General features: G+C 66.5%; 45 protein-coding genes and 1 pseudogene. 27 read left to right on the forward strand and 19 right to left on the reverse strand.

Annotated features, from left to right (window positions below; all coding sequences use genetic code 11):
* Positions 1-518: 518 nt before the first annotated feature.
* Genes G0Q01_RS15665 through G0Q01_RS15675 form a run of 3 tightly spaced genes read left to right on the forward strand, consistent with a single transcriptional unit; the run spans position 519 to position 4,936 of the window.
* Complete coding sequence (locus G0Q01_RS15665) at positions 519-1,067, forward strand: PAS domain-containing protein (protein ID WP_164196656.1); 549 nt, start codon at positions 519-521, stop codon at positions 1,065-1,067.
* 49 nt (positions 1,068-1,116) lie between these two features.
* The gene (locus tag G0Q01_RS15670) at positions 1,117-4,563 is read left to right on the forward strand and encodes a chemotaxis protein CheB (RefSeq protein WP_164213611.1); all 3,447 of its coding nucleotides are present in this window, start codon (positions 1,117-1,119) and stop codon (positions 4,561-4,563) included.
* 25 nt (positions 4,564-4,588) lie between these two features.
* Positions 4,589-4,936, forward strand: coding sequence for a response regulator (locus G0Q01_RS15675; RefSeq protein WP_235940188.1), 348 nt, complete (start codon positions 4,589-4,591; stop codon positions 4,934-4,936).
* 4 nt (positions 4,937-4,940) lie between these two features.
* Here the strand turns inward: G0Q01_RS15675 and G0Q01_RS15680 are convergent, their stop codons facing one another.
* The 3 genes from G0Q01_RS15680 to G0Q01_RS15690 form a co-directional block, all read right to left on the reverse strand.
* Positions 4,941-5,522, reverse strand: coding sequence for a hypothetical protein (locus G0Q01_RS15680; protein ID WP_164196659.1), 582 nt, complete (start codon positions 5,520-5,522; stop codon positions 4,941-4,943).
* Positions 5,519-6,118, reverse strand: a complete 600-nt coding sequence (locus G0Q01_RS15685; protein WP_164196660.1) for a HupE/UreJ family protein — start codon at positions 6,116-6,118, stop codon at positions 5,519-5,521. The genes G0Q01_RS15680 and G0Q01_RS15685 overlap by 4 nt, the downstream gene beginning before the upstream one ends.
* A 103-nt stretch (positions 6,119-6,221) precedes the next feature.
* A complete protein-coding gene (locus G0Q01_RS15690; RefSeq protein ID WP_108968583.1) occupies positions 6,222-6,866 on the reverse strand; it encodes a GntR family transcriptional regulator in 645 nt (214 codons plus the stop codon).
* Between the two features lie 220 nt (positions 6,867-7,086).
* Here G0Q01_RS15690 and G0Q01_RS15695 point away from each other — a divergent pair, with 220 nt between their 5' ends.
* From G0Q01_RS15695 to G0Q01_RS15720, 6 genes are all read left to right on the forward strand, one after another.
* Entirely contained in the window at positions 7,087-8,694 is a 1,608-nt protein-coding gene (locus G0Q01_RS15695) for an ABC transporter substrate-binding protein (RefSeq protein ID WP_164196661.1), read from the forward strand.
* Positions 8,694-9,647, forward strand: a complete 954-nt coding sequence (locus G0Q01_RS15700; protein WP_235940190.1) for an ABC transporter permease — start codon at positions 8,694-8,696, stop codon at positions 9,645-9,647. Before G0Q01_RS15695 ends, G0Q01_RS15700 begins: the two co-directional genes overlap by 1 nt.
* Positions 9,644-10,552: an ABC transporter permease gene (locus G0Q01_RS15705; RefSeq protein ID WP_164196662.1), complete on the forward strand. Its 909-nt coding sequence runs from the start codon at positions 9,644-9,646 to the stop codon at positions 10,550-10,552. Before G0Q01_RS15700 ends, G0Q01_RS15705 begins: the two co-directional genes overlap by 4 nt.
* A complete protein-coding gene (locus G0Q01_RS15710) occupies positions 10,549-11,529 on the forward strand; it encodes an ABC transporter ATP-binding protein (protein WP_235940191.1) in 981 nt (326 codons plus the stop codon). Before G0Q01_RS15705 ends, G0Q01_RS15710 begins: the two co-directional genes overlap by 4 nt.
* Positions 11,526-12,539: an ABC transporter ATP-binding protein gene (locus G0Q01_RS15715; RefSeq protein WP_164196663.1), complete on the forward strand. Its 1,014-nt coding sequence runs from the start codon at positions 11,526-11,528 to the stop codon at positions 12,537-12,539. The genes G0Q01_RS15710 and G0Q01_RS15715 overlap by 4 nt, the downstream gene beginning before the upstream one ends.
* A 78-nt stretch (positions 12,540-12,617) precedes the next feature.
* Entirely contained in the window at positions 12,618-14,207 is a 1,590-nt protein-coding gene (locus G0Q01_RS15720) for a gamma-glutamyltransferase family protein (protein WP_164196664.1), read from the forward strand.
* A gap of 141 nt (positions 14,208-14,348) precedes the next feature.
* Here G0Q01_RS15720 and G0Q01_RS15725 read toward each other — a convergent pair whose 3' ends face one another.
* Positions 14,349-15,080, reverse strand: coding sequence for a MurR/RpiR family transcriptional regulator (locus G0Q01_RS15725; protein ID WP_370457292.1), 732 nt, complete (start codon positions 15,078-15,080; stop codon positions 14,349-14,351).
* 286 nt (positions 15,081-15,366) lie between these two features.
* On the opposite strand from G0Q01_RS15725, the gene G0Q01_RS15730 reads away from it, so the two are divergent.
* From G0Q01_RS15730 to G0Q01_RS15750, 5 genes are all read left to right on the forward strand, one after another.
* Positions 15,367-16,338 carry a TAXI family TRAP transporter solute-binding subunit gene (locus G0Q01_RS15730; protein ID WP_164196666.1) on the forward strand — a complete coding sequence of 324 codons (972 nt, stop codon included), beginning with the start codon at positions 15,367-15,369 and terminating at the stop codon, positions 16,336-16,338.
* A gap of 87 nt (positions 16,339-16,425) precedes the next feature.
* Complete coding sequence (locus G0Q01_RS15735) at positions 16,426-19,077, forward strand: TRAP transporter permease (RefSeq protein ID WP_108968569.1); 2,652 nt, start codon at positions 16,426-16,428, stop codon at positions 19,075-19,077.
* An 11-nt stretch (positions 19,078-19,088) separates the two neighbouring features.
* Entirely contained in the window at positions 19,089-19,517 is a 429-nt protein-coding gene (locus G0Q01_RS15740; RefSeq protein WP_164196667.1) for a universal stress protein, read from the forward strand.
* 231 nt (positions 19,518-19,748) lie between these two features.
* Positions 19,749-20,525, forward strand: a complete 777-nt coding sequence (locus G0Q01_RS15745; protein WP_164196668.1) for a rhomboid family intramembrane serine protease — start codon at positions 19,749-19,751, stop codon at positions 20,523-20,525.
* The gene (locus G0Q01_RS15750; RefSeq protein ID WP_164196669.1) at positions 20,510-20,893 is read left to right on the forward strand and encodes a GFA family protein; all 384 of its coding nucleotides are present in this window, start codon (positions 20,510-20,512) and stop codon (positions 20,891-20,893) included. Before G0Q01_RS15745 ends, G0Q01_RS15750 begins: the two co-directional genes overlap by 16 nt.
* 117 nt (positions 20,894-21,010) lie before the next feature.
* Here the strand turns inward: G0Q01_RS15750 and G0Q01_RS15755 are convergent, their stop codons facing one another.
* From G0Q01_RS15755 to betC, 4 genes are all read right to left on the reverse strand, one after another.
* Positions 21,011-21,802 (reverse strand): inositol monophosphatase family protein, encoded by a 792-nt coding sequence (locus G0Q01_RS15755; protein ID WP_108968562.1) that lies wholly within the window; start codon positions 21,800-21,802, stop codon positions 21,011-21,013.
* 98 nt (positions 21,803-21,900) lie between these two features.
* Positions 21,901-22,233, reverse strand: coding sequence for a hypothetical protein (locus tag G0Q01_RS15760; protein ID WP_164196670.1), 333 nt, complete (start codon positions 22,231-22,233; stop codon positions 21,901-21,903).
* A gap of 223 nt (positions 22,234-22,456) precedes the next feature.
* On the reverse strand, positions 22,457-24,118 hold the full coding sequence (locus G0Q01_RS15765) for a BCCT family transporter (RefSeq protein WP_164196671.1): 1,662 nt from the start codon (positions 24,116-24,118) through the stop codon (positions 22,457-22,459).
* Positions 24,119-24,223: 105 nt separating this feature from the next.
* Positions 24,224-25,747, reverse strand: a complete 1,524-nt coding sequence (gene betC, locus G0Q01_RS15770) for a choline-sulfatase (protein WP_164196672.1) — start codon at positions 25,745-25,747, stop codon at positions 24,224-24,226.
* Positions 25,748-25,925: 178 nt separating this feature from the next.
* Between betC and G0Q01_RS15775 the strand changes: the two genes are divergently transcribed.
* A complete protein-coding gene (locus G0Q01_RS15775) occupies positions 25,926-26,861 on the forward strand; it encodes a LysR family transcriptional regulator (RefSeq protein WP_164196673.1) in 936 nt (311 codons plus the stop codon).
* 21 nt (positions 26,862-26,882) lie between these two features.
* On the opposite strand, the gene G0Q01_RS15780 is transcribed toward G0Q01_RS15775, so the two are convergent.
* Together G0Q01_RS15780 and G0Q01_RS15785 are read right to left on the reverse strand one after the other, a co-directional pair.
* The gene (locus tag G0Q01_RS15780; protein ID WP_164196674.1) at positions 26,883-27,287 is read right to left on the reverse strand and encodes a hypothetical protein; all 405 of its coding nucleotides are present in this window, start codon (positions 27,285-27,287) and stop codon (positions 26,883-26,885) included.
* Positions 27,287-28,489 (reverse strand): pyridoxal phosphate-dependent aminotransferase, encoded by a 1,203-nt coding sequence (locus G0Q01_RS15785; protein WP_164196675.1) that lies wholly within the window; start codon positions 28,487-28,489, stop codon positions 27,287-27,289. Before G0Q01_RS15785 ends, G0Q01_RS15780 begins: the two co-directional genes overlap by 1 nt.
* Before the next feature lie 114 nt (positions 28,490-28,603).
* Between G0Q01_RS15785 and G0Q01_RS15790 the strand changes: the two genes are divergently transcribed.
* The 3 genes from G0Q01_RS15790 to G0Q01_RS15800 all read left to right on the forward strand — a co-directional run bounded on the left by G0Q01_RS15790 (position 28,604) and on the right by G0Q01_RS15800 (position 29,925).
* Complete coding sequence (locus G0Q01_RS15790; protein WP_108968548.1) at positions 28,604-28,999, forward strand: helix-turn-helix domain-containing protein; 396 nt, start codon at positions 28,604-28,606, stop codon at positions 28,997-28,999.
* Between the two features lies 1 nt (position 29,000).
* A complete protein-coding gene (locus G0Q01_RS15795; protein ID WP_108968547.1) occupies positions 29,001-29,276 on the forward strand; it encodes a succinate dehydrogenase assembly factor 2 in 276 nt (91 codons plus the stop codon).
* A gap of 151 nt (positions 29,277-29,427) precedes the next feature.
* Entirely contained in the window at positions 29,428-29,925 is a 498-nt protein-coding gene (locus G0Q01_RS15800; RefSeq protein ID WP_108969856.1) for a winged helix DNA-binding protein, read from the forward strand.
* A 31-nt stretch (positions 29,926-29,956) separates the two neighbouring features.
* On the opposite strand, the gene htpX is transcribed toward G0Q01_RS15800, so the two are convergent.
* From htpX to G0Q01_RS15825, 5 genes are all read right to left on the reverse strand, one after another.
* Positions 29,957-30,988, reverse strand: coding sequence for a zinc metalloprotease HtpX (gene htpX / locus G0Q01_RS15805; RefSeq protein ID WP_164196676.1), 1,032 nt, complete (start codon positions 30,986-30,988; stop codon positions 29,957-29,959).
* Between the two features lie 79 nt (positions 30,989-31,067).
* Entirely contained in the window at positions 31,068-31,805 is a 738-nt protein-coding gene (locus tag G0Q01_RS15810; RefSeq protein ID WP_164196677.1) for a DUF1194 domain-containing protein, read from the reverse strand.
* Between the two features lie 4 nt (positions 31,806-31,809).
* A complete protein-coding gene (locus G0Q01_RS15815) occupies positions 31,810-32,244 on the reverse strand; it encodes a VOC family protein (RefSeq protein ID WP_095883302.1) in 435 nt (144 codons plus the stop codon).
* Between the two features lie 77 nt (positions 32,245-32,321).
* Positions 32,322-33,623 (reverse strand): hypothetical protein, encoded by a 1,302-nt coding sequence (locus G0Q01_RS15820; RefSeq protein WP_164213612.1) that lies wholly within the window; start codon positions 33,621-33,623, stop codon positions 32,322-32,324.
* 153 nt (positions 33,624-33,776) lie between these two features.
* Positions 33,777-34,850 (reverse strand): hypothetical protein, encoded by a 1,074-nt coding sequence (locus tag G0Q01_RS15825; protein WP_164196679.1) that lies wholly within the window; start codon positions 34,848-34,850, stop codon positions 33,777-33,779.
* Positions 34,851-35,098: 248 nt separating this feature from the next.
* Between G0Q01_RS15825 and G0Q01_RS15830 the strand changes: the two genes are divergently transcribed.
* From G0Q01_RS15830 to G0Q01_RS15860, 7 genes and pseudogenes are all read left to right on the forward strand, one after another.
* On the forward strand, positions 35,099-35,929 hold the full coding sequence (locus G0Q01_RS15830) for a thymidylate synthase (RefSeq protein WP_164196680.1): 831 nt from the start codon (positions 35,099-35,101) through the stop codon (positions 35,927-35,929).
* Positions 35,929-36,429, forward strand: coding sequence for a dihydrofolate reductase (locus G0Q01_RS15835; protein WP_108968535.1), 501 nt, complete (start codon positions 35,929-35,931; stop codon positions 36,427-36,429). The genes G0Q01_RS15830 and G0Q01_RS15835 overlap by 1 nt, the downstream gene beginning before the upstream one ends.
* 81 nt (positions 36,430-36,510) lie before the next feature.
* Positions 36,511-36,863, forward strand: a pseudogene (locus G0Q01_RS15840) (transposase); the annotation flags it as partial.
* Between the two features lie 588 nt (positions 36,864-37,451).
* Complete coding sequence (locus G0Q01_RS15845) at positions 37,452-38,012, forward strand: outer membrane protein (RefSeq protein ID WP_254694521.1); 561 nt, start codon at positions 37,452-37,454, stop codon at positions 38,010-38,012.
* Positions 38,013-38,308: 296 nt separating this feature from the next.
* Positions 38,309-38,503: a hypothetical protein gene (locus tag G0Q01_RS15850; protein ID WP_235940192.1), complete on the forward strand. Its 195-nt coding sequence runs from the start codon at positions 38,309-38,311 to the stop codon at positions 38,501-38,503.
* Positions 38,504-38,605: 102 nt separating this feature from the next.
* Positions 38,606-40,564, forward strand: coding sequence for a DNA topoisomerase IV subunit B (parE, locus tag G0Q01_RS15855; protein ID WP_164213613.1), 1,959 nt, complete (start codon positions 38,606-38,608; stop codon positions 40,562-40,564).
* Positions 40,565-40,676: 112 nt separating this feature from the next.
* Positions 40,677-40,898 carry a hypothetical protein gene (locus G0Q01_RS15860; RefSeq protein WP_108968530.1) on the forward strand — a complete coding sequence of 74 codons (222 nt, stop codon included), beginning with the start codon at positions 40,677-40,679 and terminating at the stop codon, positions 40,896-40,898.
* Here the strand turns inward: G0Q01_RS15860 and G0Q01_RS15865 are convergent.
* Positions 40,883-41,221, reverse strand: coding sequence for a hypothetical protein (locus tag G0Q01_RS15865; RefSeq protein WP_108968528.1), 339 nt, complete (start codon positions 41,219-41,221; stop codon positions 40,883-40,885). The two genes, G0Q01_RS15860 and G0Q01_RS15865, sit on opposite strands and share 16 nt — an antisense overlap.
* Before the next feature lie 194 nt (positions 41,222-41,415).
* Here G0Q01_RS15865 and G0Q01_RS15870 point away from each other — a divergent pair, with 194 nt between their 5' ends.
* Together G0Q01_RS15870 and G0Q01_RS15875 are read left to right on the forward strand one after the other, a co-directional pair.
* Positions 41,416-42,120, forward strand: coding sequence for a DUF1194 domain-containing protein (locus G0Q01_RS15870; RefSeq protein ID WP_164196682.1), 705 nt, complete (start codon positions 41,416-41,418; stop codon positions 42,118-42,120).
* A gap of 41 nt (positions 42,121-42,161) precedes the next feature.
* Entirely contained in the window at positions 42,162-42,848 is a 687-nt protein-coding gene (locus G0Q01_RS15875) for a hypothetical protein (RefSeq protein ID WP_203595046.1), read from the forward strand.
* Between the two features lie 71 nt (positions 42,849-42,919).
* Here G0Q01_RS15875 and G0Q01_RS15880 read toward each other — a convergent pair whose 3' ends face one another.
* The 3 genes from G0Q01_RS15880 to G0Q01_RS15890 form a co-directional block, all read right to left on the reverse strand.
* On the reverse strand, positions 42,920-43,117 hold the full coding sequence (locus G0Q01_RS15880; RefSeq protein WP_108968524.1) for a CsbD family protein: 198 nt from the start codon (positions 43,115-43,117) through the stop codon (positions 42,920-42,922).
* A 118-nt stretch (positions 43,118-43,235) separates the two neighbouring features.
* The gene (locus G0Q01_RS15885) at positions 43,236-43,637 is read right to left on the reverse strand and encodes a cytochrome c (RefSeq protein ID WP_164196683.1); all 402 of its coding nucleotides are present in this window, start codon (positions 43,635-43,637) and stop codon (positions 43,236-43,238) included.
* Between the two features lie 183 nt (positions 43,638-43,820).
* Positions 43,821-44,419: hypothetical protein (locus G0Q01_RS15890; RefSeq protein ID WP_203595047.1), on the reverse strand; the 599-nt coding region annotated here is incomplete at its 5' end.

The following is a 44,419-nucleotide window of genomic DNA, read 5'->3' on the forward strand; positions in this document are numbered from 1 at the left end:
GTGCGCCTCAGCGCCGCCGGTGAGGGGCCTTTTACGGATACCCCCCGGGGCCTGCAAGCGGATTTTTCCGAAGAGACCGAAGTTTTTGCGAGATTCCTGGATAACTGCGCAATAACAACAAGATACGTTTCTATTTTTCTGTGCATCCCCACCCGACGGCGCGGCTTCCGCAGGGTCCGCCAAACGCCCCGAAACCCACATCTTGCGACGCCCACAGAGTTATCAACAAGGGTGTCCACACTCGCACCCAAGCTTGGCCGAGTCGGATGGGACTCGCGCAGTGTCGCCAAGGCACAACGCAGGCACATCCCATGAGCGCCACCCGTGAGGACCGGCTCCCCGAGGACTCGCACCCCAGGGAACGTGGGTCAGCGCTGTCCGCCGCGAGTCGTCGTGACAAATTCTGGTGGAGGCCGTCTTGCCTTGTGGCCGCCGCAGTGCATCTTTACGGCAGCCCGCCCGCGCGCCGCCAATCCGCCCTCTTGCCAGCCCCACCGCCGACCAGACACACTGCCGAGATGACAGCCCAAGACAGCCTTCCCAAACCCCTCGGCGATTACATGCGCTCCGCGCGCGTTGCCCTTGCCGTGTCGCGGATCGGCGAAGACGCCCCGCTGGTCCTGGTGAACGAGGCCTTCTGCACGCTCACCGGCTATGCCGCCGACGAGGTGATCGGGCACAATTGCCGGTTCCTGCAGGGCGCGGACACGACCGAGGAGATGCGCCGCCCCCTGCGTGAGTTTGTGCGCGGCAAAGAGCCGCACAGCGGCCGCTTCCCGATCCTCAACTACCGCAAGGACGGCACGAGCTTCTTCAACTTCGTCTTCATGACGCGGCTCCTCGACCGCGACGAAAGCCCGCGCTTCCTGCTCGCCTCGCAGTTCGACATGACGACCGCGATGCGCCGCAACAAGCTGCCGCAGAACGACATGGAGTTGACCCGCACCCTCGACGATCTCGAGCAGATCAGCCGCGAATTCGGGTTGGCGATCATCGGCTCGGCACAAATGATTTCGGAGTCCGTTGCCCTTCTGGCGCGGCTCTCCCTCGACACCGACGAAGACTGACACGCAAGCCGGCGGGCCGCCTGGCCGCATCGCCGAGGAAAGAGCAGGCATGAAGGACAAGGAGGCGCAACAGGCGCAGGCCGGGAAGGGCGACAGCGAGCGCCTGTGCATCGTCGGTATCGGCGCCTCGGCGGGCGGGCTGGAGGCGATCCGCGAAATGCTGACCGCGGCACGCGCCTCGAGCAACCTCGCCTATGTGGTCATCCAGCACCTCGATCCGAACCACGAGAGTCTGCTGGCCGAGTTGCTCGCACGCCATACGGAGCTGCGCGTGCGCCAGGCCTCGGGCGGCGAGAGGATCACCGCGGGCAATGTCTACATCATCCCGCCCGGCCACGGGCTCTCGGTCACCAAAGGGGTGCTGAACCTCACCGAGTTCGCGCAGCCGCGCGGCCTTCGCCGGCCGATCGACGACTTCTTCGAGAGCCTCGCGCTCGACCAGGGGCGCTTTGCTGCCTGCGTGATCCTCTCGGGCACCGGCGCCGACGGCAGCGCCGGGCTGCGGGCGATCAAGGAGCATGGCGGGCTGTGCCTCGTGCAGGAGCCTGACACCGCGAAATACGATGGCATGCCGACCTCGGCCCAGGCCACCGGGCTGGTGGATTTCGTCCGCCGTCCTGGCGAGATCGTCGAGGCGATCGAGCAATTCTATGCGCACACGCTGGTCGACACCGCCGACCGCCAACTCGCCAATACGGTCGAGGCGCATCTCGAGGACATCTGCGGGGTGGTGCGCAACTTCGTCGGGCATGATTTCTCGGGCTACAAGAAGTCGACGCTGATCCGACGCGTGCAGCGGCGTATCCAGGTGCTCGATCTCGACGACGCAAGCGCCTACCTCAAGCGGGTGCGCTCGGATTCCCGCGAATGCGAAATCCTCTTCCGCGAGCTGCTGATCAACGTCACCCGTTTCTTCCGCGATCCTGAGCATTTCGAACGCCTGCGCGAGCTGGCCGTGGCGCCGCTGATACGCAACGCCGGCAACGAGGACGAGATCCGCGTCTGGATCCCGGGCTGCTCCAGCGGCGAGGAAGCCTATACCTTCGCGATGATGTTCGCCGAGGAGGCACGCAAGCAAAAGCGCTCGGCGAAGATCCAGATCTTCGCCACCGACATCGACGAGCAGATGCTGCGCATCGCCCGCGAGGCGGTTTACCCGCAGTCGGCCCTGGCCGACATCCCCGAGGAGATGCGCGACCTTTATACCGTTGCGCTCGACGGGCGCTTCCGCATGTCGGCCAAGATCCGCGACATGATCCGCTTCTCGGTGCATTCCATTGTCCGTGACCCGCCGTTCTCGAACATAGACCTTCTGTCCTGCCGCAACTTGCTGATCTACTTCGGCGACCAGTTGCAATCGACCGCCCTGCCGATCTTCCATTACGCCCTCAAGCCCGGCGCGACGCTGTTCCTTGGTCCGTCCGAGACGGTGGGCCGGCACGACCATGTCTTCAAGCCGCTCGACCAGGGCGCGCGCATCTTCCAGCGCAACACTGGCCGCCCCGAGTACCCGCTGCACCTGCGCAGCGCGCAGCGCAGCCAACCGTCGGGCCGCCGCCACGCCGCCGACAACGCCGAGCCCCCTGCCCGTCTCGACTGGCAGGAAAGCGACGTGGCCGAGCGCATCCTCTCGGTCTACGCCCCGCCCACACTGCGGGTCACCGTGCGCGGCGAGATCCTGCGGTCCACCGGGCGGCTCGGCAAATACCTCGAGGTCACGCCCGGCCCCGAAAGCGAGAATTTCGCCCCCTCGCTCGCCCGCTCCGGCGTGCGCGAGGCGCTTTCGGCGATCCTGCGGCAGGTGGCACGCAGCAAGAAGCGCACGATTTCGCGGGATCTCTCGGCGCGCTCCGAGTTCGGCACGCAAGCCTTCGATCTGATCGCCGACCCTCTGGAAGATGGCAGCATCCTTCTGGTGTTCCGCGAACGCGACCGCTTCGAGGCACTGGAGGATGACGCGTTCGAGGAACTCGATTCCACCGACAGCCACGTGCAGAGCCTCGAACACGAGTTGCGCGACACCCGGGCCCGGCTCCACACCACGGTCGAGGAACTGGAGACCGCGAACGAAGAGCTGAAAAGCTCCAACGAAGAAATGATGTCGATGAACGAGGAGCTGCAGTCGACCAACGAGGAGCTCTCGACGGTCAACGACGAGCTCAAGAGCAAGGTCGACGAGCTTTCGGTGGCCAATGCCGACCTGTCGAACTTCTTCGCCTCCACGGCACTGCCGCTGGTGGTGGTCGACTCCAAGATGGCGATCCGCAACTTCACCGACGCCATCCAGTCGATCTATCCCTTCCGCGGAGCCGACCGGGGCCGACCGCTGGCCGAGGTGACCTCTTCGCTGCGCCGCAACGAAGAGGTGCTGCAGGCCATTTCAGACGTGATGCGTACCGGCCAGCTGGGCCACATGCGGGTCAGCGACCGGAGCGAGTCGCGCACCTGGTCGCTGGTCATCACCCCCTATCGCAGCCGCGACGGCCACCTCAACGGCGCCACGCTGGTCTTCACCGAGGTGACCGATGCCTTGCGTCTCGAGACGGCGCTCAAGCACGAGGGCGAACGGCTGCGGCTGGCGCTGGATGTTTCAGGGATGGCGGTCTGGGAGTGCGATCCGCGCGGCGGCACGGTCACGCTGGACGACTCTGGCTGCGCCCTGCTCGGGGTCGAGGATCACACCCAGCCCCTTGAGCGGCTGCTGCAATCGATCGTCGAAGACAGCCGGGACGACGTGCGCGCCGCCATCGAGGCGGCCATCGACCGCGGCGAACCCATCGACGTGGTGGCCCGGCTCAGCGGGCTCGGCGCGCATGCGCGCTCGATCGAGATCGTCGGCCGCCGCATTGCCACGCCGCACGCCGAGCGGGTACTCGGCGTGCTCTTTGATGTCACCAAGGAGCAGGACGCCAAGGACGTGCGCGAGATGATGCTGCGCGAGATGAACCACCGCGTGAAGAACATGTTCTCGATCATCTCGAGCATGGTGCGGATGGCAGGGCGGCGGGCCGAGAATGTGCCGGACCTCGTCGAGGGGGTTCAGACCCGGATCAACGCCCTCGCACGCTCGCATGACCTCACGCAGAAGACCCCGAGCGGACGCAAATTCGGGCTCGAGGACGCGATCCGCGCCTCGCTCGCGCCCTACCGCAGCGACCAGGAGCTGAGCCCCGGCGGCCCCGAGATCCCGGTGGCCACGCAGGAGCTTACCTCGCTCTCGCTCCTGCTGCACGAATGGTCGACCAATGCGGCGAAATACGGCGTTCTGGGCCACACGCCGGGGCGGCTCGAGGTCTCGTGGCGCCGCGACGGAAGATTTGTCGAACTGGTGTGGAACGAAATTCACGAAGCGCGGGTTGAACCAGACGACGGAGCAGCGGGCTTCGGCTCGACGCTGGTCCAGCTTTCTGCGGTTCAGCTGGGCGGAACGGTGTCCGTAGACTTCAGCGACTACGAAAGAAGGATGGTGCTGCGTTATGTCCCTGACGAGCGGTGAGACGACCACGACCCGAGGCCGTGTTATGATTTGCGAAGACGAGGTGATCGTCGCCATGGACCTGCAGATGCTGGTCGAGGACTTCGGCTACGAGGTGATCGGCCCCTTCCCCGGGTTGCGCGAGGCCTTTGCCGCGCTGGGAGACCAGCGACCCGACATCGCTCTTCTGGACGTGCGCCTGAAGGATGGCGAGGTCTTCCCCCTCGCGGATCGGCTGCGCGACATGGGCGTGGGGCTGGTGTTCCAGTCGGGCCATGTCTACGACGACGAGATCCACGCCAAGTACCCGCAGGCCGGATGCTGCCTGAAGCCGATCAACCCTGCCGGGCTGCGCACGGCCCTGCAGACTGCCGAGACCGTGGGCGCCGCCTGAGCGGTCAGCCTGGCAGCACCGCCGCCATGCCGCCGATCGCAATGAGCCATGCGGCGCAGACTGCGCCTGAGATCCGCCCCAACCGCGCTTGCAGCAGGTCGAGCGCACCCCACATAAGCAGCACGAAGGCGGCGATCCCGAGGACGCCGCCGAGCGCGCCGAGCAACCCCTCGCGCGTGGCCGACGGCGCATCCCCCGAGAGCGCCGCAAGCGCAGCGCCCGCCATGGCGAGCGCCGCGAGCAATGCCCCCGGCAGCGCGATCCCCCATAGCGCCAGCGCCCCCAGCGCAATGGCCAGAAGGGCACCGATCCGCATCGACGTCGCGACCTCCGGCCAGACCCCGTGCAGCACGAGTCCCGCCGCCCCCGCCAGCACCAGCGCCGGATAGGCGCGCCGCACCGAGGCCAGCGGCTGCCGAGCCAGAAGCAGCGCCACGGCCACAAGCAGAAGCGTCTGCAGCGGCGCCATCACCGGATGCAGCAGCCCCGAGTAGAACGGCCCGAGGTCTCCGAAGGCGTCATGCGCGAGCGCGGCCCCCGGCGTCAGCGCAAGCGCAGCGACCGCCGCGAGGGCCGTCCGCCTCACAGCGCGCCGGTCAGGAAGCCCGCGCCGAGTGCCGCGATCACCCCGCCAGCGCCGCGCACGGCCAGCGTGCCGGGGCGCGAGCGGGTCAGCATTCCGAAGGCGATGCCGCAGAGGTGCAAAAGCCCGGTGCCGATCACGAAGCCGCCCGCATAGGCCAGTGGGCTCACCGCACCGGGCATCTCGGTCCCATGGGCATGGCCGTGGAAGATCGCGAAGACCGCGACGATCGCGGCCGCCACTGGCAGCGGCGGACGCGCCGCGAAGAGCACCGCAAGCCCGATCACCAGACCCGAGGCGGCGATCCCCGTCTCGATCCCCGGCAGCGGCACCCCCGCCGCGCCCAACATCCCGCCAAGCGCCATGACCAGCGGGAAGGTCACCGGCAGCAGCCAGACCGCGGGCGCGCCGAGAAAGGCGCCCCAGAGCCCCACCGCCACCATGGCGATCACGTGGTCCCAGCCGAGGATCGGGTGCAGGAAGCCCGTCACGAAGCCCCCCGCGGCAGCATCCCCCGAATGGGCCAGCGCCGGCGATCCCGAGCCGAGAGCCACGACGGTGAGCGCGATCAGAACCGCACAGAGATGTCTGGAATGCATGGCAAAATCCTTTCAGGCATCGAAATAGGTGACCCGCCCTGAGAGTGCCATGCCCCTGTGCCTGTGGCGAGGGGCTTTCTGCCGGGTCGCGCGCGCGGCGGCCTCAGTCCCCGCGGCGCGACAGGATGTCGGCTAGAACCATATAGGAAGCGGCGACATGGCTGCGCATCAGCCCGCGCGCGGCCTCGGCGTCCTGCCGCATGATCGCCTCGGCGATGGCGTCATGCTCGGCGCGCGAGCTCGATAGGCGCGAGGCATCCACGTGGAAGTTCGCCTCCCTCCACGCTTGGGTGCGCAGGTTCAGCTCGTCCAGCACCGAGGCCAGCGCGGCATTGCGCGCGCCGGTCGTCAGCGCCGCATGGAACCGCGCGTTGATCAGCCCGTAGCGCTCCGGGTCTTCGCCGCAGGTCTTGCCTTCCTCAAGGATGGCCAGCATGTGGCGCCGCTCGATCTCGGTCATCCGGTGCGCCGCCAGCGCGGCCAGCACGCTTTCCACCTCTCCCACCGCTTCGAACAGTTCGGCGAGATCGCTGGCCTTCATCTGGCGCACCACGAAAGCGCGCCGCGCGCCGCGCTCGGCGAGGTTGGCCTGTTCGAGCCGGTGCAGGGCCTCGCGGACCGGGGTGCGCGAGACGCCGAACTGCTCGGCCAGCGCCTGCTCGGCCAGCGGCTCTCCGGGCTTCATCCGCCCTGCCACGATCTGATCCACCAGACTGTCGAAAATGCTTTCTGCCGTCCGAATAATCATATGCGCCCCGCCCCCGTCGAAATGAACACTTTTATCTTGCTTATGTATACATGTCCTCACAACCTGAAATCACGAGACAACAGGTCGGTACAGGAGGAAACACGAAAAAACGCCGTCCAATTGGGCTGTTAGCACCTCAGAGCCGGGACAACCGGACAGGCGGGGCCCGATGGGTTTGTTTCGACATGGGAGGAGACCATGCCAACAGGAGAGACAAGACATGACGCAAGTCGACCACAAGAAAGTGCTGGCCGAGCGCCTCTCGGCCCGGCTCGGCCGTCGCGCCGTGCTCAAGGGTCTCGGCGCCGGCATCGTCGCCGCGACGAGCGCGGGATCCTTCCCCGGGATTGCCCGCGCCCAGCAGAGCGGACACCTCAAGATCGCCTCGGTCAAGGTGATCGACACGCTTGATCCGCATTTCACCGGCTTCCTGTCGGCGATCCAGATCATCAACAACATCCACAATGGCCTTCTGAAGATCTCCTATGACGGCGAGCAGGTGACCTTCGAGCCCGATCTGGCCGAGACCTGGGATCTCGAGGACGACAAGACCCACGTCTTCAAGCTGCGCGAGGGCGTCAAGTTCCACGACGGCACCCCCTGCGACGCCGAGGCGGTGAAGTTCTCGCTGCTGCGGGTGAAAGAAGGCGAGCCCAAGTCGCCGCACGCCTGGAAGCTGGAGCTTCTGGAAGAGATCGAGATCGTCGACGATCTGACCGTCAAGCTGCACTTCTCGCAACCCTATGCCTTCCTGCCCGTGGCGCTTAACGGCTCGACCGGCCGCGCCGGCACCATCGTCAGCCCCGCCGCCGCGCAGAAATACGGCACCGATTACGGCCGCAACCCGGTTGGCACCGGCCCGTTCAAGTTCGTGTCCTGGCGCGAGAATGACGCCATCGAGCTCGAGGCCAACACCGAGTACTTCGAGCCGGACATGCCAAAGCTCGAGCGCGTCACCTTCGTGCTGATGAACGAGGCCTCGACCGCGCTCGCCGCGCTGATGTCGGGCCAGATCCACGGCATGACCGACTGCCCGATGCAGCTGGTCGACCAAGTCGACGCCTTCCCCAAGGCGAAGCTCTACGGCGAGATCGAGGGCAACTACACCTTCGTCGGCATGAACTGCAAGAAAGGCCCCTTCACCGACATCAACCTGCGCCGCGCCGTCGCCTGGGCGCTGGACCGCGAAAAGCTGGTGAAACAGGCCTACTTCGGCCGTGCCCAGCAGGCCTATACCCCGATCTCCCCGCCGATGAGCGGCTTCTTCGACCCCGAGATCGCCACCTCGGGCCGCGGCCAGTGGTTCGACCTCGATAAGGCCAAGGAATTCCGCGCCAAGGCGGAAAACCAGGACGAGATCGAAGTGACCTACATGATGGCCGAGCGCGGCCCGGTCGGCACGCGCATCGCGCAGACCGTGGCGCCGATGCTGGCCGAGATCGGCATCAAGGTGAAGCTCGAGCTGATCGAGCCCGCCGCCTGGGTCAAGCGCCGCAACGAGGGCGACTTCGACCTCTACGACTTCGAATGGGTGGCCGACCTCGACCCCGACGAGACGATCTACCCCGAGTTCAAGTCGGACGGCGCCTGGAACTTCTGCGGCTGGGTCAACACCGAGTTCGACGACCTGTGCAAGCAGGCGCAGGTGATCCTGGAAACAGAGGAGCGGGCCAAGCTCTACTATGCGGCAGAGGATCTGCTGATGGATGAGGCGCCGATCGCGATCATGGCGCATATGCCGATCTACAAGGTCTTCTCGGACAAGGTGCAGGGCTTCAACTACATCCCCGCCGACCTCGTGAACCTGCATACGGTGAGCCTCGCCTGATGCTGCTGGTCCAGACCCTCGGAAAGCTCGGGCAGACGCTCGTCGTGCTGTTCATCGTCTCGGTCGCCACCTTCGGTCTGCTGAAGCTGGCGCCGGGCGACCCGGTGCAGATCATGCTCGGCTCGGAATACTCGCAGGAGTCCTACGAGTCGCTCACCGCCGAAATGGGTCTGGACCGGCCCTTCCTGGCGCAATACGCCGATTGGGCAAAGAACTTCGTGCAGGGCGACTGGGGCACCTCCTTCGTCGCCCGCACCGACATCTTCACCTATGCCTTCAAGGAAGCGCTGCCGGTGACGCTGACGCTGGCGAGCTTCTCGCTCGTCTTCGCGGTGCTGATCGGCGTGCCGCTGGGGGTTCTCTCGGCGGTCAAGAAGGACACCGCCTTCGATGCGGGTTCGGCGGTCTTTGCCCTGACCGGCACCGCCTTTCCGTCCTTCCTGCTTGGCATCCTGCTGATCTGGTTCTTCGGGGTGCGGCTCGGCTGGTTCCCGGTGATGGGCTATGTCTCGCCCTGGGAGGACTTCTGGACCGGCGTCTACCACATGATCCTGCCGGGTCTGACGCTTTCCACCTACTTCATCGCGATGATCACGCGCCTGACCCGCGCCACGCTGATCGAGGTGCTCGACCAGCCCTATATCGCCGCCGCCCGCGCGCGCGGCGAGCCCGGCTGGCGGGTGATCTGGGTGCACGGCGTGCGCAACATCGCCATGCCGCTGGTCACCATCCTCGGGCTGCAGCTCGGCACGCTGCTGCAGGGCACGGTGCTGACCGAGACCGTCTTCAACCTGCCGGGCATAGGCCAGATGCTGACCTCGGCGGTGCTGGGGCGCGAGTACATGGTGGTGCAGGCCGGAGTGATGATGACCGCCTTCCTCTTCATCGGGGTCAACCTGCTGGTCGACCTCTCCTATCCGATCCTCGACCCCAGATTGAGAGACCGCAAATGAGCGCAGAGGCCACCAACGCCCCGGCCCCCGCGACGCTGCCGCCCGCCGGGCCGGCACCGCAGGCGCAGAGCCGCAAGCGCCGCTCGATCTTCGTGCGCCGCCCCTTCTTCACCGTCGCGCTGGTCATCGCCGCCGCCTACCTGCTGGCCGCGATCTTCGCGCCGCATGTTGCGCCCTACGATCCGGTGATGCAGTCGATGGACGCCATGATGCAGCCGCCTTCGGGCGCGCATCCACTGGGCACCGACAGCTACGGGCAGGACATACTGTCGCGGGTCATCTATGGCGCCCGCTATGCGCTGGTGATTGGCCTCTTCTCGGTGCTGATCGGCGCCGCCGGAGGGCTGGTGATCGGCCTTGCCGCCGGGCTTTCGGGCGGCTGGGTGGAATGGTCGCTGATGCGGCTCATCGATTCCATCCTCGCCCTGCCCTCGCTGATCCTTGCCGTCGCCTTCATCGCCATCCTGGGACAGGGCGTCGACAAGGTGGTGATCGCCGTGGGCCTGTCGATGATCGGGCCCTTCTCGCGCACCGTCCGCGCCGACGTCATGCAGGTGAAGGTGCAGGGCTTCGTCGAAGCGGCACAGCTGATGTCGATCCCCTCGCTGCAGGTGATCCGCCGCCACATCCTGCCAAACGTGGTTTTCCCGCTCGCCGTGCAGGTCACCATCCGCATCTCCGAGGCCATCCTCGTGTCGTCCTCGCTGTCGTTCCTCGGCATCGGCGTGACACCCCCGACCCCCGACTGGGGGCTGATGATCGCCGAGGGCCGTGACTTCGTCAGCTTCGCGCCGTGGATGTCGGCCATGCCCGGCTTCGCGCTCGCTCTGCTGTTGATCGCCCTGTCGATCGTCGGCGACGGCATCCGCGAGGAATACGACCCCAAGAGCCGGAGGGGCGCATGATGTTGCAACAGATCAACGCCGAGGCGCTGCTGAACGTCTCGGAGCTGACCGTGCACCGCGGTCCGGCAAAGATCCTCGACCGGGTGAGCCTCTCGCTCGCCAAGGGTGAGACGCTGGCGCTGGTGGGCGAGAGCGGCGCGGGCAAGTCGACCATCGCCACCGCGCTCATGCAGCTTCTCGACGGGGCCGAGGTCGAGGGCACCGCAGATCTCCAGGGGGCGGGCGACCTGCTGTCGATGCGCAAGCGCGAGATGGTGAAGCTGCGCGGCCAGCGCCTGTCGATGATCTTCCAGGACGCCGGCGCGGCGCTGAACCCGGCCTATACCGTGGGCCGGCAACTGATCACCACGCTGCGCCGCAACCTCGGCCTATCGCGCAGCGAGGCCCGCATCCGCGCGATTGAGCTTTTCACTCAAGTGGGCATCAACGACGCCGAAGCGCGGCTCTCGGCCTTTCCGCACCAGCTCTCGGGCGGGATGCAGCAGCGGGTGATGGTGGCCATCGCGCTCGCCTGCAACCCCGACCTGCTGCTCGCCGACGAGCCGACCTCGGCGCTCGACGTGACCATCCAGGCGCAGATCATCCGGCTGATCCTGAAGCTCACCCGCGAACGCGGCGCGAGCTGCATCTTCGTGCTGCACGATCTGGCGCTGGCCAGCCAGTCCTGCGACCGGATCGTGGTGCTCTACGCCGGACAGGTGGTCGAATCCGGCCCCTCCGAGGAGGTGCTGAAGCGCCACAGGCATCCCTATACCCGCCAGCTCGAAAGCTGCGTGCTCGAGATCGGGCGCAAGGATCTGCAGGCGCCCGAAGGCACCGTGCCCTCGCACGACCAGATGCCCGCCGGATGCCGTTTCGCCACCCGCTGCCCCCGCGCGCTGGACCGATGCGCGCGCGAAGCGCCGCCGCTCACCCCCGCCGATCCCGCGCGCAGCGACGCGCGCGACCACCTCTTTGCCTGCTGGAACCCGGAATGATGCTTGATACCGCCGCCCCGGCAGCCCCGTCCCGCACCGCCCCCGTCTTCGAGCTGATCGAGGTCGAGAAGGTCTTCCAGATCCGCCCGCCGGGCCGCCGTTTCACCCGCGAGAAGGTCGGGCTGCGTGCCCTTGACGGCGTCCGGCTCAGCGTCGAAAAGGGGGCCTCGCTGGCGTTTGTCGGCGAAAGCGGCTCGGGCAAGTCCACCCTGCTGCGCATGCTGCTGGGGCTCGACGCGCCGAGCGGTGGCCGCGCGCTCTATCACGGCCGCCCGATCCGCGAGGTACGCGCCGAAGGCACGCGCTTCGCCCGCGACGTCGCAATGGTCTACCAGGACGCCCGCAGCTCGCTCGACCCGCGGATGACCGTCGGCGCGCTGATCGCCGAGCCGCTGCGCCACTTCGGCATTGTGCCGAAGGCGCAGGAAGAGACCCGCGTGGCCGACCTGCTGGAGCGCGTCGGCCTGCCCGCCGATGCCGCCAAGCGCTACCCGTCGGGCCTTTCCGGAGGGCAGGTGCGCCGCGTCGCCATCGCCCGCGCGCTGGCCTCCGAGCCCTCGGTGCTGGTGGCGGACGAAGCGGTCTCGGGCCTTGACGTGTCGACCCAGGCGCAGCTCCTGACGCTGCTGCGCAAACTGCAGCAGGAGATGGGCCTCACGCTGGTCTTCATCACCCACGATCTTGGCGTGGCGAGCTATCTCTGCGAGCAGATCGCCATCATGTACCTTGGCCGCATCGTCGAGACCGGCCCGACCGACGCCGTGCTGAACGCTCCGGCGCACCCCTACGCCGCCGCCCTTCGGGGCGCCGCGCCGCGCTTCTTCGAGCCGATCCCCGAGCCGCTGCCCGGCGAAATCCCGAGCCCGCTTGACCTGCCGAAGGGCTGCCGCTTCTCAACCCGCTGCCCCATGGCGCAGGACGATTGTCGCACCCGCGACCCGCAACTGGGAACGCTGGGAACGGGCCGCGCCGTGGCCTGCCTGCACCCGCTTTCCCCATCAGACACTTGACGAGACTCTGCCGAGACCGCCATCACTCACGGACAACTAAATCTCGGCACTTTTTATATCCGACAGGACGATCCAAGAATGTTCGACTTCTTCTCCGCCAAACGCCCCAGCACGCTGGCCTCGCAGGCGATGATTGCCACCTCGCATCCGCTCTCGACGGCAGCCGGTATTGAGATCCTCTCGGCTGGCGGCAGCGCCGTCGATGCGGCCCTCGCCGCCGTGGCGGTGCAATGCGTGGTCGATCCGCTGATGACCGGCATCGGCGGTGACTGCTTCGCGCTTTACGCGCCGAAGGGCGGTCCGGTGAAGGCGCTGAACGGCTCGGGCCGCGCCCCGGCCGCCGCCACGGTCGCGGCGCTGAAGGAGGCGGGCCTCGGCGATGAAATTCCCCAGACCAGCCCGCATTCGGTGACCATCCCCGGGGCCATCTCGGCCTGGTGCCTGCTGCATGCCGACCATGGCACGATGCCGCTCGAGCGGCTCTTCGCCCGCGCCATCGGCTATGCCGAGAACGGCTACGCGGTGACCCCGCGCGTCGCGCAGGACTGGGCCGAGGCTGCCGAGCTGGTCGGAAAGGACGAGCACGCCGCCAAGGTCTTCTTGCCGAACGGCCGCGCTCCCGTCGCGGGTGAACGCCACGCCCAGCCCTTGCTGGCGGACCGCCTGCGCGAGATCGCCTCCAAGGGCGCCGCAGGCTTCTACCAGGGCGAGACCGCCGCGAAGATGGCCACCCACCTGCAGTCGCTCGGCGGGCTGCATACGACCCAGGACTTCCACGAGGCCACCGACCAGGCCTTCTGGACCGACCCGATCTCGGCCAGCTACGCCGGTCATGAGGTGATCGAATGCCCGCCCAACGGCCAGGGCCTCGCCGCGCTGCTGATCCTGCGCATCCTGTCGAAGTTCGACATGGGCCGTCAGATGTCCGAGGCGGACCGCATCCACCTGCACGCCGAGGCCACCAAGCTCGCCTACCACCACCGCGACGCGCTGATCGCCGACCCGGCCAGCTGCCCGGACGTGGTCGATACGCTGCTCTCGGACGAGGTGGTCGACACCCTCGCCGCGCGCATCGACATGACCCGCGCCATGGAGCCCGCCCTCTGGGACGAGCCCGAGCACAAGGACACGATCTATCTCTGCGTGGTCGATGCCGAGGGCAACGCGCTGTCCTTCATCAACTCGATCTTCCACGGTTTCGGCTCGACCCGGCTCGACCCCGAGACCGGCGTGCTCTTCCACTCGCGCGGCGCGTCGTTCCGGCTGATCGAGGGTCACCCCAACGCCATCGCGCCGAAGAAACGCCCGATGCACACCATTATCCCCGGCATGCTGCGCAAGGACGGCGAGGTGGTCATGCCCTTCGGCGTCATGGGCGGACAGTATCAGGCGGCCGGCCATGCGGCCTTCCTGTCGGGGGTGCTCGATCTCGGCCTCGACCTGCAGGCGGCGATGGATGCACCGCGCAGCTTCGCCCATGACGGCGAGTTGCAGGTCGAGCCGGGTGTGTCGGCCGACGCCCGCGCCGAGTTGGAAAAACGCGGCCACAAGCTCAAGGTGATGACCAGCCCGATCGGCGGCAGTCAGGCGATCCGCATCGACGCCGAGACCGGCCTGCTCTCTGGCGGCAGCGACAGTCGCAAGGACGGGATGGCGCTCGGCTTCTGAGCCAAGCCAGAGACGAAGGCCCCACAGCATCGCGCCCCTCCGGCGCGGTGTCTTTCTTTGCGGCCCCGGCTCGTCCCGAAGGGAGCGCTGGCGCGCGAAGGGAGCTGAGGCCGAGGATCTTGGCGCCCTGCTTTCGAAAGCCTAGAGATATGCCCCCGCCTCGTGCAGCCGCTGCTCGAAGCGGGTGATGTTCCCCAGCGCCCGGTCCGATTGCACCACCATGCTCGCCACCAGCGCTTCGGCCAGGGCAAAGGCGCCGATCATGCTCGGCAAGGGCTGCGGCCCGTGCATCTCGGGCAGCATCACCACCTCTGCCCCACGCGCCAGAGGCCCCCGGGGATCGTCGGTGATGGCAACCGTCCGCGCCCCCTGGCGCAGCGCCAGGTCATGCGCCGCGATGGTCTCGACCGAGTAATGCCGGAAGCTGATCGACAGGACCACGTCGCCGGGCCCCGCCAGGGCGATCCGGTCGCGGATGTCCCCCGGCGTGCCCGCCCGCGGCGCGAAATTGTCGAAGGCCATGCGGGCAGTATAGCCGAGGTAGTCGGCAATCGCGTAGCAGCTGCGGACCCCCACCACGTAGACCTGCCGCGCCTCGAGCATGATCCGCGCGGCCTTGTCTATCGCCACCCGGCTCTCGGGGGTAAAGGCCGACTCTAGGTTGCGGTGCCCCGCCTCGCGGATCGCATCGAGCACCGAGGCGCTGTCCCGACCCGAAAGCTCCTCCGCCCGCTTGCCATAGAACTCGCCGCCCTGCCGCAGCGCATCCTGAAAGGCATTGCGGCAGGCTTCGTACCCCGCAAACCCAAGCGCCTGTGACAGGCGCACCACCGTGTTGGCATTGGCCCCCGAGCGCTCGGCGAGGCTTCGCACGGAATTCAACGCGATCTCTTCGGGTTGATCCGACGCCCAGCGTGCCAGCGCCGCGACGCGCGGTGTGCCGCTGCGGCCGAGCTGGCGCAGCGCGCGGGCCAGATCGTCTAGCGAAGAAGCTGTCGGCAGTTCGGCCTCCCGGGTCTTTACTCGAAGGGGTTTCGACTTAGGTCGTGGGGTTGGCAGGCGTGATACATTTGTATTGTTTAACTTGACCCTTCGCAATGAAATGTTTCACTGACACGCGAGAGCCGAATCTCGGACACTTTCCAGGGAGACACACGACATGACCAAACCCCTCATCGGCGCCCTCGTGGCCGCCGCCACCGCGATCGGCGCGAGCGCAGCCACCGCGCAGGAGCAGACGTTCATCTCGATCGGCACCGGCGGCGTCACTGGCGTCTACTACCCGACCGGCGGCGCGATCTGCCGTCTGGTGAACCGCGGTCGCTCCGAGCACGGGATCCGCTGCGGCGTCGAATCCACCGGCGGCTCGGTGTTCAACATCAACGCCATCCGCGGCGGCGAGCTGGAATTCGGCGTCGCCCAGTCCGACTGGCAGTACCACGCCTACAACGGCACCTCGCGCTTCGAGGAACAGGGGCCGTTCGAGGGCCTGCGCGCCGTCTTCTCCGTCCACCCCGAGCCCTTCACCGTGGTTGCCCGTGCCGATGCCGGCATCGAGACCTTCGAGGATCTCAAGGGCAAGCGCGTCAACGTCGGCAACCCCGGCTCCGGCCAGCGCGGCACCATGGAAGTGCTGATGGACAAGCTGGGCTGGACCATGGACGATTTCGCCGTCGCCTCCGAGCTGCAGGCGGCCGAGCAGTCCCAGGCGCTCTGCGACAACAACATCGACGCGATGGTCTACACCGTCGGACACCCGTCGGGCTCGATCCAGGAAGCCACCACCGCCTGCGACTCCGTGCTGGTCGACGTCGAGGGCGAAGCGGTTGACGAGCTGGTCGCCGACAACCCCTTCTACCGCACCGCCACCATCCCCGGCGGCATGTACCGCGGCAATGACGAGGACACCCACACCTTCGGCGTCGGCGCGACCTTCGTGACCTCCGCGGATGTGCCGGAAGAAGTCGTCTACCAGGTGGTCAAGGCGATCTTTGACAACATGGACCAGTTCCGCGGCCTGCACCCGGCCTTTGCCAACCTCGACCCGAAAGAGATGGCAACCGCGGGTCTCTCGGCGCCGCTGCACGCCGGGGCCGAGCGCTACTTCCGCGAAGCCGGCCTGATCGAGTAAGATCGCGGCTCCGCGTATGAAACCCGGCCCGGGCGCTGCGCAGGCGCCCGGGCCTTTCCGGAAGGCGGCATCAGAGGGGCGCGCAGCATGACCGACCACCCACAGCAGACCGGTCCCGACCACGGCGGTCGCCAGTTCAGCGACGAAGAACTGCAGGATCTCGTTGCCAGCACCGACAGCGGCGCGCGGGCCCCGACGAACCGGTTTGTCGGCATGCTCATCGCGGGTCTCGCGCTGGCCTGGTCGCTGTTCCAGCTCTGGATCGCGCAGCCGCAGCTCTGGTTCGCCGACGTGCTGCCGGCGCTCAACTCGTCGCAGACCCGGCCGATCCACCTGACCTTCGCCATCCTGCTGGCCTTCCTCGCCTATCCGGCGCTGAAATCCTCGCCCCGCGATCGCGTGCCGCTGACCGACTGGATCCTCATGGCCATCGGCGGCTTCTGCGCCTTCTACGTTTTTCTCTTCTCCAAGGAACTCGCGCTGACCGCCCGCTCGGGGCTTCCCACGCAGTTCCAGGTGATCATCGGGGCCGTCGGCCTTGTCATCCTTCTCGAGGCCAGCCGCCGCGCACTGGGTCCGGCGCTGACCATCGTCGGCGCGCTCTTCCTGCTTTACGCTTACATGGGCACCGGCTGGCTGATCCCCGAGCTGATCGAGCACGAGGGGCTGTCCTTCACCGCGCTCATCAACGCGCAATGGCTCGACACCGCAGGCGTCTTCGGCATCCCGCTCGGGGTCTCAACGGCGTTCGTCTTCCTCTTCGTGCTCTTCGGCTCGCTGCTGGATAAGGCCGGCGCGGGCAATTACTTCATCAAGCTCGCCTTCGCCGGGCTCGGCCACCTGCGCGGCGGCCCTGCGAAGGCCGCGGTTGTCGGCTCTGCCATGACCGGCCTTATCTCGGGCTCGTCGATCGCAAATGTGGTCACCACCGGCACCTTCACCATCCCGCTGATGAAGCGCGTCGGCTTCACCAGCGAACAGGCCGGTTCGGTCGAGGTTGCCTCGTCGGTCAACGGCCAGATCATGCCGCCGGTGATGGGCGCCGCTGCCTTCCTGATGGTCGAGTTCATCGGGATCTCTTACGTCGAGGTGATCAAGCACGCCTTCATCCCGGCGGTGATCTCCTACATCGCGCTGGTCTACATCGTGCACCTCGAAGCGCTGAAGAAGAACATGCCCGCCCTTGGCGAGGCCAAGTCCTTCGGCGGCATGATCCTCAAGTTCTTCATCGGATTTGCCGTCGCCGGCGCGGGCTTCACCGCGCTGATCTACGCGGTCGGCGCGCTGAAGTCGGTCGCCCCCGGACTGTCGGGTCCGATCATGATGGTGGTGCTGGCCGCGGTCTATCTCTGGCTTCTCGCCATCGCCGCGCGCCGCCCCGATCTCGAGGTGGACGACCCCAGCGATCCCAACATCAAGCTGCCCACCGTGGGCGAAGTCTATGCCACCGGGCTGCACTACATCCTGCCGATCATCGTGCTGGTCTGGTTCCTGATGGTCGAGCGGCAGAGCCCGGCGAAATCCGCCTTCTACGCCACCGCGCTGATGCTTCTGATCATCATCACCCAGCGTCCGCTCAAGGCCATCCTGCGCGGCGAAGGCGCCCGCGTGGCCGAGGAATTCCGCAACGGCTGGCAGGACCTGATCGACGGTCTCATCGCCGGAGCGCGGAACATGATCGGCATCGGCGTCGCCACGGCGGCGGCGGGGATCATCGTCGCCACGGTCACCAAGACGCCCATCGGCACAGAGCTCGCGGGCCTCGTCGAGCAGCTCTCGGGCGGCAGCCTGATCATCATGCTGATCCTCGTCGGGGTCTTCTCGCTGATCCTTGGCATGGGCTTGCCGACCACGGCGAACTACATCGTGGTGTCCTCGCTGATGGCCAATGTGGTGGTTTCGCTCGGCGCGCAGGAAGGCTTGATCGTTCCCCTGATCGCGGCGCATCTCTTCGTCTTCTACTTCGGCATCATGGCCGACGTGACGCCGCCCGTGGGGCTTGCGTCCTTCGCGGCCGCGGCGGTTTCGGGGGGTGATCCGATCAAGACCGGCTTCACCGCCTTTTTCTACAGCCTGCGCACCGTCGCCCTGCCGTTCCTGTTCATCTTCAACCCGACGTTGATCCTCTACGGGGTCGATCTCGGCACCGCCACGGGAATTGCGCATGCGGTCTTCGTCTTCATCGTCGCGACCTTCGCCATGCTGCTCTTCGCTGCCGCCACGCAGGGCTATTTCTTCGCCCGCTCGCGCATTTGGGAGAGCGCGGCGCTGCTGCTGGTGGCCTTCACGCTCTTCGTGCCCAACGTCTGGCTGAACATGGTGCAGAGCCCCTTCCACAACATCCCGCCGGCCGAGTTCGAGCAGGTGCTGGCCGAGCTGCCGGAGGGCAGCCGGATCCGGCTGGAAATCGAAGGGCCGGATTTCAACACCGGCGAGACTGCCTCGACGACGCTGGTGATGGACGCCCATGGTGCCAATGCGCAGGAGCGGATCGACAATTCCGGCCTGATGCTCTTCCCCGAGGGCGACGTGGTGAAGCTCGACGAGCCGATGTTCGGCACCCCCACCGCCGAGAAGCTGGCGAGCTTCGACTTCTACGCCGACGAGCCGGTGCAGATCGCCTCGGTGCTGGTCCCGCAGGAACGGCTGCCGGCGCAGCTCTTCTACATCCCCGCGCTGCTGCTGCTGGGGCTGGTGATCCTGATGCAACGCCGCCGCCAGACCGTGCCGGCCTTCTGAGGAGCCTTGCGATGTACAAGACGATCCTTCTGCCCGTCGATCTCTCGGCCCCCGCGAGCTGGGCCAGGGCGCTGCCGACGGCCCTGCACCTCGGCGGCGAGGGCATGGTGCTGCACGTGGTGACCGTGCTGCCCGACTTCGGCATGTCGATGGTCTCGGGCTACTTTCGAGAGGGCTTCGAGAAGGGCGCCCTCAAGGAGGTCGGCGCCAAGCTCAAGGACTGGGTGAACGCCAACGTGCCGGACGCGGTCGAGGTGCATCCGCACGTGCTGCACGGGCGCATCTACGACCAGATCCTCATCGCCGCAGACAAGCTCAAGGCCGATGCCATCGTCCTGTCGTCGCACACCCCCGAGCTTGCCGACTACCTTCTGGGGCCGAACGCCGCCCGGGTGGTCCGCCACGCCAAACAATCTGTCTTCGTCGTGCGCGGCGAATAACCAAAGACCTTTGAAAGGGATCTGTCTGCGAGGGCTTCCAAGTACAGCCTCCCCGGCCGGTACCCCGCACGTCCTCAGGACGGTGAAGCAGAACTACGGTTACGCCGCGCTTGCGTCCGAAGAGGAGATTTGCCGCCCGGCCGCGGCGGGGACAGCCTGTGTGCAGGGTTTTTCCAGGCGCCCGGCCGATCCGCCCTTGACGACCCGCCCGCGCGCGTCACTCTGACATCCATGTTCCCGATCCGAGACCACAACCCCTCGGGGCGCACGCCCTATGTCACATACGCGCTGATCATCGCCAACACGGTGATCTTCCTGGGGTACTGGGTGCTGTTCACCGACCCCGCCGCGCTCGATGCCTTCTTCGAGCGGTGGGCGCTCTTCCCCGCGCATATCTCGCAGGGCTACGGATACACCGGCATCCTCACCTCGATGTTCCTGCATGGCGGCCTCATGCATCTCTTCGGCAACATGTTGTTCCTGTTCATCTTCGGCGACAATATCGAGGATATGCTGGGGCACCTGCGCTACCTGCTCTTCTACCTCGCCTCGGGCGTCGCAGCGGCGCTGCTGCAATATCTGGCCGATCCCGGCTCGGCGGTGCCCACGGTCGGCGCCTCGGGGGCGATTGCCGGGGTCATGGGCGCCTACCTGCTGCTCTTTCCGAAGGCGCGGGTCGACATCCTCATCATCCTGATCATCATCTTCAAGGTGCTACCGATCCCCGCCTGGCTGCTGCTGGCGGTCTGGTTCGGGTTGCAGATCTTCAGCGGCATCGGCAGCGCCGGGGCCGAGGGGGGCGTTGCCTATTGGGCGCATGTGGGCGGCTTCGTCGCGGGCCTCCTCATGATCGCCCCGGTCTGGCTGGCGCGGGGCGGCCCGGCGTTCTGGAACCGCACCCACGGCCAGCCACCGCATCCCGCCGCCAAATACGCCATCGGCCGCACCCATATCCCGCGCGCCGGAACACGCCAGAACGGAAGGAAGGGCCCATGGTCGGGAGTTTGACGAGCGGGCCAGTCACCGTCACCTGCCACTGCGGCGCCTGCGCGTTGCGGGTGACGCTGGCGGACGGGCTGAACACGGCCCGTCGCTGCGACTGCTCATTCTGCCGCCGCAGGGGCGCCGCCGCCGTGACCGCGCCGAAAGACGGGGTCGAGGTGGTGAAGGGCGCGGACAAGATGACGCTCTACCAGTTCGGCACCAACACCGCGCAGCACTACTTCTGCTCGGTCTGCGGCATCTACATGTACCACCGGCGCCGGTCGAACCCGAATGAGTTCGGGGTGAACATGGGGGGCATCGAAGGGGTAAACCCGGCAGAGCACGAGCCGATCCCCTGGTCGGACGGGGTCAACCATCCATCCGACCGTTGAGCGGGCGGCTTCGGCGGGCGTATTTTTCCTTCAAAACAAGCGCGAATAAAAAAGGGAGCCCTGCGGCTCCCTTCCTGTTCCTGTCGCCCGCGGTTGCGCGGGCTGCGCGCGCCCTTTTCAGACCTCGCGAATGGTCTTGGCGAAGGCGTCGAAGATATTGTTGCTCGCGCAGAGGATCGAGCCCGTCTCGTAGGGGTCCTGGTCTTCACGGATGCCTTCGACCAGCGCGCCCGCCTCGGAGGCAATGAGACCGCCCGCGGCGATGTCCCAGATGTTCAGCTCGCGCTCCCAGTAGCCGTCGTAGCGGCCCGCGGCCACATAGGCCAGATCGAGCGCCGCCGCCCCCCAGCGCCGCACGCCGGCGCATTCGGGCATCAGGCGGGCGAGGTCCTTGAGGGTCGCCGGCAGGGTCTTCTTCGCGGCGAAGGGCACGCCCGTGGCGAAGATCGCCTCGATCATGCGGTGGCGGCCCGAGACCCGCAGGCGGCGCGAGTCGTTGAGCCAGGCGCCGGCGCCCTTCTCGGCGTAGAACATCTCGTCCTTGGCCGGATCGAACACCACACCAGCGACGATCTTGCCCTTGTGCTCGAGCGCGATGGAGATCGCCCAATGCGGCAGGCCATGCAGGAAGTTGGTGGTGCCATCCAGCGGATCGACGATCCAGCGGCGGGTCGGATCTTCGCCGTCCTGGCCACCGCCCTCTTCCCCAAGCCAGCCGTAGGTCGGGCGCGCGCCCAGCAGCTCATCCTTGAGAATCTTCTCGGCGGCGATGTCGGCGCGCGACACGAAGTCGCCTGCACCCTTCATCGAGACCTGAAGGTTCTCGACCTCGCGGAAGTCCTTGACCAGCGACCGACCCGCCTTGCGCGCGGCCTTGATCATGATGTTGAGATTGGCACTGCCCTGCATGGCGACGGTTCCCGGAATTGGTTCAAGCCGCGCGTATACGCGGCTCGCCGGAAAAAGCCAAGTCCGTATGGCCTTGGGAGGTGCGTCGAAGCGACGCCTTACTGGCCGGCCGGGACATAGGCCCGCGGCAGCGGCGCGCCCTGCGTACCCATTGTGCTGCGGCGGGCGCTTTGGGCAGGCTCCGCGTAGAGGCCGCCGGTGGGGGTGCCGCACCAGATCTGGCCGCCGAGGATCACCGGCTGTTGCTTGCCCGCGCACATGCTGGGGCCGGGGTAGGCCTGTACCAGCGGCTGTGCGTTGCCGGCGCCCGCCACGAAGCCCGCGGAGCCGGGCATGTACATGTCGCCGGGGTATCCCTGGCTGCCCGCTTGTGCTGCGCCCGCAAGGGCCACCAATGCCGCTGCCGCGGCGCAAATGCTGAGAACTCGCATCTTCATCCCTCACAAACCCGCACTTCGGGAACCTCTTGGCCCGAGGCTAGCAGGCGGCGAGAGTATGTCAATTTTTCGCCGCATTTTGCCGGACCATTGGGACCGAGAGCGACAACACCGCGCTATCCGGCGAATTGCGCACCGTAGGGAAACAGCGCGCAGGCGAGAAGCGCCACCGGCCGGCGCAGTGCTGCGCCGGCCGGCCCTTGTGACCGCATCCGCTTCATTCAGCGGGCGGCATCTCCACGGTCACCGAGGGCACGCCGTGACGCGCGCGCAGACCGTCGCGGTAGATTGCCTTGAACAAGCCGAGGCACATCAGCAGCATCACCACCGAGAAGGGCAGCGCGCCGATCACCATGGCGGTCTGGATCGCGGTCAGCCCGCCAACCAGCAGCAACGCCCCGACCACGAGGCCGAGCGTGACGCCCCAGAAGATGATGTGCGGGCGCGCTTTCGGGCCCTCGTCGCCCGCCGCGTTGATGGTGTTGACGATCAGCACCGCCGAGTCGGCCGAGGTCACGAGATAGGTCATCAGCAGAATCACGATGATCACCGCCATGCACCACCCCAGCACGTCGCCCAGCATGAGGCCGGTCATGGTGAAGATCTTGGCGCCGTCGGTGGAGCCGAAGATCGCGCCGTCTGCGACCCCCGAGAGTTCCATTTCGATGGCCGTGCCGCCGGCGAAGGAGAACCACACGAAGCACATGATCGACGGCACGATCATCGCGCCCAGCACGAACTCGCGGATGGTGCGGCCGCGCGAGATGCGGGCGAGGAAGAGACCGACGAAGGGGGCGAAGGCCACCCACCAGGCCCAGTAGAACACCGTCCAGGCGCCCTGCCAGCCCGAGAGCGCGTCGCCGGTCTCGGTGCCGTCTGGACGGTAGACCGTGAACAGCATCTTCGGCAGCGCGATGATGTAGTCGATCATGCCGAGAAAGAGCGCCTGCATGCCGAACCAGGTGGAGCCGAAGATCATCAGGAAGGCCAGCAGGAAGATCGACAGCCCCATGTTGATGTTGGACAGCCACTTGATGCCCTTGCCCACGCCCGAGAGCGCCGAGAGGGTTGAGGCGCCCATGATCACCACCAGAGCCACGATGATGCCGGCGGGCGAAGCGTTGCCCTCGGCTGTGACGAGCCAGTCGCCGATGCCGATCTTGCTCATTCCGGCGACGAACTGCTCGACGCCGAAGCCGAGCGTCTGAGCGACGCCGAGGATGGTGGCGATCACCGCGACGATGTCGACAATGTGGCCAAGGGGGCCCGAGAGCGCCGAGCCGAAGAGCGGCGTCAGCGACGAGCGGATGGTCAGCGGCAGGCCGCGGCGGTAGGTAAAATACCCCAGCGCCAGACCGGCGATGGCGTAGGAGGACCAGGCAGAGAAGCCCCAGTGCAGGTAGCTGTATTGGTAGGCGTTCATGAAGTTGTTCACGCTTTCGCCCTCCGCGAGCCCTTGGATCACCTCGGGGTTGTTGCGGAAGTGGTAGATCGGCTCGGCCACCGCCCAGGTCAGCATGCCGACCCCGATGCCCGCGCCGAACATCATGGAGAACCACGAGAAGTTGTCGAACTCGGGGGTTTCGTCGTCATGCCCGAGCTTGAGCTTGCCGGCCGCAGGCCAGATCGCCAGCGCCAGGCAGACCAGCACGAAGAAGGCCATCACGTAGATGTACCAGCTGGCGAAGTTCGCCAGAATGAAGGTGTTGAGCCCGCCGAGCACGCCGCCCGCCTGCTCGGGGAAGGCGACGGCCCAGAGCACCAACCCGCCCACGGCAAGCTTGGAGGTCACGGTCACGTCGAGCGAGAAGCCGTTGTAGAAACCCTTGTCGGCGGTCTTGATCGGCAGGTCTGAGAGAGGAGGTTCAATTTTCGCCATGCGGCTCTGTCCCTGTTGGTCGGGCGTTGGGTTTACTCCGGCCGCAGCGCCCATTGGCGGCCGGGTTTTGATGGGTCGGACCGAAATCGCGTCAAGGTCGCTGCGTCACTCACCGCGGGGGAAGCGCGCGTTCTCCTCGACAACGTTGAGATCCATGTGGTTGCGCATGTACCGCTCCGAGGCCTTCTGCAGCGGCTGGAAGTCCCAGGGGAAATAGCTGCCGTTGCGCAGCGCCTCGTAGACGATCCAGCGCCGGGCCTGGCTCTGGCGCACCTCGGCGTCGAACCGGGCGAGATCCCATCGGGCATCGGCGGCGGTGCGGAAGGTGCCCAGCGTTGCCGCGTGCTGCGGGTCTTCGGCGAAGTTGGTCAATTCGTGCGGGTCCGTCTCGAGATCAAACAGGAGATCGGGATCTAGCGCGCAGCGGATGTACTTCCAGCGCCCTTGCCGCAGACAGACCAGCGGCGCGTAAGAGGCCTCGGCGGCGTACTCCATGGCGACCGGCGTGCCGCGCGCCCCGCCCTGCCCCAGCGGCACGAGGCTTTCGCCATCGGTCCAGGGGGCGATCTCGTCCATTGCCACGCCGGCGAGGTCGCAGAGCGTGGGGCAGACGTCGATGTTGCTGACCGGCGTGTCGACCCGGCCCGGCGCCATCTGCGGCGCGGCGATCATCATCGGCACGCGGGACGAGCCTTCGAAGAAGGACATCTTGAACCAGAGCCCGCGATTGCCGAGCATGTCGCCGTGATCCGAGACAAGCAGGATGATGGTGTTCTCTTCCTGCCGGGTGCCGCGCAGCGCCTCCATGACCTCGCCGATCTTGTCGTCGAGATAGGAGATATTGGCGAAATAGGCGCGGCGCGAGCGGCGCACGTCGTCTTCGGTCAGCTCGAAGCTGCGCCAGTCGTTGGCGTCGAAGATGCGCTGCGAATGCGGGTCGTGCTCTTCGTAGGGGATTGTCCCGACCTCGGGAAGCAGGTGCTCGCAGTCCTCGTAGAGGTCCCAGTACTTGCGCCGCGCCACGTAGGGATCATGCGGGTGGGTGAAGCTGACGGTCAGGCACCACGGCCGGTCGTCATGGCCGCGGCCAAGATCGTAGACCTTGCGCGTGGCGTTGTAGGCGACCTCGTCGTCATACTCCATCTGGTTGGAAATCTCGGCGACGCCCGAACCGGTGACCGAGCCCATGTTGTGATACCACCAGTCGATGCGCTCGCCGGGCTTGCGGTAGTCCGGGGTCCAGCCGAAATCGGGCGGGTAGATGTCGGTGGTCAGCCGTTCCTCGAAGCCGTGCAGCTGGTCCGGTCCGACGAAATGCATCTTGCCCGAGAGGCAGGTCTGGTAGCCCGCGCGGCGCAGATGGTGCGCGTAGGTGGGGATCGACGAGGCGAATTCGGCGGCATTGTCGTAGACCCCGGTGCGCGAGGGCAGCTGGCCCGACATGTAGCTCGCCCGGCCCGGCGCGCAGAGCGGAGAGGCGGTGTAGGCATTGCGGAAGCGGGTCGAGCGCGCCGCCAGCGCCTTGAGGTTGGGGGCGTGCAGCCACTCGGCTGGCCCGTCGGGGAACAGGGTCCCGTTCAGCTGGTCGACCATGAAGATCAGGATGTTCGGTCGGCTCGTCTGGCTCATGCGGGGCGCTGTCCTTTCCACGCGGCGTTGCGCCCGCCAAAGGGCGGGCGTCTCTGTCGCAACGCCGCCCGGCCCGCCCGTTGGAAAAGCGGGGCGCGCAGCGATTGCGCATTGTGTGCTGATATAAGTTTTGAAGAGAGTAGTTGACTTCAGACAATAAGCATCACGAAATCACCTAATGCCTGACATTGATAATCCTTATGGCACCTTCGCGCGCTACAGCGCCGATCTCAGCCTCTTCCTGCTGGTGGCGGACTGCGGCCAGCTCTCGCGCGCCGCCGAGTTGGCGGGGCTCTCGCAGCCGCGTCTGAGCCAGCGGATGAAGTCGCTCGAGGAAGCGCTCGGGAAGGGCCTGCTGCGGCGCGAGCGGCGCGGCGTTGCGCTGACCCGCGACGGGCAGGCGCTCCGCGCGGCGCTGGCCCCGCATCTCGGCGAGGCCGCCGCCGGCTTTGCCCGGTTCCAGCGCCCCGCCCGCCGCCGGACGGTGGTGATCGAGACCGACCTCGCCTTTGCCAGCCTGCGCTTCCTGCCGGTCTTTCCTTCGCTTTGCGCCGCCTTCCCCGAGCTCGGCCTCTCGCTGCTGACGCGGCAACTGCCCGAGGCCGGCGCCGATCGCGAAGCTGACCTGCGGATCCGCATGGAGCCACGGCAGGAGGAAAGCGAGCGCACCTGCTGTCTCTTTCCCGAGCGGGTCATGGCCGTCTGCAGCCCCGGCTTCCTCGCGGCGCATCCGGGTCTTGGTCGCCCGGACCCGCTGCAGGGGCTACCGCTCATCGAGCTGACCTCGGAGCACGGCGCACCCTGGTTCACCTGGAGCAGCTGGCTGGCGCAGCTCGGGCCGGAACCAGAGGTGCGCGGAGGCGGCGAGCGGATCAGCTTCAACAGCTACGACCACGTGATCCAGGCGGCGGAAAAGGGGCTGGGCGTGGCGCTCGGCTGGCGCGGGCTGGTCGACAGCCGGCTGGAGACCGGGGCGCTGGTGCCCGCCCTGCCCGCCGCCGCACGGGCCGAGCTCGAGAGCGGACATGGCTACATGCTGCGAATGCTCGCCCGCCAGCCGGGCGAAGAGCTGCGCGCGGTCTACGCCTGGATCCGCGACAATTTCAGCGGGTGAATTGCTGCCGAGTCGCCGGGCTCAGCCCTCGCGGCTGAGCTTCTCGGCCCGGCGGCGCACCAGCACGCCGCGCAGGTCGTGCATGGCCAGCAGCAGCGCGTCGGTGAGCGCGTCCAGTTCGGCGTCGGAGGCCTTGGACTGCGCCCATTGCGCGGCGGCATTGAGCTGGTCGACGGTGCGTTGCATCTCGTCGAGGCCGCGCCGCGCCAGCAGCGCCTTGCGCTCTTCGATCCAAGCGCCGATCGCCGCCAGTTCCTCGGGGGTGAGCTGGTGCTCGCCATGGGCGCGCACCTCGCCCTTGCCGAGGTTGACGACGGCGATCTGGGTCATCTCGATGCGGCGCTGCCGGTTCTCGCTGTCCACGCGGAACACGAGGGCCCCGTTGTCGCGAGTCCGGAAAAAGAACTCCGGCAGCGCCCCGGCCATCAGCTGAGGCCTTCGCAGAAGGCCGCGATACGCTTGCAGGCTTCGGTCAGCGCCGCGTCCGAGGTGGCGTAAGAGATGCGGAACGCGGGCGACAGGCCGAAGGCCGCGCCGAAGACCACGGCGACGCCGTTTTCCTCCAGCAGCGCCGTCGCGAAATCCTCGTCGGTGTCGATCTTGCGACCACCTGCCGAGGTCTTGCCCAGCAGGCCGTTGATGGTCGGGTAGACGTAGAAGGCGCCCTCGGGGGTCGGGCAGGTGATGCCGTCGATGGCGTTCAACGCCTCGACCACGAGGTCGCGGCGACGCTTGAACACCTCGACCCATTCGCCGAGGAACTCCTGCGGCCCGTTCAGCGCCTCGACCGCCGCCCACTGGCTGATCGAGCAGGGGTTGGTGGTGCTCTGCGACTGGATCTTGCGCATGGCGGCGATCAGCTGCTCGGGGCCACCCGCGTAGCCGATGCGCCAGCCGGTCATCGCATAGGCTTTCGACACGCCGTTGCAGGTCAAAGTGCGCTCGTAGAGCGCCGGCTCGACCTCGGCCGGGGTGCAGAACTCGAAACCGTCATAGGCGAGGTGCTCGTACATGTCGTCGGACATGATCCAAACGTGCGGGTGCTTCATCAGCACGTCGGTCAGCGCCTTCAGCTCGGCGCGCGAGTAGCCCGCGCCGGTGGGGTTCGACGGCGAGTTAAACAGGAACCACTTGGTCCTGGGGGTGATCGCCGCCTCGAGCTGGTCGGGGGTGATCTTGTAGCCGCGCTCCGGCGCGCCCTCGATGATCACCGGCTCGCCCTGACCGAGGCGCACCATGTCGGGATAGCTCACCCAGTAAGGCGCGGGGATGATCACCTCGTCGCCGGGGTTCAGCGTGGCGAGGAAGGCGTTGAACAGCACCTGCTTGCCCCCGGTCGAGACCGAGATCTGCGACGGCACGTAGCTCAGCCCGTTCTCGCGGGCGAACTTGGCGCAGATCGCCTGCTTCAGCTCGATGATGCCGTCGGGGGCAGTGTAGCGGGTCTTGCCCGCGTCGATGGCCGCCTTCGCCGCGTTCCGGATGTGCTCGGGCGTGTCGAAATCCGGCTCCCCGGCGCCAAGGCCGATCACGTCCTTCCCAGCCGCCTTCAGCTCGTTGGCAAGCTGGGTCACTGCCACGGTCGGCGAGGGTTTCACGCGGGAGAGGGTCTCGGAAAGAAAGGGCATTATGGCACCGTTTGTATTGCTGCGCCTCATGTCATAGGCTGCGCCCCGACACCGTTCAAGCGGCTTCCCCCGCGTCGCCGGCCCCGGTGGCACGAATGCCGCGAAAGGAGAGTCATGATCGACGACAACGATTGGTACGGCCCCGATGCGGCCACCTTCGGCGACCGGCTCGCCGCCGCCCGAGAGGCCGCCGGCATGGAGCAGGAGGCGCTGGCACGGCGGCTCGGCGTACGGCTGAAGACGCTGCAGGGCTGGGAGAACGACCTCTCGGAGCCACGCGCGAACCGGCTGCAGATGCTGGCCGGCCTGCTGGGGGTGCCCATGGTCTGGCTGATCACCGGCGAGGGCGACGGCGTCTCGGCCCCGGACGCGGAAGAGCCGCAGATTTCCCCCGATCTGGACGAAACGCTGCTTGAACTTCGCGCCCTGCGCGGCGAAATGCGCGCGACGGGCGAGCGTCTGGGCCGCCTCGAGAAGAAATTGCGCAAGATGCTCAAGGAAGGGGCCTGAGATGACGGCAGAACTCACTGGCGAGACCCGCGAACACCGGCTCAAGCGGCTGCGCATGCGCTCGATGCGCCGCGGCACCAAGGAGATGGACATCATCCTCGTGCGCTACACCGATGCCCGGCTCGAGGTGATGACCGAGGCCGAGCTCGACGCCTACGAGGCGCTGCTCGACGAGTATGACCCCGATCTCTACCAGTGGATTTCCGGCCAGCGCCCCGCGCCCGAGGAACTGCGCCCGCTGATCGCCGAGATCGCCAGGGTCGCCGCGAACGGCTGAGACCCGGGCCGGACTGGCCGACGCCGAGATCGAAAGGCGCGGCCTCCGCGCTTTTCGCCACATGTGACTAGATTTAACCACTTCTTGGTCTTTTCGCTCCAGAACCTTCGGTCATTCGGCATTGGGCCGCATGGCACTGGCGGAGACGATCATGAGCATCCACGCCCCCCTTGGAAGAAAACCCGCCACCGGCTACGTGGCGGGCTACCTCGAGTCCCTTTCGCTGCTCGAACGGCTGCACCGATTGCTGCTCGACGTGATCAAGGATGAGTTCGAGCGCGTCGGCATCCTCGAGATCAACGCGGTGCAGGCGCTGCTGCTGTTCAACATCGGCGACAATGAGGTGACGGCCGGCGAGCTCAAATCGCGCGGCTACTACCAGGGCTCGAACGTCAGCTACAATCTCAAGAAGCTGGTCGACATGGGCTACATGCACCACCAGCGCTGCGAAATCGACCGCCGTTCGGTGCGGGTGCGACTGACCGAGAAGGGGCGCAATATCCGCGCCTTGGTCGACGATCTGTTCCAACGCCATTCCGAAGGCATCGAGGCGCGTCAGATCCTCGATCTGCAGGGGCTCGAGGACGTCAACAGCGGGCTGCGGAGGCTGGAGCGGTTCTGGACGGATCAGATCCGCTACATCTACTAGGTCGGACGACCGCCACCAGCACCGGTGAGGGTCAGCTCCAGGGCCCTTCGTCCCCCTCACGCCGCTTGCGCGGTACCGGACGCGGACGCCCCGCGACACTGGATTTGCGCGGATCATCCTCGACCACCTCGCGGCCCTCGGCCCGACCGTCGAACTCGCCGCCCGCCCCAGCCCAGTCGCCGGAGATGCCGCCGCGCTGCGCGCCGCGCGGCTGACCATGGCCGCCCCGTGCCGCAAGCGCCTGCAGCGCCGCGATGCGGTTCTCGGTCGACGGGTGCGTGGCGAAGAGGTTGTCGCGCTTGTGCATGTGAAGCGGGTTGATGATGAACATATGCGCGGTGGCCGGGTTCGCCTCGGCCCGCAAGTTGTCGATCCGCGACGCCCCGCGCTGGATCTGCCCCAGCGCCGAGGCCAGCCACAGCGGATTGCCGCAGATCTCGGCCCCGGCCTTATCGGCGGCATATTCGCGCGTCCGGCTGATCGCCATCTGCACCAGCCCCGCCGCCATTGGCGCGAGAAACATCATCGCCAACGTGCCGACAATCCCCATGCGGTTCTCGTCACGCGAGCCGCCGAAGAAGAAGGCGAAGTTGGCCAGCATCGAGATCGCCCCGGCAAAGGTCGCGGTGACGGTCATGATCGCCGTATCGTGGTTCCGGATATGCGCCAGCTCATGCGCCACCACCCCCGCAAGCTCCTCCCGAGAGAGGCTGCGCAGCAGCCCCGTGGTCACCGCCACCGCGGCGTTCTGCGGGTTGCGCCCGGTGGCAAAGGCGTTGGGCTGCGGGGTGTCCATCAGGTAGACCTTGGGCATCGGCAGCCCGGCGTTCCGCGCCAACTGCGCCACCATGTCGTGCAGCCCGAAGCGATCACCCGGCGAAAGCGGCTGCGCGCCGTGCATACGCAGCACCATCTTGTCGGAGTTCCACCAGGTGAAGACGTTCATCCCCCCGGCGAAGATCAACGCGATCACCATGCCGGAGCTGCCGCCGATCAGGTAGCCGAGCCCCATGAAGAGGGCCGTCATCGCGGCCATCAGAAGGGCTGTCTTCGCATATCCCATGGCGTGTCTCCGTCAGGCTGGATCGGGGGAGCGTCTTGCTCGACATATAGGCCCGCGGCCATGCCGAACCAAGCCGGGCTCAGCGCAGCGCCGAGTCGAGGGGCCCCTCGGGGCCGGGGATGGGCACCAATTCGCCCACCATCATGTCATTGAGCTCGCGGAAAAGCTTGCGCGACATGGCGCGCAGGAAATCCCTGTAACCCGACGCCACCTCGACGAAGGCGCCCGGCCCGTGCCGCACCTCGCCCTCGAAATACTCGACCACCCGCGGGTCCGAACCCATCACCGCCAGCCCGTTCACCGTCACACCCTCGAAGGGGTAATGGCTGTAGGCCTGCTGCGGGCGAAATCCGTCGTTGGTGATCCCGTCGCCCGAGACATCGATCACTTGCCGCTCGCAATCCGGGGCGGCCTCGAGGATGCCAGCGCCGAAGCCAAGCGCGTAGCCCATGGCGGTGGGATAGCGGTTGTAGCTGCGCGGCGCGCTGAGGAGCCGCACCACCACAGCGTCGATCGTCGCCTCGTCGCGCAGCATGGTCCAGTCGAGCACCAGCTGCGACTGGTTGCGCCCGCTCCATTCATAGGCCGAAAGCGCCACGCCGCCGCCGCCCTCGAGGATCGCGCGGCGCACGTCGGGATCGCGCAGCGCCCCCGCGAGCCCCTCCTTTTGCAGCCGGTACTCTTGATCATCGACCGAGGAGGAGACATCGAGCGCCAGCAGCAGTGCAAGCCGGCAGGACGACTCCTGCGCCATGGCTGCGGAGCCGGACCAGAGGCCCAGCCCCAGAGTGAGCGTCGCGGCAAGACGCCCGCCCATGCGCTTACCAGTGGCCGGTGTTGGGCATGCTCGCCCAGGGTTCCGCCGGTTCCTTGGCATCGCCCTGCTGCAGCAGCTCGATCGACACGTTGTCAGGCGAGCGCACGAAGGCCATGTGGCCGTCGCGCGGCGGGCGGTTGATCGTCACCCCGGCGTCCATGAGCGCCTGGCAGGCCGCGTAGATGTCCGGCACGGAATAGGCAAGATGCCCGAAGTGCCGCGAATCCGACGGCAGCCCCTCGTCGCCGTCCCAGTTGTAGGTTAGTTCCACGTCGGCCGTGCCATCGTCCTGATCGGGCGGGCAGAGGAAGACCAGGGTGAAGCGACCCTTCTCGCTTTCCGTGCGGCGGCGCTCCTTCAGCCCCAGCAACTCGTAAAATGCGATGGATTTATCGAGATCCTTCACGCGAACCATTGTGTGCAGATAGCGGATCGGCATTTCTTGCCCTTTCCTCTTAGTCTTGGGTCTTTGACCCCTAGGCTAGCAGGCCGCGCCCACTTGTCGAGACTTCACGTTCAGAAGCGCGACTTGAAGCCGAGGCTGAGGGCCAGGGTCTCGGTCTCGAACCGGCTCACGTTGCTCTCGGAGCGCTCGGCGCTGAGATCGAGCACCGGCACGAACCCGGCGTAATCGAGCTTTTCGAATGTGACCTGCATCTCGGCCCGCCAGACCTGGTCCGCGCGCCCGCCGGGCACCGGGAAGAGCACGCGGTACTCGGGGTAGCGGTGTTCGAAGGCCGAGACAGCAAAGGACAGGCGCAGCGGTCCCAGCGGCGCACCAGGCTCGTAGCCAAGCCGCAGCCCGCGAGTGTCACGGGTGATCTGGCCATTCTGCGACTCCGCCGTGCCGCCGATCAGCATGGCCGAAACCGTTCCCGGCGTTCCCAGATCATGGATCACCCCGAGCTGGTAGCCGACCGTATCGACATCATTGTAAGCGGTATCCGCATCCTGCTGGTGCTGCCACGACAGGCCGGCGGTCAGCGCGGTGACCACTCCCAGCGGCTGCACGAGACTGAACGCGGCGCGGCGGTAGTCGTAGCTGTGCCGCCCGCCTTGCCAGGCACGTCCGAGCGTGGCGCTGCCAGACACCACCGGCCCCTTGTCGCCGAGCCGGCGCCGGTGCTGCAGGCCGATCTCCATCGAAGAGGCGCCGAAGTCGGAATTCTCGACGCTCGGGGCCTTGTCCCGCGCCTCATCGCTGAGCCAGACCCGCCGCAGCGTGCCGTAGCCGCGCAGCGTGGTCTCGGACGTCGGCCCGCGCTGCACCGCGTAGCCCAGCGAGAGCGCGCCGCGCGCGGAAAACCCCGAGAGAGCCTGTGCCGAGGGCGAGAGGATGCCGACCAAGGGCAGCCCATCGACGGTGCTGATCTCTTCCGACGCGCCGCCGTTGACGTTCGACGAGGGAGCGGCCGAGAGCTCGAGCGACAGGCTGAGCCGCGACAGGGTGCGCAATGCCTTGTATTCGCGCCCCGCGCGCCGCCCGAGCGCCTCGCTGGGCACGTCCATCATTGCGCGGCGCATCCAGAGCTGCGACAGGAAGTAACTCTCGTCTTGCGCATAGGCTGCCGCCATGACCCGCGCCGCCTCGTGTTTCTGCACGTCGGTTCGGGCATAGCGCAGCGTCTGCCGGGCCGCCTTGCGCGCGGCGGTGGTATTGCCACGGCGCAGCTCGGCCTGGGCGATGACGAAATGGCCGTAGGGGTCGGAGGGATCGGCCCGCAGCAGCAGCCCGCCAAGCTCCGCCGCCAGCGCATAATGCCCCGTCTGCACCGCCCGCAGCGCGGCGATGCGCATCTGCGCGGCGCTCAGGGTCATGCCAGCAAGCGCCGAGGCCGCTTCGGAGGAGACGGCCGCGGAGGTGGTCTGCGCGGACGGCTCAGCCAGCGCCCCATCCTGACAGGTGAAAAACAGGGCGGCGGAAACGGCGATCGCCGCATGGCGCAAGCTATGCAGTTCCAACGTCGGGCCTTAGTGGGCGACGAGGCTGCAGATGTCTTCGCGTGCGCCGGACTTGCCGCATTGGGTCAGGACAAACATGCCGACTTCCTTCACGTCGTAATCACCGTCCTCTCCGAAGAGAGAAGAGATCGACCACGAGAGTTCGGTATTGCCCGCTGCATAGGCCGCGCCTTCGCCGCCAAAGACACCGCTGAACGTCCCTGCGGCAGAATCGTCGGTGAAGACGCCATTGCCCGCAAACTCACCGATCTCGTCGATCACCCCCTCTTCGAGGATGATGTTGCCGACACTGGTGACCCCGCTGACGCCTTCGGGTCGGACGTCGCGCGGATCGTACATCTTCCGGTTCAGGATTTGTCCGTTGAGCGCGGCTTCGGCAAAGTTGACATTGAGGAAGATCACGCCGGTCATCGGAACCGGCTGCCCCGGCAGGTCGAGTTCTGCATAATCATCCGGCAGGGTGCCGACCGGTTTCAGATCCAGACCATCGCGGGTGACCACGTTCGTCACCGCGGCATAGTTCCCAACGTAGGAGACCTGCCCCGACGCAGGATCGCTCTCGAAGTCGGGCGGATCAAAAGCTCCGACACGGCGATAGTAGCCGTCCTGGAAGACCGTATTGAACTGGCCACCGTCACCTACGGCAACCGCCGAAACACTCTCGTCAGGGCTCATGCCGCCAAGAGCCAGGAAAAATCGATCCAGCGGATCCTCCTGCACCGAGTAGGCCACGTAGTCGTCGAGCCCCATCACCTCGGTGAGCCGGTCGTTGCGTTCGTAGACGGCACTGACCGGGCTGGTGTCCAATCCGTTGATCTGAACGGTGAGCGCGCTCATGTCGGAGGCAAAGCTGAAGCTGGCGACGGTGGCCTCAATGTCCTCGGGAGTCCTCGTGCTGCCGGAATCCACCGTGTCGTCAGTCCCGTCGGTGCCGTCCTCGTCGGTCCCGTCGGTGCCATCACTGCTGGTGTCCTCGCACGCCTGCAGCGGGTTGTCCCGGACGCAATCGTCGTTGCTGCTGCCGCTGCTTCCACAGCCCGCCAAAAGCCCGGCAAAAGCCGCCGCGATCCAGACCTTCTCCATAGAACTGCCCCGTAAACTGCGCGTTGAAACTCTTTGGTATTTTCTAGCGAGCCACCTGATCACCGAGCAACGTTCAACCCCTGATGCAAACAGCATTGACGCCGAAGTGAGACAAATCTGCCGCCACAGCATATCGCCCGCCGGTCCCGCCTTTCCCCAACATCTTGCCAAAAACCGGCGGATCCGCCTTTGCCTCGCCGCCCTGATCCGCTATCTCGGAGGGGCAACACGACCAGCCCGGAGGCCCCATGCGCCAGTATCTCGACGCCCTGCGCACCGTGCGCGATCTTGGCACCCGCTCGACCGACCGCACCGGCACCGGCACCATCTCCTATTTCGGAATGCAGTGTCGCTACCCGCTCGCCGAGGGTTTCCCGCTGGTGACCACCAAGAAGCTGCACCTGCGCTCGATCATCCACGAACTGCTGTGGTTCCTCGCCGGTGACACCAATATCAAGTATCTCAAGGACAACGGCGTTTCGATCTGGGACGAATGGGCCGACGAGAACGGCGATCTCGGCCCGGTCTACGGCCACCAGTGGCGCCACTTCCCGACCATCCGCGAAGAGATCGGCGACGATGGCGCGACCCGCCTTCTGCTCGGCGAGGTCGACCAGATCGCCCAGCTCGTCGAGATGATCAAGACGAGCCCCGACAGCCGCCGGCTCATCGTCTCGGCCTGGAACCCCGGCGAGATCGGGCAGATGGCCCTGCCCCCCTGCCACACGCTCTGGCAGGTGCGGATCATCGGCGGCAAGCTGCACCTGCAGCTCTACCAGCGCTCGGCGGACATGTTCCTCGGCGTGCCGTTCAACATCGCCTCCTACGCGCTGCTGACGGTGATGCTGGCGCATGTGACCGGCTACGAACCCGGCGATTTCATCCACTCGATCGGCGACGCGCATATCTATCTCAACCACCTCGAGCAGGTGGAAACACAGCTTGCGCGCACACCGCACGCGCTGCCGACGCTGCGCCTCGCGCGCGATGTGCCCTCGCTCTTCGACTTCCGCTTCGACGATTTCATCATCGAGAACTACGCGCCCGAGCCCGCGATCAAGGCACCGGTGGCGGTCTGATGCTGAGCCTGATCGTCGCCCGCGCCCGCAACGGCGCCATCGGCCGAGACAATGACATCCCCTGGTTCTCGCCCGAGGACCTCAAGATGTTCCAGCGCGAGACCTCGGGCGGCGCGCTCATCATGGGCCGCCGCACCTGGGAGAGCCTGCCGGTCAAACCCCTGAAGAACCGTCTCAATATCGTGGTCTCTCGGGACAGCTCGCTGACCGAGCACGTGGTGGGCTCGCTGGACGAGGCTTTGGATCTGGCGCGCGAGTTGGGCTATTTCCGGGTCTACGGCATGGGCGGGACAACGGTGTACGAGGGGCTGCTGCCCAAGGCCGACCGGCTGCTCGTCACGGAGGTCGACCTCGAGGTCGAGGGGGCGGACGCCTTCTTCCCGGCCTTCGACGAGGCGGAGTGGCGTGAATTGGGGTGCAAGGAATTGGGCGGTGAGGGGCCGCGCTGTGTGGTGCGAGAGTTGGTAAGGCCATTTGCAGACAACCCCGAACCCAGATGACGTCGGGCTGGCTCTGCTCCACAAATCGCGTGGAGGATTCATCTCGTGAATCCAGCGTGTTCGCTGAGATGCATGGAATGACCCACGCCCCGGACCTACAGGACCAGCGACCGGCCACCCTACTGAAGCGTTCAAGCGCCGAGGTTCGCTGACCGTTTGGTTCGATCCCACTGTGACCTGGGATGCCGCACCGACCGGCCCAGCGACCACATAGCGATGCCGCGATCCAGATCTGCCTTTCGATCAAAGTGCTGTTCGGCATGGCCCTCCGCCAGACGGCAGGCTTCGTGGAAAGCTAGCTGCGGCGGGTCGGTCTCGATTGGACGGTGCCCGAGTTCGGCACGCGGTCGCGCGCTCAGAAGACTCTGGCTGTCAAAATCCCACATCGCGGGTCCAAGGGCCTGCGTCATCTGTTGATTTCCTCTCGTGACATTGCTTCGCAATACACTGCCGGGCAGCGGACATCTCCGCCACGCAAGCCGCGGGATATATCCGTCCGGGGAAAGGGGAGCCCCAGCCATCAGGCGAATGTGCAAAAGGGCCCCTTGCGCCCGTCGCCCCATTCCTTCGCCTCCCGCCGCGCCTCTTCCTCGACCCCCTAAGCCGCAAGCGCGCGTGGCCGGTGCCTGCGGGGGTGCCTGAGTCGTGTGAAATGCGCTGCCGGGCGGGTCGCCGGCTCTCGCGCTGCTCACGGGGCCGTGTGAATCCTGACGTTGACGCTGCGTCCCCCGGCCAAAAAAGGTTCCAAGCCCCTGCAATCATGAGCCAGTTTTTGCCTGTCGGCGCTCACGCTACGGCTGCATTTGGCCGAGCCCCCGCGAAGAGGGCGTTTTTCGTGGTGGTTCCGCCACAGCACGTTCATGTGACCACTATGTGTGGATCGTTCCGGACGAAAGTTTGGTTGTATCCTCAGTCACACGCTCCGAAACGAGAGTGGACAACACATGATGAAACATGAAGAAATTGGAGCAGACCCAATGAAACTCGCACGCATCGCCCTCCCGGCCCTCCTGGCAGGCACCGTGGCAGTTCCGGCGTTCGCCGGCAGCATCGCACCCACCGTTGTCGAGCCCGTCGTGACCCCGGTTCCCGTGCCCGTCGCAGCTGGCCGTGACTGGACCGGCTTCTCCGGCGGTGTTCAGCTGGGCTACGGCGCCTTCGACACCGATGGCACCCCGGACGACTACGAAGAAGCGATGACCTACGGCCTGAAGACGTACTATGACTACGACTTCGGCAACTGGGTCATGGGCGGCGGCCTCCAGTACGACTGGAGCGACGCAGACCTCGGCGCGGCCGGCGACCTCGACGGCATCATGCGCGCAGGCCTTCGCGCCGGCTACGACATGGGCAACACCATGGTGTACGGCACGGGCGGCTATGCCAAGGCGTTCACCAGCGGTGGTGACATCGACGGAGGCGACTCCAACGGTTACTTCGCAGGGATCGGCACCGAAACCTTCCTGACCGACAACTGGACCGTCGGCACCGAGATCACCTACAACGAGTTCACCGACTTCGACGCCGACGACATGGAACTGAAGAACACCCAGTTCAACGTCTCGCTGAACTACCGCTTCTGATCCAGACGCGTTGCGGGGCCGCTGGCCCTGCGACCGATGCCCGGCCTCGTGATGAGGCCGGGCATTTCGTTTTTCCCGCGGGCTCCTGCGCCCGACGAAACTTTTCGCAGCCACCCCTCCCGTATTAGGGATTTCGTCATGAAGACGTTACACTCTCCCGCATGTGGCGCAGCGTTTCGATTCCCCTTCCGGCGATTGTCGCGGCCTGTGCGGCCGCCCTGTCCGGCAGCCTCTGTGGCCTTCCCGCCGCGGCCACCTCACCCATTGCCGAGGTGATCTGCGAACCCTCATCGCGCATGACGCAGCGCCTGAAACGCCAGCAGGGCGCGACGCTTACCTCCACCGGCCTGCGCAGCCCGGACGAAGTGCTTGAGCTCTGGCTCGACCCGCGCGACAACTGGACGATGGTCATCACCTATGCCTCCGGAACCTCCTGCATTGTCGCCATGGGCGCCCATTGGTCGCGCATGGAACCACAAGATCCGGCCTGATCCTCAGCGTCATCCCCATGATGATGGGGTGCGGGGCTTTTCCCGCAAGCCGCGCTCTGCCATAGTTGGCAGCAACCAGAATCCGGGAACGAGCAGCAACACATGGCCGACGACCTCCTCGCCGCAACCGAATCCGCTTCCTATGACGCCTCTTCGATCGAGGTTCTCGAGGGGCTCGAACCGGTGCGGAAACGCCCCGGCATGTACATCGGTGGCACCGACGAGCGGGCGCTGCACCACATGGTGGCGGAGATCCTCGACAACTCGATGGACGAAGCGGTGGCCGGCCATGCCAACCGCATCGAGGTCGAACTGCACGCCGATTATTCCGTCTCGATCCGCGACAACGGCCGCGGCATCCCGATCGACCCGCACCCCAAGTTCCCGGGCAAGTCGGCGCTCGAGGTGATCCTCTGCACGCTGCACGCAGGCGGCAAGTTCTCGGGCGACGCCTATGAGACCTCGGGCGGCCTGCACGGCGTCGGCGCCTCGGTGGTCAACGCGCTGTCGGACTCCATGGTCGTGCAGGTGGCGCGCAACAAGGAACTCTTCGAACAACGCTTCTCGCGCGGCATCCCTCAGGGCCCGGTCGAGAAGGTTGGCGCCGCGCCGAACCGCCGCGGCACCACGGTGACCTTCCACGCCGACGAGGAGATCTTCGGCCACCACCGCTTCAAGCCCTCGCGCATGCTGAAGATGGTGCGCTCCAAGGCGTATCTCTTCTCGGGCGTCGAGATCCGCTGGAAGTCCGCCATCCCCGACGGCGACACGCCGATGGAGGCGACCTTCCACTTCCCCGGCGGCCTCGCCGACTACCTGACCGAGAGCCTCGGCAGCGCCAGTACCTATGCCGACAAGCCCTTCTCGGGCACCGTCGACTTCCGCGAGAAGTTCAACGCACCGGGCAAGGTGGAATGGGCGATCAACTGGACCCCGTCGCGCGACGGCTTCATCCAGTCCTACTGCAACACGGTTCCCACCCCCGAGGGCGGCACCCATGAGGCGGGCTTCTGGGCCGCGATCCTCAAGGGCATCCGCGCCTACGGCGAGTTGGTCAGCAACAAGAAGGCCAACAACATCACCCGCGATGACCTGATGACCGGCGGCTGCGCGCTGGTGTCCTGCTTCATCCGCGAGCCCGAGTTCGTCGGCCAGACCAAGGACCGCCTTGCCACCACCGAGGCGCAGCGCCTTGTCGAAGGCGCGGTGCGCGACCACTTCGACAACTGGCTGGCCTCCGACACCAAGTCGGCGGGCGCGATCCTCGACTTCCTCGTGCTGCGCGCCGAGGAGCGGCTGCGCCGCCGTCAGGAAAAGGAAACCGCCCGCAAGTCGGCCACCAAGAAGCTGCGCCTGCCGGGCAAGCTGACCGACTGTACCGCCAAGAGCCGCGAGGGCACCGAGCTTTTCATCGTCGAGGGTGACTCGGCCGGCGGCTCGGCCAAGGGCGCGCGCTTCCGCGAGACCCAGGCGCTGCTGCCGCTGAAGGGCAAGATCCTCAACGTGCTCGGCGCAGCCTCGAACAAACTGGGCTCCAACGCCGAAATCCGCGACCTCTGCGAGGCGCTCGGCGTCGGGATCGGTACGAAGTTCAACGTCGATGACCTGCGCTACGAGAAAATCATCATCATGACCGACGCGGACGTCGACGGCGCGCATATCGCCTCGCTGCTGATGACCTTCTTCTTCACACAGATGCGGCCGCTGATCGACAATGGCCACCTCTATCTTGCCTGCCCGCCGCTCTACCGGCTGACCCAGGGCGCCCGCCGCATCTATGTCGCCGATGACGCCGAGAAGGAGGCCATGCTGGCCAAAGGCCTCGGCGGCAAGGGCAAGATCGACGTGCAGCGCTTCAAGGGTCTGGGCGAGATGGACGCCAAGGACCTCAAGGAAACGACGATGGATCCGGCGACGCGCAAGCTGATCCGCGTCACCATCGACGAGGACGAACCCGGCGAGACCGGCGATCTGGTGGAGCGGCTGATGGGCAAAAAGCCCGAGTTGCGCTTCCAGTATATCCAGGAAAACGCGCGGTTCGTGGAAGAACTGGACGTCTGAGCCGGCGCAAGCCCGCGCGCGGCGGGGAAGATGCACCCAAGGTGGTTGTTTTCCGCCCGCGTATGGCACACCCTATGGCTGTTCCATTCACGACAGACGAACGCCGAGCCCCATGACCAAAACGACGCTCCTGCGCCTTCAGATCACCAGCTTCGCGCTGGTTCATATCCCTCTCGTTGCCCTCGTGATCTATGCGCTCACGAATGGCGTCGCGGGCCACCTCGAGCTGCTGCTGGTGGCCCTGCTTGCGACCGTGGTCGCCGCGATCGCGATTTGGATGACGCTCGGCCGCGCGCTCGGCGGTGACAGCCTGTCGGCTCAGAAGAGCGCGTAGAGCACCAGCGCAATCACGCCCAGCTTCACCGCGAGAACCAGCACCAAAAGACCGCGGTTCTCGGGGGCAAGGAGGTCGCGCCAGACGCTGCGCGGTTCCGCGTCTCCGAAAAGCCGAGCCTGCAGCGCGGTGAAGACCCGGGGCGGCGGAACCTCGTCCTCGACCGGCCCCATGAAGCCGATGAAGCGGCTCTGCCAGAAATCCATCTCGCGCAGAAGCTCGGGGTCGCGTGCCACGGCACGCAGACCTTCGTCCTGCTCCTTCGCGGGCAGCAGGCCAAGCGCGAGCTCGGCGGCTAGCAGCGATTTCTCGGGGCTGGTCATCTGGCGAGTCCCACGGTGATCCTCCGGTGCGACGGCCTGCATCCCTGTCGGAGCCAAAGGCCAGACCGCACACCGCCAGAGTGCCGCATCCGGCGCGACGGTGCAATCTTGCCGTGGCCTACGGGCCTGTGACTTTCTTTTGTATCCGAGCGGTGGCAGGCTGGTGACCGTGCCTGCAACGCAAGGAGCCGTAGATGCGTCCCCTGGTCCTGAGCCTCGCCCTTGCCTGCCCTGCCGCTCCCGCCCTCGCTCAGGACACCGATCTGGAACTCGTGCTGCTGGCCGACGCTTCCGGCTCGATCACCCCCGGCGAACTGCAATTCCAGCGCGAGGGCTACGCCCAGGCGATCACCGACCCCGAGGTGCTCGCAGTCATTGCCGGCACCGCATATGGCCATATCGCGGTGACCTACGTGGAATGGGCCGCCAACCAGGCGCAGGTGGTGGACTGGACGCTGATCGACGGACCCGAGGCGGCGCGGGGCTTTGCTGCCGCGCTGCTGGACCAGCCGCGGCAGGCCTACGGGCGCAATGCCATCGGCGCGGCACTGCTCGAAGGGCTGCGGTTGATGGAAGAGAACGAGATCAACGGCTGGCGCCGGGTGATCGACTTCTCGGGCGACAGCGCCAACAGTTGGGCCGGCCCGAGCATCGAGCAGGCCCGCGCGCAGGTGGTGCAGGCCGGAGTGACGATCAATGCCCTGCCCATCCTGCGCCCCGATGATCCGGGTCGCGCCGAGGGCGGGCTCGAAACGCTTTACGAGGAACTGATCATCGGCGGCACGGGCGCCTTCGTGGTCACCGCTGACACCCGCGACAGCTTTGCCGAGGCGGTGAAGAAGAAGCTCATCCTCGAGATCTCCTCCCTGCCCGGAGAGACTTTCGCGGCGGCGGAGTAACCCCCTTGCATAAAAGCGGAAAAGTAGCGCACGCTGCGTCCATGCGTATCCTGTTCTGCCTGTTGCTCCTGTCCGCCCTCTCCGGCTGCGGGCGCCCGCTCACCGACAATGAGACCAGCTTTCTCGAAGCCATGCAGGGGCCCCAGCTCGACACGGGCCGGGTGCGCTTTCACGACGGGCTCGCGTCGCGCGCGGTGACCTTCGAGCGGCCGATCCGGCCCCGGCTTGCCTGCACCGAGCGAATCTGGCCGCCCTCCTCGGGCGAAACCGTCACCGTCTCGCCGGCGGCGCTGACGCTGTTCAACCACATCTTCTACCGAGAGGATGTCTACCTCGACGATTACCTGCCCCGCTATCCCGAGCGGGTGAATCTCTACGCCGCGATGCTCTTCGCGCATGAGATGACCCATGTCTGGCAATGGCAAAACCGCAAGCGCACCGGCTACACGCCGCTGAAGGCCGCCACCGAGCACCAGACCCATGTCGATCCCTATCTGATCGACCCGGACACTTCGGCGCGGTTCCTCGATCACGGCTACGAACAGCAAGGTGCCATCGTCGAGGAGTACGTCTGCTGCCAATTGCTCGACCCCGAGGCGCCACGCACCGCGCGGCTGCGGGCAATGATCTCGGAGGCCATGCCGATCGGCGGGCTGGACGCTGCGCTGGGTGGCACCGACGTGGTGATCCCCTGGAAGGGGGCCGAAATCGAGAACATCTGCCACTGACCCGGGAGACGCACAAAAAAGCGGGACCGTAAGGCCCCGCTGACGTTGCTATTAGCGATCGCCTCGCGCGATCAGAGGTCGTTCTGCCAGGCAGAGACCTGTCTTTCGGCCTCTTCCTTGGCGACGCCGTATTTCTTCTGGATCAGGCCGGCAAGTTGCTCGCGGTCGCCTTCGGCCTGCTGAACCTCGTCATCGGTCAGCTCGCCCCACTGCTCGCGGGCCTTGCCCTTGAATTCCTTCCAGTTGCCTTCGATTTGGTCCCAGTTCATAGCGGGTCCTCCTGAGGTTACGTCTGCAAATGAAACCCCCGAGGCCGGGCTGGGGTTCCGCATCCTCCGCGCAGGTTTCGCGCGGCTGAGCGCCACTCCGCCCAATTGCTACCCTGACTCACTCAGCGCGCTGGATTTCCTTCAAATAGGCCACGAGATCGGCCACCGGCTGCACCGTGGATGCGCCGCCCTCCAGCGCCGCCTCGGCGTCGTAGCCGAAAAACTGGCCGTAAACCGGCATGGGCGAGCCGTGGCTGACGAGCGGATCGCGCCCGTCGATGCGCTTGATTACCCGCTCCATCGGGAAGCTGCCGCCATTGGCGGCACCGAGCTCGGTCAGGTTGACCGGCTTGATCATCAGCACCCCCGCCATCGGCCCATCGCCGCGCCCGTCAAGCCCGTGGCAGGTGGCGCAATATTCAGTGTAGAGCGCCGCCCCGCGGTCGGCGTCCTGCGCCAGCGCAGTGCCAAGCGGCAGGACGACGGCCAAGAGCGTGGCTCGGAAGAAAACGATCGGCATGGTCGGGCCCCCTCTCTGCCCCGATCCTGCGCCTGTGGCGCTGCGTCCACCTTGATCGGCGTCAAGCCGCAGCGCGATCGCCGCAGAAGAACTTGGCGCCGGGCTCGAAGCGAACCCGGCGCCAGAAAGAGGCTTGGCCTGTGGTTGTGAGGCGAGGGCCGCTCCCGCGGCCCCCGCCCTTGGTCAGATCGTCGGCAGGTCGCTGACGAAGACATACTCCAGGAAGTCGATGCGCAGCGGCTCGCCCCCGTCCGGCATGCCCGAGAACTCCAGCCGGTCCCCTGCCTCGATTGCGAGACCGGTGATCTCGCGTTCGGCGTAGGACGTCTCGTTGACGATCGAGGCGCCTGCATCCGCATCCCAGATGAAGCTGTCGACCGCCTCGCCGTTCAGCAGCAGCGAGAGCTGCGACTGCCCGTCGGATTCGTCGAAATAACCCATCTTGATGTTGTAGAGCCCCGTTGCGCCGCTGAAGCCGAAGCCCGCCACATGCGGCCCGCTCCCGGTGGCCTGGATCAGCTGGTCGTTCGAGCCGTGGCCGTTGTTCAGGACCTGGAAGCCCTGAAGGTCCATCGCCTCGGCTTCCACGCGCACCGGGTCCGCGCTTGGCGGCGGGGTGACCGGCACCGCGACGTTGAAGCTGGTCAGAGCTCCGTTCGCCGCCACGGCGTTGCCGCTGGTGTCAACCACTTGCCCCGCCTGCAACGCCACCGTGTAGGCGCCGTTGTCGGCGGTGTCCCAGGTCCCGCCCGGCGCCGCCACCGTGTAGGTAGCGCTGCGCG

It is taken from the genome of Salipiger sp. PrR007 (genome assembly GCF_010499845.1).
GTDB classification, from domain to species: Bacteria; Pseudomonadota; Alphaproteobacteria; order Rhodobacterales; family Rhodobacteraceae; genus Salipiger; species Salipiger pacificus_A.

Bases quoted from the DNA above. Each gene is read 5' to 3' on its own strand.
- G0Q01_RS15665 (WP_164196656.1), top strand. From the start codon at position 519: ATGACAGCCCAAGACAGCCTTCCCAAACCCCTCGGCGATTACATGCGC.
- G0Q01_RS15670 (WP_164213611.1), top strand. From the start codon at position 1,117: ATGAAGGACAAGGAGGCGCAACAGGCGCAGGCCGGGAAGGGCGACAGC.
- G0Q01_RS15675 (WP_235940188.1), top strand. From the start codon at position 4,589: ATGATTTGCGAAGACGAGGTGATCGTCGCCATGGACCTGCAGATGCTG.
- G0Q01_RS15685 (WP_164196660.1), bottom strand. From the start codon at position 6,118: ATGCATTCCAGACATCTCTGTGCGGTTCTGATCGCGCTCACCGTCGTG.
- G0Q01_RS15690 (WP_108968583.1), bottom strand. From the start codon at position 6,866: ATGATTATTCGGACGGCAGAAAGCATTTTCGACAGTCTGGTGGATCAG.
- G0Q01_RS15695 (WP_164196661.1), top strand. From the start codon at position 7,087: ATGACGCAAGTCGACCACAAGAAAGTGCTGGCCGAGCGCCTCTCGGCC.
- G0Q01_RS15700 (WP_235940190.1), top strand. From the start codon at position 8,694: ATGCTGCTGGTCCAGACCCTCGGAAAGCTCGGGCAGACGCTCGTCGTG.
- G0Q01_RS15705 (WP_164196662.1), top strand. From the start codon at position 9,644: ATGAGCGCAGAGGCCACCAACGCCCCGGCCCCCGCGACGCTGCCGCCC.
- G0Q01_RS15710 (WP_235940191.1), top strand. From the start codon at position 10,549: ATGATGTTGCAACAGATCAACGCCGAGGCGCTGCTGAACGTCTCGGAG.
- G0Q01_RS15715 (WP_164196663.1), top strand. From the start codon at position 11,526: ATGATGCTTGATACCGCCGCCCCGGCAGCCCCGTCCCGCACCGCCCCC.
- G0Q01_RS15720 (WP_164196664.1), top strand. From the start codon at position 12,618: ATGTTCGACTTCTTCTCCGCCAAACGCCCCAGCACGCTGGCCTCGCAG.
- G0Q01_RS15730 (WP_164196666.1), top strand. From the start codon at position 15,367: ATGACCAAACCCCTCATCGGCGCCCTCGTGGCCGCCGCCACCGCGATC.
- G0Q01_RS15735 (WP_108968569.1), top strand. From the start codon at position 16,426: ATGACCGACCACCCACAGCAGACCGGTCCCGACCACGGCGGTCGCCAG.
- G0Q01_RS15740 (WP_164196667.1), top strand. From the start codon at position 19,089: ATGTACAAGACGATCCTTCTGCCCGTCGATCTCTCGGCCCCCGCGAGC.
- G0Q01_RS15745 (WP_164196668.1), top strand. From the start codon at position 19,749: ATGTTCCCGATCCGAGACCACAACCCCTCGGGGCGCACGCCCTATGTC.
- G0Q01_RS15750 (WP_164196669.1), top strand. From the start codon at position 20,510: ATGGTCGGGAGTTTGACGAGCGGGCCAGTCACCGTCACCTGCCACTGC.
- G0Q01_RS15755 (WP_108968562.1), bottom strand. From the start codon at position 21,802: ATGCAGGGCAGTGCCAATCTCAACATCATGATCAAGGCCGCGCGCAAG.
- G0Q01_RS15760 (WP_164196670.1), bottom strand. From the start codon at position 22,233: ATGCGAGTTCTCAGCATTTGCGCCGCGGCAGCGGCATTGGTGGCCCTT.
- G0Q01_RS15765 (WP_164196671.1), bottom strand. From the start codon at position 24,118: ATGGCGAAAATTGAACCTCCTCTCTCAGACCTGCCGATCAAGACCGCC.
- betC (WP_164196672.1), bottom strand. From the start codon at position 25,747: ATGAGCCAGACGAGCCGACCGAACATCCTGATCTTCATGGTCGACCAG.
- G0Q01_RS15775 (WP_164196673.1), top strand. From the start codon at position 25,926: ATGCCTGACATTGATAATCCTTATGGCACCTTCGCGCGCTACAGCGCC.
- G0Q01_RS15780 (WP_164196674.1), bottom strand. From the start codon at position 27,287: ATGGCCGGGGCGCTGCCGGAGTTCTTTTTCCGGACTCGCGACAACGGG.
- G0Q01_RS15785 (WP_164196675.1), bottom strand. From the start codon at position 28,489: ATGCCCTTTCTTTCCGAGACCCTCTCCCGCGTGAAACCCTCGCCGACC.
- G0Q01_RS15790 (WP_108968548.1), top strand. From the start codon at position 28,604: ATGATCGACGACAACGATTGGTACGGCCCCGATGCGGCCACCTTCGGC.
- G0Q01_RS15795 (WP_108968547.1), top strand. From the start codon at position 29,001: ATGACGGCAGAACTCACTGGCGAGACCCGCGAACACCGGCTCAAGCGG.
- G0Q01_RS15800 (WP_108969856.1), top strand. From the start codon at position 29,428: ATGAGCATCCACGCCCCCCTTGGAAGAAAACCCGCCACCGGCTACGTG.
- htpX (WP_164196676.1), bottom strand. From the start codon at position 30,988: ATGGGATATGCGAAGACAGCCCTTCTGATGGCCGCGATGACGGCCCTC.
- G0Q01_RS15810 (WP_164196677.1), bottom strand. From the start codon at position 31,805: ATGGGCGGGCGTCTTGCCGCGACGCTCACTCTGGGGCTGGGCCTCTGG.
- G0Q01_RS15815 (WP_095883302.1), bottom strand. From the start codon at position 32,244: ATGCCGATCCGCTATCTGCACACAATGGTTCGCGTGAAGGATCTCGAT.
- G0Q01_RS15820 (WP_164213612.1), bottom strand. From the start codon at position 33,623: ATGACCCTGAGCGCCGCGCAGATGCGCATCGCCGCGCTGCGGGCGGTG.
- G0Q01_RS15825 (WP_164196679.1), bottom strand. From the start codon at position 34,850: ATGGAGAAGGTCTGGATCGCGGCGGCTTTTGCCGGGCTTTTGGCGGGC.
- G0Q01_RS15830 (WP_164196680.1), top strand. From the start codon at position 35,099: ATGCGCCAGTATCTCGACGCCCTGCGCACCGTGCGCGATCTTGGCACC.
- G0Q01_RS15835 (WP_108968535.1), top strand. From the start codon at position 35,929: ATGCTGAGCCTGATCGTCGCCCGCGCCCGCAACGGCGCCATCGGCCGA.
- G0Q01_RS15850 (WP_235940192.1), top strand. From the start codon at position 38,309: ATGACGCAGCGCCTGAAACGCCAGCAGGGCGCGACGCTTACCTCCACC.
- parE (WP_164213613.1), top strand. From the start codon at position 38,606: ATGGCCGACGACCTCCTCGCCGCAACCGAATCCGCTTCCTATGACGCC.
- G0Q01_RS15860 (WP_108968530.1), top strand. From the start codon at position 40,677: ATGACCAAAACGACGCTCCTGCGCCTTCAGATCACCAGCTTCGCGCTG.
- G0Q01_RS15865 (WP_108968528.1), bottom strand. From the start codon at position 41,221: ATGACCAGCCCCGAGAAATCGCTGCTAGCCGCCGAGCTCGCGCTTGGC.
- G0Q01_RS15870 (WP_164196682.1), top strand. From the start codon at position 41,416: ATGCGTCCCCTGGTCCTGAGCCTCGCCCTTGCCTGCCCTGCCGCTCCC.
- G0Q01_RS15875 (WP_203595046.1), top strand. From the start codon at position 42,162: ATGCGTATCCTGTTCTGCCTGTTGCTCCTGTCCGCCCTCTCCGGCTGC.
- G0Q01_RS15880 (WP_108968524.1), bottom strand. From the start codon at position 43,117: ATGAACTGGGACCAAATCGAAGGCAACTGGAAGGAATTCAAGGGCAAG.
- G0Q01_RS15885 (WP_164196683.1), bottom strand. From the start codon at position 43,637: ATGCCGATCGTTTTCTTCCGAGCCACGCTCTTGGCCGTCGTCCTGCCG.